At 56.4% G+C, this 57,470-nt stretch carries 52 protein-coding genes, 1 other RNA gene and 2 pseudogenes (2 of these 55 cut by a window edge); 27 read left to right on the top strand and 28 right to left on the bottom strand.

Annotation, left to right across the window (positions count from 1 at the left end; genetic code table 11):
• The 5 genes from J8G15_RS00585 to gyrA all read right to left on the bottom strand — a co-directional run.
• Window positions 1–1,941 carry the 5' portion of a bifunctional 3-phosphoshikimate 1-carboxyvinyltransferase/cytidylate kinase gene (locus J8G15_RS00585; RefSeq protein ID WP_210545220.1) on the bottom strand. 66 nt of this gene lie to the left of the window's left edge, so only the first 1,941 of its 2,007 coding nucleotides appear in the window; its start codon is at window positions 1,939–1,941; the stop codon falls past the left edge of the window.
• Entirely contained in the window at window positions 1,941–2,813 is an 873-nt protein-coding gene (locus J8G15_RS00580; protein WP_210545219.1) for a prephenate dehydrogenase/arogenate dehydrogenase family protein, read from the bottom strand. The genes J8G15_RS00585 and J8G15_RS00580 overlap by 1 nt, the downstream gene beginning before the upstream one ends.
• Before the next feature lie 24 nt (window positions 2,814–2,837).
• Complete coding sequence (gene pheA, locus J8G15_RS00575; RefSeq protein WP_210545216.1) at window positions 2,838–3,938, bottom strand: prephenate dehydratase; 1,101 nt, start codon at window positions 3,936–3,938, stop codon at window positions 2,838–2,840.
• A gap of 3 nt (window positions 3,939–3,941) precedes the next feature.
• Window positions 3,942–5,033, bottom strand: a complete 1,092-nt coding sequence (gene serC, locus J8G15_RS00570; protein WP_210545214.1) for a 3-phosphoserine/phosphohydroxythreonine transaminase — start codon at window positions 5,031–5,033, stop codon at window positions 3,942–3,944.
• 67 nt (window positions 5,034–5,100) lie between these two features.
• Window positions 5,101–7,752, bottom strand: a complete 2,652-nt coding sequence (gyrA, locus tag J8G15_RS00565; RefSeq protein WP_210545212.1) for a DNA gyrase subunit A — start codon at window positions 7,750–7,752, stop codon at window positions 5,101–5,103.
• 243 nt (window positions 7,753–7,995) lie between these two features.
• Between gyrA and ompA the strand changes: the two genes are divergently transcribed.
• From ompA to J8G15_RS00515, 10 genes and pseudogenes are all read left to right on the top strand, one after another.
• Window positions 7,996–8,643 carry an outer membrane protein OmpA gene (ompA, locus tag J8G15_RS00560; protein ID WP_210545210.1) on the top strand — a complete coding sequence of 216 codons (648 nt, stop codon included), beginning with the start codon at window positions 7,996–7,998 and terminating at the stop codon, window positions 8,641–8,643.
• A 133-nt stretch (window positions 8,644–8,776) separates the two neighbouring features.
• Entirely contained in the window at window positions 8,777–9,499 is a 723-nt protein-coding gene (gene ubiG, locus J8G15_RS00555) for a bifunctional 2-polyprenyl-6-hydroxyphenol methylase/3-demethylubiquinol 3-O-methyltransferase UbiG (RefSeq protein ID WP_210545209.1), read from the top strand.
• Window positions 9,496–10,173: an HAD-IA family hydrolase gene (locus J8G15_RS00550; protein WP_370627461.1), complete on the top strand. Its 678-nt coding sequence runs from the start codon at window positions 9,496–9,498 to the stop codon at window positions 10,171–10,173. Before ubiG ends, J8G15_RS00550 begins: the two co-directional genes overlap by 4 nt.
• A gap of 18 nt (window positions 10,174–10,191) precedes the next feature.
• Window positions 10,192–10,578: a transfer-messenger RNA gene (gene ssrA, locus J8G15_RS00545) on the top strand.
• Window positions 10,579–10,758: 180 nt separating this feature from the next.
• Complete coding sequence (locus J8G15_RS21960) at window positions 10,759–11,109, top strand: Arm DNA-binding domain-containing protein (RefSeq protein ID WP_370627460.1); 351 nt, start codon at window positions 10,759–10,761, stop codon at window positions 11,107–11,109.
• A gap of 67 nt (window positions 11,110–11,176) precedes the next feature.
• Window positions 11,177–11,995, top strand: a complete 819-nt coding sequence (locus J8G15_RS00540; protein ID WP_370627459.1) for a tyrosine-type recombinase/integrase — start codon at window positions 11,177–11,179, stop codon at window positions 11,993–11,995.
• A 100-nt stretch (window positions 11,996–12,095) separates the two neighbouring features.
• Window positions 12,096–12,473, top strand: a complete 378-nt coding sequence (locus tag J8G15_RS00535) for a hypothetical protein (RefSeq protein ID WP_210545207.1) — start codon at window positions 12,096–12,098, stop codon at window positions 12,471–12,473.
• An 89-nt stretch (window positions 12,474–12,562) separates the two neighbouring features.
• A complete protein-coding gene (locus tag J8G15_RS00530) occupies window positions 12,563–12,826 on the top strand; it encodes an AlpA family transcriptional regulator (RefSeq protein WP_210545205.1) in 264 nt (87 codons plus the stop codon).
• 307 nt (window positions 12,827–13,133) lie between these two features.
• Window positions 13,134–15,680, top strand: a pseudogene (locus J8G15_RS21330) (DUF3987 domain-containing protein).
• Window positions 15,681–15,994: 314 nt separating this feature from the next.
• A protein-coding gene (locus J8G15_RS00515) for an IS3 family transposase (protein ID WP_210542005.1) occupies window positions 15,995–17,184 on the top strand; the annotation gives its coding sequence in 2 pieces (ribosomal slippage) (window positions 15,995–16,253 and window positions 16,253–17,184; 1,191 coding nt in all).
• A gap of 146 nt (window positions 17,185–17,330) precedes the next feature.
• On the opposite strand, the pseudogene J8G15_RS00510 reads toward J8G15_RS00515, so the two are convergent.
• The 3 genes and pseudogenes from J8G15_RS00510 to J8G15_RS00500 all read right to left on the bottom strand — a co-directional run bounded on the left by J8G15_RS00510 (window position 17,331) and on the right by J8G15_RS00500 (window position 20,248).
• Window positions 17,331–18,270: pseudogene (locus tag J8G15_RS00510) on the bottom strand (IS481 family transposase).
• Window positions 18,271–18,950: 680 nt separating this feature from the next.
• A complete protein-coding gene (locus J8G15_RS00505) occupies window positions 18,951–19,490 on the bottom strand; it encodes a cysteine dioxygenase family protein (protein WP_210545199.1) in 540 nt (179 codons plus the stop codon).
• A 104-nt stretch (window positions 19,491–19,594) separates the two neighbouring features.
• Window positions 19,595–20,248 (bottom strand): peroxiredoxin, encoded by a 654-nt coding sequence (locus J8G15_RS00500; RefSeq protein WP_210545197.1) that lies wholly within the window; start codon window positions 20,246–20,248, stop codon window positions 19,595–19,597.
• A gap of 87 nt (window positions 20,249–20,335) precedes the next feature.
• On the opposite strand from J8G15_RS00500, the gene J8G15_RS00495 reads away from it, so the two are divergent.
• The gene (locus J8G15_RS00495; protein ID WP_370627458.1) at window positions 20,336–20,590 is read left to right on the top strand and encodes a CDGSH iron-sulfur domain-containing protein; all 255 of its coding nucleotides are present in this window, start codon (window positions 20,336–20,338) and stop codon (window positions 20,588–20,590) included.
• Between the two features lie 764 nt (window positions 20,591–21,354).
• Here the strand turns inward: J8G15_RS00495 and J8G15_RS21325 are convergent.
• Complete coding sequence (locus tag J8G15_RS21325) at window positions 21,355–21,519, bottom strand: hypothetical protein (protein WP_240538400.1); 165 nt, start codon at window positions 21,517–21,519, stop codon at window positions 21,355–21,357.
• A 352-nt stretch (window positions 21,520–21,871) separates the two neighbouring features.
• Here J8G15_RS21325 and J8G15_RS21955 point away from each other — a divergent pair, with 352 nt between their 5' ends.
• Window positions 21,872–22,027: a PEP-CTERM sorting domain-containing protein gene (locus J8G15_RS21955; RefSeq protein WP_370627560.1), complete on the top strand. Its 156-nt coding sequence runs from the start codon at window positions 21,872–21,874 to the stop codon at window positions 22,025–22,027.
• Window positions 22,028–22,908: 881 nt separating this feature from the next.
• Here J8G15_RS21955 and J8G15_RS00485 read toward each other — a convergent pair.
• The 6 genes from J8G15_RS00485 to J8G15_RS00460 all read right to left on the bottom strand — a co-directional run bounded on the left by J8G15_RS00485 (window position 22,909) and on the right by J8G15_RS00460 (window position 28,919).
• Window positions 22,909–23,652, bottom strand: coding sequence for a DNA/RNA non-specific endonuclease (locus J8G15_RS00485; protein WP_210545194.1), 744 nt, complete (start codon window positions 23,650–23,652; stop codon window positions 22,909–22,911).
• Between the two features lie 893 nt (window positions 23,653–24,545).
• Window positions 24,546–24,845, bottom strand: a complete 300-nt coding sequence (locus J8G15_RS00480; protein ID WP_210545192.1) for a hypothetical protein — start codon at window positions 24,843–24,845, stop codon at window positions 24,546–24,548.
• Window positions 24,845–25,099, bottom strand: coding sequence for a MoaD/ThiS family protein (locus tag J8G15_RS00475; protein ID WP_210545190.1), 255 nt, complete (start codon window positions 25,097–25,099; stop codon window positions 24,845–24,847). The genes J8G15_RS00480 and J8G15_RS00475 overlap by 1 nt, the downstream gene beginning before the upstream one ends.
• 9 nt (window positions 25,100–25,108) lie before the next feature.
• Complete coding sequence (locus J8G15_RS00470; RefSeq protein WP_210545188.1) at window positions 25,109–26,404, bottom strand: NAD(P)/FAD-dependent oxidoreductase; 1,296 nt, start codon at window positions 26,402–26,404, stop codon at window positions 25,109–25,111.
• Window positions 26,405–26,552: 148 nt separating this feature from the next.
• Window positions 26,553–28,403 (bottom strand): aldehyde ferredoxin oxidoreductase family protein, encoded by a 1,851-nt coding sequence (locus tag J8G15_RS00465; protein ID WP_210545186.1) that lies wholly within the window; start codon window positions 28,401–28,403, stop codon window positions 26,553–26,555.
• 39 nt (window positions 28,404–28,442) lie between these two features.
• Window positions 28,443–28,919, bottom strand: coding sequence for a 4Fe-4S dicluster domain-containing protein (locus tag J8G15_RS00460; RefSeq protein WP_210545183.1), 477 nt, complete (start codon window positions 28,917–28,919; stop codon window positions 28,443–28,445).
• A 216-nt stretch (window positions 28,920–29,135) separates the two neighbouring features.
• On the opposite strand from J8G15_RS00460, the gene J8G15_RS00455 reads away from it, so the two are divergent.
• The 7 genes from J8G15_RS00455 (at window position 29,136) to J8G15_RS00425 (ending at window position 35,586) form a co-directional block, all read left to right on the top strand.
• Entirely contained in the window at window positions 29,136–30,269 is a 1,134-nt protein-coding gene (locus J8G15_RS00455; RefSeq protein WP_210545181.1) for a helix-turn-helix domain-containing protein, read from the top strand.
• Between the two features lie 145 nt (window positions 30,270–30,414).
• Entirely contained in the window at window positions 30,415–31,182 is a 768-nt protein-coding gene (gene modA, locus J8G15_RS00450) for a molybdate ABC transporter substrate-binding protein (protein WP_210545179.1), read from the top strand.
• A 21-nt stretch (window positions 31,183–31,203) separates the two neighbouring features.
• Entirely contained in the window at window positions 31,204–31,887 is a 684-nt protein-coding gene (gene modB / locus J8G15_RS00445; protein WP_210545178.1) for a molybdate ABC transporter permease subunit, read from the top strand.
• Window positions 31,884–32,978, top strand: coding sequence for a molybdenum ABC transporter ATP-binding protein (gene modC, locus J8G15_RS00440; RefSeq protein ID WP_210545176.1), 1,095 nt, complete (start codon window positions 31,884–31,886; stop codon window positions 32,976–32,978). The genes modB and modC overlap by 4 nt, the downstream gene beginning before the upstream one ends.
• A 116-nt stretch (window positions 32,979–33,094) precedes the next feature.
• Entirely contained in the window at window positions 33,095–33,904 is an 810-nt protein-coding gene (locus J8G15_RS00435; RefSeq protein ID WP_210545174.1) for an alpha/beta fold hydrolase, read from the top strand.
• Window positions 33,905–33,956: 52 nt separating this feature from the next.
• Window positions 33,957–34,760 (top strand): PAS domain-containing protein, encoded by an 804-nt coding sequence (locus J8G15_RS00430; protein ID WP_210545172.1) that lies wholly within the window; start codon window positions 33,957–33,959, stop codon window positions 34,758–34,760.
• Window positions 34,741–35,586 (top strand): sensor domain-containing diguanylate cyclase, encoded by an 846-nt coding sequence (locus J8G15_RS00425; RefSeq protein ID WP_210545170.1) that lies wholly within the window; start codon window positions 34,741–34,743, stop codon window positions 35,584–35,586. The genes J8G15_RS00430 and J8G15_RS00425 overlap by 20 nt, the downstream gene beginning before the upstream one ends.
• 40 nt (window positions 35,587–35,626) lie before the next feature.
• Here the strand turns inward: J8G15_RS00425 and J8G15_RS00420 are convergent, their stop codons facing one another.
• The 3 genes from J8G15_RS00420 to J8G15_RS00410 are packed head-to-tail and all read right to left on the bottom strand — an operon-like array spanning window position 35,627 to window position 37,973.
• A complete protein-coding gene (locus J8G15_RS00420; protein ID WP_210545168.1) occupies window positions 35,627–36,472 on the bottom strand; it encodes a substrate-binding domain-containing protein in 846 nt (281 codons plus the stop codon).
• A complete protein-coding gene (locus J8G15_RS00415; RefSeq protein WP_210545167.1) occupies window positions 36,469–37,188 on the bottom strand; it encodes an ATP-binding cassette domain-containing protein in 720 nt (239 codons plus the stop codon). The genes J8G15_RS00420 and J8G15_RS00415 overlap by 4 nt, the downstream gene beginning before the upstream one ends.
• Complete coding sequence (locus tag J8G15_RS00410; RefSeq protein ID WP_210545165.1) at window positions 37,185–37,973, bottom strand: ABC transporter permease; 789 nt, start codon at window positions 37,971–37,973, stop codon at window positions 37,185–37,187. The genes J8G15_RS00415 and J8G15_RS00410 overlap by 4 nt, the downstream gene beginning before the upstream one ends.
• 50 nt (window positions 37,974–38,023) lie before the next feature.
• On the opposite strand from J8G15_RS00410, the gene J8G15_RS00405 reads away from it, so the two are divergent.
• Window positions 38,024–39,160 (top strand): substrate-binding domain-containing protein, encoded by a 1,137-nt coding sequence (locus J8G15_RS00405; protein WP_210545163.1) that lies wholly within the window; start codon window positions 38,024–38,026, stop codon window positions 39,158–39,160.
• Here the strand turns inward: J8G15_RS00405 and J8G15_RS21950 are convergent.
• Window positions 39,135–39,311 carry a helix-turn-helix domain-containing protein gene (locus tag J8G15_RS21950; RefSeq protein ID WP_370627457.1) on the bottom strand — a complete coding sequence of 59 codons (177 nt, stop codon included), beginning with the start codon at window positions 39,309–39,311 and terminating at the stop codon, window positions 39,135–39,137. The two genes, J8G15_RS00405 and J8G15_RS21950, sit on opposite strands and share 26 nt — an antisense overlap.
• A gap of 12 nt (window positions 39,312–39,323) precedes the next feature.
• Window positions 39,324–41,063 (bottom strand): sigma-54-dependent Fis family transcriptional regulator, encoded by a 1,740-nt coding sequence (locus tag J8G15_RS00400; RefSeq protein ID WP_370627456.1) that lies wholly within the window; start codon window positions 41,061–41,063, stop codon window positions 39,324–39,326.
• Window positions 41,064–41,368: 305 nt separating this feature from the next.
• Here J8G15_RS00400 and J8G15_RS00395 point away from each other — a divergent pair, with 305 nt between their 5' ends.
• Together J8G15_RS00395 and J8G15_RS00390 are read left to right on the top strand one after the other, a co-directional pair.
• Window positions 41,369–42,889 carry an aldehyde dehydrogenase family protein gene (locus tag J8G15_RS00395; protein ID WP_210545161.1) on the top strand — a complete coding sequence of 507 codons (1,521 nt, stop codon included), beginning with the start codon at window positions 41,369–41,371 and terminating at the stop codon, window positions 42,887–42,889.
• A gap of 69 nt (window positions 42,890–42,958) precedes the next feature.
• The gene (locus tag J8G15_RS00390) at window positions 42,959–43,324 is read left to right on the top strand and encodes a DUF779 domain-containing protein (protein ID WP_210545159.1); all 366 of its coding nucleotides are present in this window, start codon (window positions 42,959–42,961) and stop codon (window positions 43,322–43,324) included.
• Here J8G15_RS00390 and senA read toward each other — a convergent pair.
• Window positions 43,321–44,553, bottom strand: coding sequence for a selenoneine synthase SenA (gene senA, locus J8G15_RS00385; protein WP_240538399.1), 1,233 nt, complete (start codon window positions 44,551–44,553; stop codon window positions 43,321–43,323). The genes J8G15_RS00390 and senA overlap by 4 nt on opposite strands.
• A gap of 220 nt (window positions 44,554–44,773) precedes the next feature.
• On the opposite strand from senA, the gene J8G15_RS00380 reads away from it, so the two are divergent.
• Together J8G15_RS00380 and J8G15_RS00375 are read left to right on the top strand one after the other, a co-directional pair.
• On the top strand, window positions 44,774–45,376 hold the full coding sequence (locus J8G15_RS00380) for a TRAP transporter small permease subunit (protein WP_210545156.1): 603 nt from the start codon (window positions 44,774–44,776) through the stop codon (window positions 45,374–45,376).
• On the top strand, window positions 45,377–47,188 hold the full coding sequence (locus J8G15_RS00375; RefSeq protein ID WP_210545154.1) for a TRAP transporter large permease subunit: 1,812 nt from the start codon (window positions 45,377–45,379) through the stop codon (window positions 47,186–47,188).
• 430 nt (window positions 47,189–47,618) lie between these two features.
• Here J8G15_RS00375 and J8G15_RS00370 read toward each other — a convergent pair whose 3' ends face one another.
• The 4 genes from J8G15_RS00370 to xseB all read right to left on the bottom strand — a co-directional run bounded on the left by J8G15_RS00370 (window position 47,619) and on the right by xseB (window position 52,058).
• The gene (locus J8G15_RS00370; protein WP_210545152.1) at window positions 47,619–48,701 is read right to left on the bottom strand and encodes a TRAP transporter substrate-binding protein; all 1,083 of its coding nucleotides are present in this window, start codon (window positions 48,699–48,701) and stop codon (window positions 47,619–47,621) included.
• 184 nt (window positions 48,702–48,885) lie between these two features.
• Complete coding sequence (gene dxs / locus J8G15_RS00365) at window positions 48,886–50,784, bottom strand: 1-deoxy-D-xylulose-5-phosphate synthase (protein ID WP_210545150.1); 1,899 nt, start codon at window positions 50,782–50,784, stop codon at window positions 48,886–48,888.
• 96 nt (window positions 50,785–50,880) lie between these two features.
• Window positions 50,881–51,819, bottom strand: a complete 939-nt coding sequence (locus J8G15_RS00360; protein WP_210545148.1) for a polyprenyl synthetase family protein — start codon at window positions 51,817–51,819, stop codon at window positions 50,881–50,883.
• A gap of 2 nt (window positions 51,820–51,821) precedes the next feature.
• On the bottom strand, window positions 51,822–52,058 hold the full coding sequence (xseB, locus tag J8G15_RS00355; RefSeq protein WP_210545146.1) for an exodeoxyribonuclease VII small subunit: 237 nt from the start codon (window positions 52,056–52,058) through the stop codon (window positions 51,822–51,824).
• A 346-nt stretch (window positions 52,059–52,404) separates the two neighbouring features.
• On the opposite strand from xseB, the gene J8G15_RS00350 reads away from it, so the two are divergent.
• From J8G15_RS00350 to J8G15_RS00340, 3 genes are read left to right on the top strand one after another with little or no spacing between them, the layout of a single operon-like run.
• Window positions 52,405–53,559, top strand: coding sequence for an aromatic ring-hydroxylating dioxygenase subunit alpha (locus J8G15_RS00350; protein ID WP_304621850.1), 1,155 nt, complete (start codon window positions 52,405–52,407; stop codon window positions 53,557–53,559).
• Between the two features lie 6 nt (window positions 53,560–53,565).
• Window positions 53,566–54,453: a DMT family transporter gene (locus J8G15_RS00345; RefSeq protein ID WP_210545145.1), complete on the top strand. Its 888-nt coding sequence runs from the start codon at window positions 53,566–53,568 to the stop codon at window positions 54,451–54,453.
• A gap of 28 nt (window positions 54,454–54,481) precedes the next feature.
• Window positions 54,482–55,354 carry a sulfurtransferase gene (locus tag J8G15_RS00340; protein ID WP_210545143.1) on the top strand — a complete coding sequence of 291 codons (873 nt, stop codon included), beginning with the start codon at window positions 54,482–54,484 and terminating at the stop codon, window positions 55,352–55,354.
• An 18-nt stretch (window positions 55,355–55,372) separates the two neighbouring features.
• On the opposite strand, the gene J8G15_RS00335 is transcribed toward J8G15_RS00340, so the two are convergent.
• From J8G15_RS00335 to J8G15_RS00325, 3 genes are all read right to left on the bottom strand, one after another.
• Window positions 55,373–56,167, bottom strand: coding sequence for a ZIP family metal transporter (locus tag J8G15_RS00335; protein ID WP_210545141.1), 795 nt, complete (start codon window positions 56,165–56,167; stop codon window positions 55,373–55,375).
• Between the two features lie 153 nt (window positions 56,168–56,320).
• Window positions 56,321–57,229 carry a dienelactone hydrolase family protein gene (locus J8G15_RS00330; RefSeq protein WP_210545139.1) on the bottom strand — a complete coding sequence of 303 codons (909 nt, stop codon included), beginning with the start codon at window positions 57,227–57,229 and terminating at the stop codon, window positions 56,321–56,323.
• 113 nt (window positions 57,230–57,342) lie between these two features.
• Window positions 57,343–57,470 carry the 3' portion of a DUF3149 domain-containing protein gene (locus tag J8G15_RS00325; RefSeq protein ID WP_210545138.1) on the bottom strand. Its footprint extends 25 nt past the window's final position, so only the last 128 of its 153 coding nucleotides appear in the window; the start codon falls outside the window, past its right edge — the gene reads right to left on this strand; its stop codon occupies window positions 57,343–57,345.

Genomic DNA, 57,470 nt, shown 5'->3' with positions numbered 1-57,470 from the left:
CGTCAAATCCGAGTTATCCAGTAGCTTGGCATCTTGTGCGGGCTTGAGAGGGGCGATGGCGCGGGATGCATCCCGTGAGTCGCGCGCTTCCAAGTCAGCCCGAAGGTCAGCAAGTGTAGCTGAATTCCCCTTTGAAATCAACTGCTTATAGCGCCGCTCGCCACGCCGTTCAGCACTTGCCGTCAGGAAAACCTTCAATGAGGCATCGGGGAAAATAATCGTACCCATATCTCGCCCGTCTGCCACAAGACCAGGCAATCGTCGAAAGCGATGCTGCAAATCAATCAGAGCATGACGGACTTTGGGGAAAACGGAGACCTTGGAGGCATTCATGCCAGCCTGCTCCGTCCGAATGGCGTCGCTCACATCCTGCCCGTTGACCCAAACTCGTCCGTCTGTGAATTGAATATCCAACGACTGGAGCAAATCGACAATGGAGTCCTCAGCGCGCGCGTCCAGTGCGAGGCCCTTTTGTAGTGCAGCCAACGCCGTGACGCGGTACAACGAGCCAGAGTCCAAAAAGTGATAACCGAGTTCCTTGGCCAGGACGGCAGCCAGTGTGCCTTTGCCGGACGCCGTTGGACCATCCACGCAAATCACGGGTACCTCAACTGTTGAACTCTGACTCAGCGAAAACAGGGCCTCAAAATAATCTGGATATGTCTTGGCGACGCACTTCGGGTCTTCAATTCTTACAGGCAACCGACCCGGATTGAATGCGGCCAGCGAAAAACACATGGCCACGCGGTGGTCGTCATAGGTGTGAATGCTGGCGGCCTTCCAATCAGCCGCACTGGCCGGCGGCGTCACTTGAATGAAATCCGCGCCCTCTTCCACGATGGCGCCCAACTTCCGCAACTCGGTTGCCATGGCGGAAATTCGGTCGGTTTCCTTGACCCGCCAACTGGCAATATTGCGCAATGTGGTCGTCCCATCGGCATACAAGGCCATCACCGCCAGCGTCATTGCCGCATCTGGTATGTGATTGCAATCGAGGTCAATGGCCTTCAATGGCCATGCACCACGCGTAACTTCCAGCCAATTGGGACCACCCTGTATTTCAGCGCCCATCAGCTTGGCCGCATCAATGAAGCGAATGTCGCCCTGAATTGAATCCAAGCCCACGCCTTCAATTCGAATGGAATTTCCCTTAGATTCCGTTGATGCAATTGCGCCAAGCGCTATGAAATAACTAGCAGATGAAGCATCTGCCTCGACGAAGAGTGCTCCTGGCGAGCGGAGCTTACAACCCGCGGGGATGGTGAAACGTTGCCAGCCCTCGCGTGAGATAGGCACCCCAAAGCGCGCCAAAAGATTGAGGGTAATTTCGATATACGGGCGAGAAATCAGCTCTCCGACAACCTCAATCACGATGTCTTGCTCAGCGACCAAGGGCAATGCCATCAACAACGCGGTCAAAAACTGGCTAGAGACATCGCCACGCACGCGAATAGGAGCTTGAAGGGTCAACACCGGGTTACCGATCAGCAGCGGTGGGTAACCTTCTTGGCCTTGGTAGTCAATCTGACAGCCCAATTGACGCAGCGCGTCCACCAAGTCGCCAATAGGTCGCTCGTGCATGCGGGGCACACCGTGCAGCTTGAAGTTTCCGCCCAAAACTGCCAGCGCGGCAGTAAGTGGTCGGATCGCGGTACCTGCATTTCCCATGAACAAATCAGCACCGGATTGAGCCAGCCGCCCGGCCATTCCATCGATTTCAACCGATGAGCCTTGTTGACGCACCACGCAACCCAGCGACGCCAACGCGTTCAACATCACGCGTGTGTCGTCCGAGTCCAGCAGGTCGTGCAAGGTTGTGGTGCCTTCGGCCAAAGCAGCCAGCAGCAACAGGCGATTGGAAATGCTTTTGGAGCCCGGCAAGACCAGTTTGCCCTGCGCCTCATCAAGCGGCGGAATGTCGAGGAATTGCGTGGAAAACATTATTTTTGATTTTGAGACATGCGCCAATTGGCCCGAGTCAAACTGGCCTGCTCGATCAACCCCTCTAGGGCATCACCATTGCCACTGGTAATCATCAGCTCTAGAGCCTGAAGATTGCGTTGGAATATTTTGGTCTGAGCCAATAGCTCTTCGCGGTTCGACAGCATGATGTCGCGCCAAACTTTGGGGTCACCGGCCGCAATGCGTGTGAAATCCCTAAACCCTGGGCCGGCCAACGACAAATAATCTTTACCGTGATCCTGGCCCGAAATGGCATTCATCAAGGCGAACGACAGCAGGTGAGGAAGATGGCTCACAGCCGCAAAAGCCGCGTCATGAGCTTCCGGCGACATTTTGACCACGCGGCAACCCAGCGCAGACCAGACATCAACCGCCTTCTGAAGCTGAACGGTCAACGTTCGCTCGATTGGGGTCAGGATGACTTGTTTGCCCACGTAGAGATCAGCGTCTGCATACTCGACCCCAGAGACCTCCCGGCCCGCAATCGGGTGGGCAGGAACAAACGAACCCACCTGCTCGCGAAGTGCGCGGCGACCGGCGTCAATCACATCTCTTTTGGTGGAGCCAACATCCATGACGAGCATTTGCGGCGTCACCAGATGTTTGATTGCCTTGAAAGTGGCTTCGGTTGCGGCAACAGGGACCGCAATCAAGACAATGTCGGCGCCAGAAACGGCCAGCAATGCCGACGGCGCCTCGATATCAATCACACCCAACTGGCGTGCACGGTCAGTCGTGGACGGTGACTTGCTGTATCCAACCACTCGCTTCACCAGGCCAGCACGCTTCAAGGCCAAGGCAAATGAGCCGCCCATCAGCCCGCATCCGATCAGGCCGAGTTGTTCAAACATTCGGTTTCCTTTGGAAGGTTGGCATCAGTTGACAACCGGGTAGGTACCCAACACTTTGTAGAAAGCACACAAACTTCTCAATTCCTTGAGCGCCTTGGCAACGTGGGGTTGTGACGGGTGTCCCTGAATATCAATGTAGAAATAGTATTCCCACTGCCCTGTTCGTGCCGGGCGTGACTCAAAGCGAGTCATAGACACCCCATTGGCCTTTAGAGGCACCAACAGATCATGAACGGCGCCAGGTTGATTTGGGACTGACACGATCAGTCCAGTGCAGTCATTGTCAGAAGGCGGTGGCGTTCCCAGCGTTTGAGGCAGGCAGATGATCGCAAACCGCGTGCGGTTGTAGGCATCGTCTTGGATGGCATGGGAGGCTATGTGCAAACCGAACTGCGTCGCTGCCCGGTCGCTGGCCAGTGCCGCCCACGCCGGATTGGTCGTTGCAAGTTTGGCCCCTTCGGCGTTGCTGGACACCGGACGGCGCTCCGCATGCGGAAGGTGCTTTGACAACCAGCCCTGACACTGCGCCAAGGCCTGAGGATGTGCCATCACCACCTCAATGCCCTCCAGCGAATTACTGACACGCAGGAGGTTGTGTCGAACCAAAAGGCTGACTTCACCCACCACATGGGTAGGGGTGTGCAGAAACAGATCGAGCGAACGGGTGACGACCCCTTCGGTCGAGTTTTCGACACCCACAACACCATACTGAGCGCTTCCGGCCGCGGTCGCGTGAAAGACCTCATCAAAATTAGCGCAGTAGATCAAGTCCGCTGCGCCACCAAAGAACTCCACAGCCGCTTGCTCACAAAAGGTCCCTACAGGGCCGAGAACCGCGACGCGTTGTGGTGCTTCAAGGGCTAGACAGGCCGACATGATTTCACGCCAGATCGCGGTGACATGGGAGTTCTTCAATGGCCCGGGGTTGGCCGTCTGAATTTTGTCGATGACTTGCGCCACCCGATCAGGCCGGAAAAATGCCGTACCGTCCCTTTTTTTGACTTCACCCACCTGCTCAGCCACCAAAGCCCGTTGATTGAGGAGCGAAAGCAGTTGTCGATCGATGCCGTCAATTTGAACCCGAAGGTCCGCCAAATCAGGTAAGTTGGATGGTAAGTTGGTCATGCTTCAAGCGCTTTTCTTCTCAAATTCCCTAAGGTAGTCGACCAAAGCCTGAGCACCCCTCACCGGCATTGCGTTGTAAAGGCTGGCTCGCATGCCACCTACCGATTTATGCCCCTTCAATTGCAACAAGCCTTGTGCGCGGGCGCCGGTCAAAAACGCTTCATTCAGGCTTTCATCTCGCAAGTAGAAAGGGATATTCATCCGTGAGCGGCACTCAGGATCCACCTTGTTGGTGTATAGCTGGGACCCGTCAATAGCGCTGTACAGCAATTTCGCTTTGGCGATATTGCGCGCTTCTACGGCAGCGATGCCGCCCTGACGCTTGAGCCATTGAAACACCAACCCAGCCATGTATATAGCGTAGGTAGGAGGTGTATTGAACATCGACTGGTTGTCGGCCACCATCTGATAATTGAAGGCACTCGGGCACGCCTGGAGCGCATGTCCCAGAAGATCTTCACGCACAACCACCAGCGTCAGCCCGGCCGGCCCAAGATTTTTCTGGGCACCACCAAACGCAAGTCCGACTCGGGTCCAGTCCACGGGACGCGAAGCAACATGGGACGAAAAATCGATGACCAAAGGGGCCTTGCTGCCCAGCGCCTTCAAGTCGGGCAAGGTATGAAACTCCACACCATCAATGGTTTCATTGGTGCAGATATGAACATATGCAGCCTCGGCATTCAACTGCCATGAACCGGGATCAGGCAGGTTTTTGTATCCGGTCGAAGCATTGCTGGCCGCCAAATGCACCGCGCAGTACTTACCGGCCTCTTTCAATGATTTTTGGCTCCAACTGCCCGTCACGACCAAATCAATAGCGCCGCCCTGCGATAAGTTGAGCGGAACAATGGCGTTTTCCGCCAACCCGCCACCTTGCATGAACAGAATTTTGAACTCCGGCGGAACGGCCAGCAACTCCCGCAAGTCAGCCTCAGTCTGCTCATAAATGGAAATGAACTCTTTGCCGCGGTGGCTCATCTCCATCACGCTCATGCCACTGCCGCGCCAGTCCAGCATCTCTTCCGCAGCTTGGCGCAACACCTCCTCGGGCATCACAGCAGGGCCAGCGGAAAAGTTAAAAGGTCGATTCATCATTATTCAGGAAAACATCGTCTAGCCCAGGTGCCAACTGCACAATTCGCTACCAAAAAAATAGCAATCAGACGTCGCCGTCCGCACCCTCAATAGGAGCTTCTCCGTCAGCAGCGCTCTCCTCAAGCACTGGATTGGCGTCGTTCTCTACGATACGCTGCAGGCCGCTGAGCTTGGAGCCTTCATCCAGCCCGATCAGCGTCACGCCTTGCGTGGCACGACCCAACTCGCGAATCTCGCTGACCCGGGTCCGCACCAACACGCCTTTGTCCGTGATCAACATGATTTCGTCGTCGGCATGTACCAGAGTGGCCGCAACGACTTTTCCATTTCGCTCACTTTGCTGGATCGCGATCATGCCTTTGGTTCCTCGCCCGTGGCGGGTGTACTCGGTGATGTTGGTGCGTTTGCCGTAGCCATTTTCAGTTGCGGTCAAGACACTCTGCGCCTCATCCTCCGCCACCAGCATCGCGATGACGCTCTGGCCTTCTTCGAGGTTCATGCCTTTGACGCCGCGGGACTGGCGACCGTGAGCGGTGACCTCATCCTCGTTAAAGCGCACGGCTTTGCCGCCATCAGAGAACAGCATCACGTCATGCTTTCCGTCCGTGATGGCTGCGCCAATCAGGTAGTCGCCCTCGTCCAGATTGACGGCAATGATGCCGACCTTGCGTGGATTACTAAAGTCGTTCAGCGGTGTTTTCTTGACGGTCCCCATTGAGGTTCCCATGAAGACAAACTGATCCGCCGGGAAGGTGCGCTTGTCGCCCGTCAACGGCAAGACCACATTGATCTTCTCGCCCTCCTGCAAGGGAAACATATTGACGATGGGCCGACCGCGGGAACCGCGTGATCCCTGTGGCACTTCCCAAACTTTGAGCCAGTACAGGCGCCCGCGATTGCTAAAGCACAAAATGTAATCGTGCGTATTCGCAATGAACAACTGATCCACCCAGTCGTCTTCTTTAGTGGCAGTCGCCTGCTTACCGCGCCCGCCCCGTTTTTGCGACCGGTATTCACTCAGAGGCTGACTCTTGATGTAGCCACTGTGCGACAGCGTTACCACCATATCCGTCGGCGTAATCAGATCCTCGGTGCTCAAGTCAAATGAGCTGTGCTCAACCAGACTACGGCGAGCGCCCAATTTAGTTTGACCAAACTCAGTACGAATAACGGTGAGTTCTTCACCAATGATGGTTGAAACGCGCTCAGGCGTGGCCAAGATGTCGAGCAAGTCCTCGATTTCGTCCATGACTTGCTTGTATTCGGTGACAATTTTGTCTTGTTCCAGACCCGTCAGACGCTGCAAGCGCATCTGCAAAATTTCCTGGGCTTGCGTGTCAGACAGGCGGTACAAGCCGTCAGCCCCCAGACCGAAAGACTTTTCAAGTCCGTCTGGGCGGTAGTCATCCGCATTCACCATGCCGCCGTCGGCACGAGTTCGCGTCAACATCTCGTGCACCAACTTGCTATCCCACGGTTTGCTCATCAGTTCCACTTTGGCCACTGGCGGGGTGGGCGCGTTGCGAATGATTGCAATGAAGTCATCAATATTGGCCAACGCAACCGCAAGACCCTCTAAAACGTGACCACGCTCGCGCGCTTTGCGCAGATTGAAAACCGTCCGTCTCGTGACCACCTCACGTCGGTGCTGCAAAAAGACCTCAACCAGATCTTTCAAGTTACACAGCTTGGGTTGACCATTAATCAACGCCACCATGTTCATGCCAAAGGTGTCCTGCAGCTGCGTCTGTTTGTACAGATTATTCAGAACAACCTCAGGCACTTCACCGCGCTTTAATTCGATGACAAGGCGCATACCCGACTTATCGGACTCGTCCTGGATGTGGCTGATGCCTTCTATTTTTTTCTCGTGCACCAACTCAGCCATCCGCTCTTGCAGCGTCTTTTTGTTGACCTGATAAGGGAGTTCATCCACGATGATCGCCTGCCTCTGGCCGCGGTCAATATCTTCAAAATGGCACTTGGCTCGCATGACCACTTTTCCCCTGCCTGTGCGATAGCCATCTTTAACGCCAGAAATGCCGTAAATGACGCCGGCCGTCGGGAAGTCAGGCGCCGGGACGATTTCCATCAAGTCATCAATACTCGCATCGGGATTTCGCAACAAATGGAGGCAGGCATCGACTACCTCATTCAAATTGTGCGGGGGAATGTTGGTGGCCATGCCCACCGCAATACCACCGGACCCATTGATCAGCAGGTTGGGCAGCCGAGCGGGCATCACCAATGGTTCTTTTTCGGATCCATCGTAGTTTGGCCCGAAATCAACTGTCTCTTTGTCCAGGTCCGCAAGCAACTCGTGAGCAATTTTTGCCAACCGAATTTCGGTGTATCGCATCGCCGCGGCATTATCACCATCAACCGACCCGAAGTTGCCCTGGCCATCCACCAGCATGTGCCGCATGGAGAAATCCTGTGCCATTCGAACAATGGTGTCGTAAACTGATTGGTCACCATGGGGGTGGTATTTACCAATGACGTCACCCACGATACGGGCGGACTTCTTGTAGGGTCGATTCCAATCGTTGTTCAATTCGTGCATCGCAAACAGCACTCGCCGATGAACAGGCTTGAGACCATCCCGGGCATCTGGCAATGCGCGTCCCACAATCACACTCATGGCGTAATCAAGATAGCTGCGTCGCATTTCCTCTTCTAGGCTAATGGGCAAGGTTTCTTTGGCGAACTGTGTCATGGGCGATCTGGTCTAACGATGTCAAAAGCAACAGGACATTCTAAAGGGCTCGCTTGTTGTAACGATGCAACGGTGTGTGGAATTATTCCTTTCTTTTCCATTGTTTATCGATTCACGGCATGTTGGGAAGTAACGAGAATTTTGGCTGTGGCACAATAACTTAAGCGTTCATAATGTCTTATGTTGGGCGCCCCACAAGTTATTCGCAGCGCTGCTGCGGCTTTTTTCCCCTAAAGGAGAACCATGAAGAAATTAAATAAATTGGCAATGGTGATTGCTACCGCAGCACTTGCAACATCCGCTGGCGCGCAATCTGTCGACAACTGGCGCAGTGCCGCTGGCGACACTTGGAAAAACAGTACCGGCCTGTGCTGGCGCGATGCTAGCTGGACTCCAGCTACCGCCGCTGTTGGTTGCGACGGTGCAATCGTTGCCGCCCCGGCTGCAGCCCCAGCCCCAGTGACTCCTAAAGCCGCTGAGCCCATGGCTCCAAAGGCCGCCGCTCCTGCGCCAGCAGCAGCGCCAATGCCAGTGGCAGCCGCAAAGGTTACTTACGCATCTGACGCGTTTTTTGACTTTGACAAAGCTGTTCTGAAGCCAGAAGGCAAAGCCAAGTTGGACGACTTGGTCGGCAAAGTCAAGGGCATCAATCTGGAAGTCATCATCGCTGTGGGTCACACCGACGCCACTGGCGCTGACGCTTACAACCAGAAGCTGTCGGTCAAGCGTTCAGAAGCTGTCAAGGCTTACTTGGTGTCCAAAGGCATCGAAAAGAACCGCGTTTACACCGAAGGCAAGGGTGAAGCTCAGCCAGTTGCTGACAACAAGACTCGTGACGGTCGCTCTAAGAACCGACGCGTTGAAATTGAAGTTGTCGGTACTCGCAACTAAAAATTCACGCTTTTGCGTGCAGGCCTGAAGAAGACCTCCTTAAAAAGCCCCGCAACCGCGGGGCTTTTTCTATTTCTGCCTCCGAAAATGCACCAATCCTGTTTGAGCGACGCATTTTTCGGATAATCACCCAATGACTTCAAAATTGAACGCTGATCCAGCCGAGTTGGCAAAATTCTCTGATTTGGCCCATCGCTGGTGGGATAAAGAGGGGGAATTCAAGCCGCTGCATCAGATCAACCCTCTCCGGCTCGACTGGATCCGCCAGACAACGCAACTGAACGGAAAGGTAGTCCTTGACGTTGGGTGTGGTGGCGGAATTCTGGCGGACTCTATGGCGCACACTGGCGCCAGCGTAACGGGAATTGACCTGGCAGCAAAAGCACTCAGAGTGGCCCAGTTGCATGCGCTCGAAGCTCAAACCCCCACCATTCAGTATCAGAAAATCAGTGTGGAGGCGTTGGCTGAGCAACAACCCGAGAGCTTTGATGTTGTGACTTGCATGGAAATGCTGGAACATGTTCCCGACCCATCATCGGTTGTTCACGCCTGTGCAGCATTGGTAAAGCCAGGCGGTTGGGTCTTTTTTTCAACATTGAACCGAAGCGCGAAGTCATTTTTGTTCGCCGTTCTAGGAGCGGAGTATGTGCTAAACCTGCTGCCCAAAGGTACTCACGAATATGCCAAAATGATTCGCCCAAGCGAGCTCGCGGCCTACTGCCGCTCAGCCGGGCTAGATCTAAGAGACGCTAAAGGAATGGAGCACAACCCCATCACCCAGCGCTATTGGCTTAGTGCGGACACGAGTGTCAACTATTTGATTGCAACCCAAAAGCCAATGGACTCGGAAAAATGAGCACCGAAAATCCCATATTTGGCGATGTAAAAGCCGTTCTATTTGACTTGGACGGCACCCTCATTGACAGCGCGCCGGATTTGGCCGCAGCCGTCGACAAAATGCGCATTGATCGAGGCCTCCCATCGATGCCACTTGATCACTATCGCCCCATGGCTGGTGCAGGTGCCCGTGGAATGATCGGTCTCGCGTTCGCGATTGGCCCCGATCATTTGGATTTTCCCGCGCTAAGAGAGGAATTTTTTATAAATTATGCCAACTGTATGACCCAATCCACCTACGCCTTTGAAGGCGTAGTTGAGCTGATTTCGAGCTTGCAGGTACAAGGATTGCCATGGGGCGTTGTCACCAACAAATCCTCACGATTCTCAGAGCCGTTAACCGCAGCGATGCCACTGTTCAATTCCGCAAAAACAATCATTTGTGGCGACACAACACCTTACGCCAAGCCCCATCCTGAGCCACTTCTGGAGGCGGCTCGCCGCATGAGGATAGACCCAGCGCAGTGCATGTATGTTGGAGACGATGAGCGGGACATCGTCGCAGGGCTGGCGGCGGGTATGTCGACTGTGGCCGCGACCTATGGATATTTGGGGAAATCTAACGATCCGAGCCTATGGGGAGCGCACGCCGTCATAAATTCGCCCATGGGCCTGTTGCAATTGCTGAAGTAGGCCTAAAATAGGTTGCTTGGGGCTGCACTGGTTTCGACGTGGGTTCGGACGCGGTGTGGTGCATGTCGAGCTGAATGCGCTCGTAAATCAGATTCAAAAAAACTAACTGCAAACGACGAACGTTTCGCACTCGCTGCTTAATTGCCAGTGAGCTTTACAACAGCAGGCCGATGGGCTGGGCAAGGGGTTTTTAACGTAAGTTGACGACTCCCGGCTGTAAAGATAATTACATCGGCTGGTTCTGAGTTGGGTACCTTAACTCGGGGCAAGACAATAGGGTGCTGGCGTCCTTTATAGCGTGTGGCTGCGCGATACAGGTGGCAAGACTTAAATCAGACCACTAAACATGTAGATCTGCCCGAACAAGGCTTGCGGACGGGGGTTCAAATCCCCCCAGCTCCACCATACCGCATGACAAAGGCCTCCAAGTAGCGATACTCGGAGGCCTTTTTCATTGGTAAATCAATATGTTATGCGATAGCAGGGACCAGCGTGGACTATTGACAGCCAAACTAAAAGCGGGGAACAAACCGGGGTAAGCAGCAATTTTTTCAATTGTTCCCCGCTTTCACTGGAGAAACCCTGATGCTGACCGATGCCCAATGCCGCCATGCTGTATGCCCCTCAGACAAAAACCGGGCGCGGTTTACCGATGCGGGGGGCTTGTACCTGGAAGTTAGCCCGGCAGGTTCAAAGCGTTGGTTTTGGAAAACCTACTTTGACGGCAAAGAGGGCCGCATGGCTTTTGGCAGTTACCCGGATGTTTCCCTGACAGCGGCAAGAAAAGCCCGTGACGCGGCCAAGCTACAAGTCCAATGGCACCGACCCAGTGCAAGCCCGCAAATTGGAAAAACTAAAGACTACACGCACTGGTGGCGACACATTCAAGGCTGTAGCCTTGGAGTGGTACGCCAAACAGGCACCTCAATGGAGTGAAAGCCACGCAGAACGATCATTGCGGCAATTGGAACGTGACCTGTTCCCATGGATCGGCGACAGGCCCATGACCGACATTCACGCCTTGGATCTACTGTCAGCACTGCAAAAAGTGGAGGAACGTGGCGCGATTGAAACGGCAGATCGGGTATTGATGCTGGCGCGGCAGGTTTGGGACTACTGGCTACCCACGGCGGTAGTGCAGCAACGCAACATCACCGAAGGGCTTAAAGGCAGGTTGACACCCTACCGGGGTAAGAACTTTGCAGCCATCCTTGATCCGGCCCGCATGGGCGGTTTGATGCGTGCTATCAAGGGCTACAAAGGTGGGTTGATAGTGCGCACCGCTTTGCAGCTAACCCCATTGCTATACCAACGACCCGGCAACCTGCGCATGATGAAATGGGCAGAGCTGGATTTAGACGCGGCACTGTGGACGATCCCCAGCATGAAAATGAAACGCACCAAGCTGGAAAAGGAACAAGGCGAAGCCCACATCGTGCCGTTACCCACGCAGGCGGTGGCCTTGCTCCGCAACATCCAACCACTGACAGGTCACGGTGTTTATGTGTTCCCCGGTGAGCGCAGCCATGACCGGCCGGTGTCTGACAACTCTGTACGCAGTGCGCTCTATGCGCTGGGTTTTGGTAAAGAACAATCGTGGCACGGGTTCCGGGCAAGCGCACGCACGATGTTGGTGGATGAGCTGAATATTGACTGGCAGGTTATCGAGGCGAATCTAGCCCACGCCACGAAGGACGCAAACGGCACCAGTTATAACCGAACCAAGTACATCAAACAGCGGTTTGTAATGATCCAGCAATGGGCCGATTATTTGGGCAAGCTGGCAGCGGGCGCTGACGTGATTCAGCTAAAGACGACATAATTTTTTAAAGGTATGCCCCGCTCTCGGCTGAACCCCAATGGCGAACTCAAAACCAAACTCACTCGTCGCTCTTCTTAATCGAGGTTAAGGAAGGAAACGCATGGCAAAAAGCGCAAAGACTGGCCGCAGGGCCTCTAAGGAAGACCGTGCACGCGCGGCGGGCTTGGTTACCTCCTACTTTCGTGGGCTATCCAGTCTTGATGGTCGCCATTGCATTAATCCCGAGGATGGACCGGAATTTCAGGTGTTCGATTACGGGACTGACGTTGAGACACTTTTAGTCGCATTGCAAAGCTTCGCTGAACATGGAACGTTTGCCTTGATGAGTGACATTGAACCGTTTTTGATGCGGCTCGAGATGAACGAGCTACGGTCTGCCGGAACGACGTATGAAGATGCCGTTGCCAAACTTGCGGTAAAGCACAACATGTCCGATAGCACTGCAGGCCTCAGAGTAAAACGCAATGTCAAAACGTGACACCGATTGACGGTGACTGATTAAGGTGATTTTGCAAAAATTCCCCCAATCGCTAGCAACCGCTAGCGAGAAACATAAAGGGGTAAGCAATGTTAATTTTGAGACTTCCAGACGTTAAGCGGGTATTGGGGCACCGGGCGGACGCAAGCGTTTACAACGCAATCCGCGCCGGGTTATTCACTACTGGGGTGGCCATCGGACAGCGTGCAAAAGGCTGGCCCGACTATGAGGCGCAAGCAATTGCAACTGCGCGGGTGGCAGGTAAAACTGATGCGGATATCCGCGAGCTGGTGACAGCACTCCACGCGAAGCGCACCGAACTTCTGAGCACGGAGAAAGGGGCGCAGCTATGAGCCACACCACCATTGAAAAGCCCTCGGTGCTTGCGACACCGAAGGCTTTGATACCGACACTTGCGATTTGAATTCTGCCACGTCACTTACACCAGAGCAAGCGTTTCTGGAAGCAATTGAAGCGGCTGGCCTGACACCCCCATACGAGATTATTGCTGATGGCGAGATACATCGATTCAGTTCTAACGGCAAGGTTGACGATGATGCAGGCTGGCATGTGCTGCACCTCAACGGTTTGGCAGCAGGTGTATTTGGTTGCTGGCGCGAAGGCAATAAATGGAACTGGTGCAGCAAGTTCACCAGCGCGATGACGCAGGCAGAGCTTGTTGCCCACCGGGACCGGGTGCAGTCCCTGAAAGCACTGCGCGATAGTGAACAGGCGCAGCGCAATGCATCGGCGGCTGTGCTGGCAGCCAATTCGTTTGATGCGGCGACCCCCTGCATCAGCCACCCGTATCTGACCACCAAGGGTGTGCAGCCCTATGACATCCGACAATCGGGTGCCCGATTGCTTATTCCTTTATACGACTCGACCGGCGTACTGCATAGCCTGCAAACCATCACCCCGGATGGCGACAAGCGGTTTTTAACTGGCGGTAAAGTAAAGGGGTGCTTTCACTGCTTATCTGGACCAGCAGGTGTGCTGCTGATTTGTGAGGGGTATGCAACTGGTGCGAGCCTACATGAGGCAACGGGTTACGCGGTAGCCGTAGCCTTTAATGCGGGCAATCTGGAACAGGTGGCGCTGGACTTACGCGCCCAGTATCCCGACGTGAAAATTGTCATCGCCGCCGACGATGACGATCATACAAAAGGTAACCCCGGTATGACCAAGGCTAGGGTTGCTGCAGCTTCGGTTGGTGGCTATCTGGCCGTACCTGACTTTGGAGCCAACCGGCCAGCGAAGGCAACCGACTTCAACGACCTGCACCAGCATTCTGGGCTGGATGCAGTCAAGCGGTGTATTGATGATGCACTCAGTTCTGTGCCCGCTATCGCAGGTAATGCCATGCTCACCAGACAATTTGTTGTACCAATCGGTATGCCAAACGCAGCTTCATTGAGCGAAGACGTGCAGCGCTTGCGTGCTGCCGTTGCTGCTATTCCAGCGACTGCCTGTCTGGCAAAACACTCTGCCGAGCAAGTCATCGGCATGGCCTTTCGCCATGTATCCAGCGGCATTGATGAGGCTCACGGGCGCGCATTGTGTGTCGAATGGGATGCTAGGACGGGCGGCACGGCAGTAGCGGTATTTGATACAAGCGATCCGACCTATTCGGCAAGTAAGCCACTGGGGCTGCTCAGTGTGTATGCGTTGGCGCAGATGCATGGTTGGTCGGATTCAGAGCCGTGGTCAGCCCCGACACCACTGCCTGATGCGTTGCCCCCTGTGATGGCCTTTACCGAAGACCTCTTACCCGCAGCTGTGCGGCCCTGGGTGATGGATATTGCCCACCGAATGCAATGTCCGGCAGACTTCCCAACGGTGACAGCGTTAGTGGCAATGTCCAGCCTCATTGGTGCACGTGCCGTGGTGCAACCCAAAGCCCAGGACAACTGGCAGGTTGTGCCCAACTTATGGGGCGTGGTTGTGGGCAGGCCCGGCGTGAAGAAGTCTCCGGCGCTGAGTGAATCCTTGAAACCCTTGAACAAGCTACAGGAAGCAGCGTCTGAGGCGTGGAAAATTGCAAACGCGGCATGGTAACTTGATTGCAAAGTGGCCGCCATGCAGGGCGACGACAACGAGCGGAAAGCCAAAAGCCTTGCAGTCAAAGACCCTGTGGCGGCGCGTGCTTTGCTGGCGCCTGTGGTCACCGCGGCTGAACCGTTGGCTCGGCGCTATATCGTGAACGATGCCACGGTGGAAAAGCTTGGTGAGTTAATGCAGCAAAACCCTTGGGGCACTTTATCCTATCGGGACGAGCTTTACGGACTGCTCACTGGGCTGGACAAACCGGGGCAGGAAGGCGCACGGGCATTCATGTTGCAAAGTTATGACGGCAATCAGGATTACACCTTTGATCGGATCGGACGCGGCACCGTACATATTCCCCGCGTTTGTCTGGCAATGATTGGCGACATTCAACCGGGTCGCATTCAGGAGTGTGTGCGCGGCGCGGTTGCGGGGGGGAGCGCAGATGATGGTTTGTTGCAGCGATTTGGTCTGGCTGTGTGGCCTGACATAGCAAGCGCATTCATCCACGTTGACCAAAGCCCCGACACTGCAGCAAAGCAAGCCGCCTTCGCAGTGTTTGATCGCCTGGCCGAACTACAACCGGCAAACGAGACTGAGCCAGCTGTCTGGCGCTTTAACGATGCAGCGCAAGCTTTGTTTGTGGAGTGGCTGGTTCCCTTTGAAGTCGAGCTTCGCGGGGATCTGCTGCACCCGGCCATGGTTTCGCACCTGGCCAAATACCGCAAGCTGATACCAGCGCTAGCGCTTGTATTTGCCTTGATTGACACACCTGACAGCGGTTGCGTGATCCATGAAGCCGAACTGATCCGGGCACTGGCCATGGGTGACTACCTGCGCAGCCATGCAAGCCGCCTCTACGCGGCGGCGACGACCCCAGAGACCAAGGGAGCTGAAACCCTGCTTTCAAAGATCAAGGCGGGAAGATTGACCGACCGCGACAGCGTGTTAGGCAGCAGTTTCACTGCTCGGCAAGTGGCGGTGAAAAATTGGTCCGGCTTGGGTTCGCCAGCTGATGTCCGAAAGGCCGCCGAGTTGCTTGTGGACTATGACTATTTGCGCCGGGAAACAGTGCCAACGGGTGTGACGGGTGGTAGGCCCAGCGAGCGCTACGCCATCAACCCGGCAGTGCTGAAAGACGTTGTAATGAGTGCTGCCTAGCGCAGCTGATAAATCAGCAATGCCCCAGGTGGGGGCTATGAAACCTACAAAACCCCATAAGCTACCTCAGCATGGGGTTTTGTAGGTTGTGTTGCCTGCACCCTGGCACCAGCAGGAAATATTATTGTGAGTGCTTAGGTTTGGGTGAATTTTAGAAAATGGGTGCGACCGCAGTACCAAAGGCGCAGAGGTAGAAATCCAAAACACACCCCCATCCATCCCCACCAACGATTCCAACTCATGCCCCCCACTGACCTTGCCCTCGAAAAACGTATCTCTTGCTGAGTGTGTAAATTCACGCAAGGAGAACGGAAATGACGAAGACAGCAAGAGCGCGCTACACGCTCGAATTCAAGCAAGAAGCAGTTCGACTGGTCGAAGGTGGCCAGAGCATTGCAGCCGCGGCACGCACGCTGGGAGTGGTCGACCAGACGTTGTTCAATTGGGTCAAGGCGCAGCGCCAGGGCCAGCTCAAGGGAGCTGACAGCAAGGTATTGGTCAGCGCCGAGCAGATGGAGATCAGCCGGTTGCGGGCCGAGCTGGCGCGTGTGAAGATGGAGCGCGACATTCTGGGAAAAGCGACGGCGTACTTCGCAAAGGGATCGATTTGAAGTACGCCTTCATCCAGCGCCACCGCAGCACATGGCCGATCTCGGTACAGTGCCGCGTACTGGGGGTGAGCATCGCCGGGTACCACGAACACTTTGTGCGACTGGCCAGTCCGGCCCAGCTCCGCCACCTGAGCGATGACGCCTTGCTGGTGCACATCAAGGCCATCCATGCCGAGACGCGAGGCGGCTACGGCTGGCCACGCACCTGGAAGGAGCTGCTTGCCCGTGGCATCCGTGTGGGCAAAGAGCGCGTGCAAAAGCTCATGCAGTTGCACGGCATCCGTGCCAAGGGAAAGCGGCGCTTCAAGGTCACCACCGATAGCAATCACGATCTAGCGATCTCACCCAACCTGCTCAACCGGGAGTTCGATGTGGCAGCACCCGACAAGGTCTGGGTGGGTGACATCACGTACATCGCCACGGACGAAGGCTGGTTGTTTCTGGCCGTGGTGATTGACCTGTTCAGCCGCCAAGTAGTGGGCTGGTCGTTACGAGAGGAAATGACGCGGGACATCGTCATTGATGCGCTGCGCATGGCATGGTTCAAGCGGCATCCGGGCAAGCAGGCTGGCCTGATGTTCCATAGCGACCGCGGCAGTCAGTACGCCAGCAAGGACTTCCGGGAAGTGCTCAAGGAGTACGACATCACCAGTTCAATGAGCCGGCGCGGCAACTGTTGGGACAACGCCTGCAGCGAGACGCTGTTTGGATCATTGAAGGTGGAACGGTTATACGGACAGAAGTTCAAGACTCAGCGGGAGGCAAAGGATGAAACGATTGCTTGGATGCTTTGGTATAACCGGACTCGACTGCATTCGACACTGGCCTACGTCAGCCCGGTGCGGTTCGAGCAAAACTGGCTTGCTAATCAGCCCAAGCAAGCCAACTCATGATCTCGGTTATGGGATACGGATTCCAGGGGCAAGGTCAGTACACATTTCAGACTTCTATTAGAAGTATTGGTACTTGTCGGACGATATGCTAATCGTCACATATTACCAATTCTTAGCGATATACAGCCGATAAGGTAACTGTGTGGCTAATTGTCAAGTCCCGCCTGTTCATAAACTCGCTTGACAAACAAATCAGGTTTTTCTGCGCGCCATTTCTGCAAAGCTTGAATAGGTTCTTGGTGCTTCAAAGCCCGCTGCGGGATATGGTGGTTGTAGGTCTTTAAATAGAGCGTCAGAGTCGCCTCCAGCTCAGCCGCTGATGCGCCCATTGAAGCGCTCCACCATGCCATTGGTTTGCGGATGGCGTGGGGGCGACAGGCGATGCACGATACCCATCTCGGCACAGCTGATGTCGAACGTATGCTTGCCCGTGGCTTGTTTGCTCTTGGCTGTAAAACGGTCGGTAAATTGACTTCCGTTGTCAGTCAGAATCTTTTGAATTCTCATGGGCGAGACTTTTCTCAACCGGCACAAAAAATCGGTACTGCTGACGTCAGTCTGGTCGTTGTAAATGTGGAAATAGACCCACCGTGTCGCTCGATCAATGGCCACAAAGAGGTAGCGCCTCTTCGTCTCATCAGGCATCTGCGGCAGGTACTTGATGTCAATGTGTATGAATCCAGGCTCGTAGTCCTTGAAGGTTTTCAGTGGCGCAGGCTCCCCCTCAACTTGTGGCAGCAGGCCTTTCAGATCGGAGACGCCATGGCGGCGCAAACAACGGTCCAAGCCTGAGCGTGAAACAGCGGCATTGATGAACTCGCGGGTGATCGCCAGCAGGTCGTCCAGGGGCAGTAGAACTGTGCGCCGAAGCTCGACAACAAGTTGCTCCTGCGCTGGACTGAGCGTCGTCTTCAACGTACGCGGGCGGTGGGAGCGATCCTCTGAATCTTCGCGCTCTTTCCACTTGCGAGCGGTGGCGGGCGTGATGTTGTATCGGTCGGCCAGCGCACTGGCACCAGCGGGCGAGGTCCTTATCTCAGCGCGTGTGCGAGGGGTGGTTCGGGCGCAGGGATGGACTTGACTCATGACGTCTTCTCTCCTTGTAAGGACGCAATCACGCCCCGCATCAACTGGCGAGCTTTGAATAAGGGCCAGCTGCGGACGGGAACATGATCTCACGGGACGCGACAGCTAATCTGGATTTATGGGCCAATATTCATATTCCAAAAATCCTATCCGACATTCAATTTTAATAACTGGATCGAAGCAAAGTCACTGACTCCAGAAGACACAAAGCGGTAATAGAGATTCTCGAACTGATCGCCTTATAGCGGTCACAGATGTCTGGGTTGGTCAATTCACCTCGTGACTGCAATCATCCATGCGACAGCCGCTTTCGCATTAGCCAGAGCACCCTCATAAGTTGCAAAAACCTGATGAGAGTGACGATGCAGCGGAAACCATCCATTAAGGTCTTCGGGATCTCGGCGTGTCGGCGTGTCGACGCCGATTCAATATTGACCACCGGGGACGCAGACAATAACTTGGACGACTGTAAGTCCAGATGCGCAGATTCGATATAGCCAGTGCCCGGCCTGCGCATCGATCCGAGGGTTATCACTGAGCAGGATCGGGGCGGAGCGGAAATCGCCGGGCGGCGTCGCAGGCCCTGGGGAGCCAATGGCCGATCGATCGTCCTGCACGCGCGCGTGCCAGTGCCATCGCGGCGCGACGGTGCGTCGCGGAGCGCGCCGGACGCAGCGCTACTAGATGCCGGCGCCTTCGAGGAACAGTTCGATCGGGTCCATGAACGTCTCCACATGGGCGTCCGTCAGGGAGAACCGCTTCATTTGCAGCAGCGGCGGCGAATAGATGTGCAGCGTGACCAGGTCGTGTCCCGCAGGCTGCAGGTTCGAGATCTGGTGCGCATCGGCGTCGAAGGATCCGAGCACGCTGCCGACCCCGTGGTCGGTGCTGGCTGTCGCGAACACATGCCCGTGCCCGGTCTGGGCAAACGCCGTCTCGGTGGCGATGCCACCCAGCACCTGCACCGCGCAGCTCGAGCCGCTGTGGTCGTGTATCGGGCTGCGCTGGCCGGGTCGCCAGCAAATGACCAGCGCGTGGTAGGCGGGTCCTTCGTGCAGCAGGTTCCTGCGGTACGTCTTGTCGCCAAAGGCGACGACCCGCTGAAAGTCCTCGCTGACAAGGTCGGTGTTGCCCAGCTCCGCCTGCAGCTCGGCGAGCGGGATCGCGGCGTCGCGCGCATCGAGCCTGGCAAACAGTGCCTTGAGACTTTGTTTCTTCACGGTACCCCACAATAGGACGCGATGGACCGATGGATGGATCCATCGGTCGAATGAATAACAGCTGTACTGAGCCAGACGCCAACGGTGCGGCGTCGTGGGCCGTGTCAGCCGGGCGACTTCGTGGTGCGCAGATACGGCAACTTGACGTCGATGCTGCCGTACTTCTGGCGTGCCTGGTCATCGTTCAGGGACATCGCCACGATCACGTCCTGTCCGACGGTCCAGTTTGCCGGAGTGGCGATCGGCGCGTTGAAGGTCAGTTGCAACGCATCGAGTGCGCGCAACACCTCGGCGAAGTTGCGACCGATCGTCATCGGGTAGGTCATGGACAACTTCAGCTTCTTGTCCGGCCCGATGATGAACACCGCGCGCACCGTGGCGCTGTCGGCCGGAGTGCGGCCGTCCGGCAGGTAGGCCTCTGCCGGCAACATGTCGAAGGCCTTGGAAACGGCCAGGCCGATGTCGGCGATGATCGGGAAGGCCGCCTTCGCGCCGGAAAAACGCTCGATGTCGCCTTTCCATTTCCTGTGCTCCTCGACTCCATCGACCGACACGCCGATCACCTTGGTGCCGCGTTTGGCCCATTCTTCTGCCATCTGGGCGACGGCGCCGAATTCGGTCGTGCACACGGGCGTGAAGTCCTTGGGGTGCGAGAACAGGATCGCCCAGCTGTCGCCGATCCAGTCGTGGAACTGGATCGGGCCCTGGTCGGTCTCGGCCTTGAAATCGGGGACCGTGTCGTTGATGCGTAATGTCATGTAGTACCTTTCAAATAGGAACACACAGTATCGTGTCATGCAATCGCCATGACAAGAAAAATGTTTAGACAAATATAAAATTCACCGGTGCGCGCCTCAGACACCCCATTTGCAACCAAAGTGGAGCAAGGCAAAGACTATTATTGGTGCGCCTGCGGGTTGAGCAAGAGCCAGCCATTCTGCGATGGATCGCACAAGGTGGCGAGTTCACTCCGGTTAAATATAGTGCAACAGAAAGCAAGGACGTTTATTTTTTCGGTTGCCAAGCATCCGCCAGTAAACCTCACTGTGACGGAAGCCACAAGAAATAAACATCAAATTGCAGACGGCGCTACCTTATAGCAGTCTGTTGGCAGCGCCCGCAATCGCTGCGCTGCCGACGGACACCGCCGAAAACTGATCGTCACCCTCGAATGACCGGTTCCGAGTTTTGATGCCCGGAAAGTGTTGAAATTGAACCCCCGACGGCAATGACCGGTTGTGGGAAATCGGCTCAACCCAACGCCTCGCCCCGACCATCCGGTTACGCGGCATATCCGACTTACAAAAGTGCCGCGTGAAAGACCGGAATGTGTCTACTGGAGCCCGTCGAGTGAAAACGGGGCCAATTTTAGGCGGCTGACTTCAACAGACACATAGCCGACTTCCACTGGAACCGCATGAAAATCGCCGCAAAGTCGAAAGCTGACCTTGGATTTCGCCGTAACCGGCCGTTCGTCGCGGATACCAGAAACTCGGAACCAGTCATCCAGCGACGAAAATCAGTTTTCCCGTTTGGTGGTCGGCAGCGCAGCGGTTGCGATCATAAGTATTTTGAATGTGAACGGCTCCAACGGGCTGGAAACGGGTGCAGCGATTTTGACTCTGCCAGCTTTAGTCCAGTCATTTGCGTTCTGGGGACGACGGGCCGCTTTGTGGTGGACGCTATATCGAAGCGAGCACCTGCCATGGGCTGACTACCGACTTTTGTAAGGGCTTCGTTGCGGCAACCTCAAGCGGCTTACTACTTCGTTACTCACTATCTGAAGTTGGCGCACCTCAAATAGTGTCGAGAATTTTTACAGTAACAAAACTGATAATTTGTAAGTTATTGATACAAATCACTTTTATTTCTTGGCACGAATTTTGCTTTTAAACCGAGTCTGAATGGCAGCGTATTCATCAATTTTATAACTTTTACAAATGAAATCATTTACATCCATCTCGTCACTTCTTAGCCATGCAGCACTTGCCACTCTATTAGTGACTTGTGCCGCGGCAGCTTCGGCCATGCCATTAGGCCAAACTTGGACCGCCACTGCCTCAGGAGACAACCCCTATGGGGACGCTGCTACATCCACCGCGACGGTGGGTTCTAATAACCTTTCATATAGCTATGTGTCGCCGGGATATAGAGGCGTCCCAATTCAGACCTACACATTCACGACAACTGCTGCCAGCACAGGTACATTGGCGCTGAATTTGATGTGGAATTCATACGCAAACTGGTTTAGGGCCTTCACGAGTTTGGTCATAACTGACTTCTCAACGGGTTATTCTACTGAAATTGGTGGGAATACTGGGGGGTCTAATCAGACAATCGCTACGTCGATAAACTTGACGGAGGGCGATCAGTGGGGATTCGTGGCTACAGCGTCAAACTTTGATAGTACAGGTAGTGTTGGTGGAACACTGACTTTTACATCGGTTCCTGAGCCGGAAAGCCTCGCACTCGTTGGTATCGCACTGGTCGGATTGGTCGCAACTAAGCGCCGTCGCAATAAACAAGCTGCAATCTAATGCTGCTTGTTTAAAACTAAAGCGCCCAAGTCGGGCGCTTTTTTGTTTTCCGCAGCCAGCACCTTCGTTTTTCAAAACGCCCCACCGTTTTCTGATCTCTGAAGCCCACGCGGTGGTACTCGACACCACCTCGCGTATTGAAAGCAGCAAAGCAGAAAAAGCCCGAATCAGTGTTTGTGGCGTCGGCAACGGTTTCAAAAGTCAATGTCGTCGAGTTATTTATAGACGGATCTGGCGGCGACATTGACAAGCAGATATCCACTCTCGCACATGTACGGGTACTTCGGGCTCATACGTCTGACGGTGAGGGGGCTTGAACTGACGTGGGCGAAGGAGTGAAGTCTTGTCCGAAAGCCGGATGCGGGAAATCTGCACGTCCGGTTTGAAGTGGGGGATGTGGAAACGGGGGTTGCAGACTTGGGCAACAAAAGGCACCGGCTCGTAGCTACGAGTCGGCCAACGGAAATGCTTCATGATGGAATCTACCCTGCCATATCTCTACTCTACGCAGATTTGAAGTTTACCAACGACTTCTAAGTGGCTATACGTTGGAGTTCCAGAATGCTGCCATTCGCCAGTACCCGCAAACGCTGCAAAGCGGCTGTAGAAATCGTTCTCAAGCGAGCGTTCACTCAACTTGGCGCGGAACGCTATTGGTTCTCGACAGATCGGCAGAAATTTCACCTGATCCCGCCCATCGCGAAGTGTGATTATTGGCCACTCACCTTGGTTGATCACACTCTTTTGGAATGCCCGATGACAGGGTTACCAGGGTGCGTCCCATGCTGGCGCTCAAATTCTTCGGACGTCCTGGATCCAGAGTTAATCAGCGAATTATCAAGGGGCGGCGATGAGGGAAATCAGTGGCACGTTACGGACAATCATTCAAGCGGCACAAGCCCCGGCAAGAAATTGACGCCAGTGCGTTTGACCAACTCACCGTAACTGATCGGCCGCGATCCACGTGTCGCATCGTCATTGAGGTGCCAGTGTGCCCAGGCCCGGTTGGTGTCCTGGTCACACAGCAGCTTAAATAGGTATTTGGGCACCCGCACCTGACCCGCCCCAATACCTGCGCTTTCCTTAATGCTTGGCGAGTAAGCAGGGCCGGTGATGACATACACATCCCCCGTGGCACGTCCTGCGTATTTGCGGGTTGCCGCTTCCACTGATTTGGCCCACGCGCCGCCGTTGTGCTTCTGCGCCTGGGGCACCATATTGGCGAGGCTAAAACTTTGTGCCATGGCTCTGGCCGTGGGCATGTCTGCCGCAGGAGCCATGTGACCTCTTGACCAGCCGCTGCCCTTGTAATCCGATAGGTTCGCCCGCTCCGCTGACCTCAGCCGGGCATCTGAGAAAAACTTATCTTTGCGCTTCTCATCAGCGTCCGCTACGGATGCCCGGTTGAGCTTCTGAGCCACGTAGACAGCGGTTTTTCTTTCTCCTGAGTGAAGAATCGCAAAGGCGTCGTAACACAGGGCTCTGAGCATCGGGCGGGGCGTCATGATGGGTGGCTTGTTGTTCGCAAAGAACTGGGGGCATTCGGCAAAGTCGGTGGCTGCCTGGCTGTGCGTGGTGAAGATGAAGGCCAGTGCCGCCAGGACAGATCGGGAAACAGGGAGCATCCAGTTAGGTCTCAGTAAATGGGCGCAAGTAGACCACGTCGGCAGAGGCATATTTGGCTGGTTGAGCCCTGACCGGAACTCAAAGTCACTTAGCATGAAATGCGAATCCAGTGCTACCCACTGCAACTTGCTTTGCACTGGTTGAAATTCGGGTTTTTGAACTTTTCTTCCTCTGTGTCCGCTATCAATACCAAGTTTCATCACCGAAATGACTGCACTACCCCCCCCCGTGATCACGGGTTGGTAACGTGACGGAAACCACCATCAGCAGCACACCATTGATCTATCCCACCAACTAGCCTTGCAGCACATGGCAGGGCCAGCATTACTCGTATGGCTTTGGCACTTACGCTCACTTGAACTGATCCACCGGAGTTGGTGTCGGTGATGTGTCTTTGCTCATCATGGCTAAGGGCGTCAAATGCCGCACCCTCGGCCATTTTCGATTGTGTTGGCCTCTGCACGGCATCAAGGGTTCGCTTCGCCGTGCTGCCTATGGCAGGCCCGCCCTTGACCCCGTTCCGAGGTCGTTGGCACGTTCGAACAATGGGGCAGATTGTCGTGAGCGCAGGTGGGTCAGTTTTGGTGAGTGTCGAGACCTGAGCATGCATGCAAGACACTCAGATCAACTACCAGTGCTACAACGGGTACATTTTTTTCGAACGCAATGCCGCTCGGTAACTATCAAATTGTCCGGTCAAGCCAAGGCAGTAGTCGTGGGGTATCACAGGTAGAACCGGGGAATAACGCACTGTGTGACTGTATAAAACGTAGCATACATGCGGGTTACAAGGCATCTTTCAATTGACCCCAGCGCATGAAAAGTCTTCCAAGTAGCAATACTCGGGGGACTTTTTCTTTGGGATGGGGCTGGTTGATCTGTCAACTTCTGATCAACCGCCGCCCCTCTGCATGTACAAATCAAAGCGCTTCATGAATCTATAGCGCTGGACCTCATCTAAACCAGCAAAGCGAAAACTCACGATCAGGCGGGGGATTCGCATCAGCGCAATGACGCGGGGCGACTCGACGCGCCATGTCAGGCCCAAGGCGCCGTCACCAATACGGACACCGGCTGAATGCGTTTGTAGCTTCCAGTGGTGGTCGCCAATGGCGTTCGGCAACCAACCCAGCCACTCCGCTTCGGTGCACCCCATCTCTCGCTCAAATCGTTCTTCGTAAAAAGACTGCATCACCCCCCCGCGATAGGCGGCCAGATGGCGAGCACATCGCCCTTCTCCAGAGTGTGAGTCAGGCGCTTGTCGGGCTCAATGTATTTGCCATTGACCAACACCAAATGCACCATTTTTTCTGGCAAACCAAAGGGTTCAATGATTTGACTGATGGCGGACTCAGGCGCGACGTCCAGCTCGACCACATTGGTATATCGGGCGTCGTGGGGCAAATAGTCGGTGAGCGACGCGAAAAGCTTGAATGTAATTTTCATCGGAAATACTTATCGCCGACGCTCATCCTGCGCGCCCGACCACGCGCTTTGCCCTTGCGCTGAGGCGAGATAGGCTGCCACTAACTGGGTTGGGTCTTGCATCAGCGTGTCCTTCCAAGCGCCAAGCTTGACCTGCCCTTCGACCAATCCACGCATGACGCCCACATGTTCAGTCCAGCCCACGCTATTGCAACCTACCAACACATCGCCCTGAAACTGCAAGCTGAGGTGCTTGCGGGCGGCGGTGTCGGTTAATTCGACATGCTCGCCACCAGGACGGCCTTCCCAGTCGCCAAAACTCGTCGAGATCAGTCCCAAGGTGTCCAGCACGTTGATTTGCGTCACACCTTTCAATTCGGCGAGAGGCGCATTGCCCCGGGCAAAGGCGAGCATATTGAGCGCGGCCACGCGGGCTTGCTCAGCGGCATTGGGCTGAATAGCGCTGACGATGGTCTTGCCACTCACTTTGTCAAAGGCCTCGGCGCAATCGCCAGCCGCAAAAACTCCGGGAACATTCGTCTCAAGATGCTCATCAGTCAGCACGCCAAGCAAAGATGTGATCCCGGAATTCTCCAAAAATCCAATAGCGGGTCGCACCCCGGCTGCGCTAATCACTAGGTCGGCCTCCACGGTTTGCCCATTGCTCAAACGTACCTTCAGTGGATTGCCGGGCTCAATGGCCTCTACTCGTGTGCCAGTAAACACTTCCACGCCTTTTTCCTCACACCAGTCTCGAATCATGCCGCCAGCCGTAGGCCCCATCATGCGCGGCACCATGCGGTCGCCCATTTCCACGACGCTCAGCTTCACACCCCGTGCAGCTAATGATTCCATGATGATGCAGCCGATGAAACCGGCTCCCAATTGCAGAACCCGTGCCCCTTTGGTGGCCAACGATTGAATGGCCCTTGCATCCTCCAGTGTCCAACATGAGTGAACACCTACTGCGTCAATGCCTGGGATGGGTGGTCGAATTGGATGAGATCCGGTCGCAATCAGAAGTGTGTCAAAACTCAATATCTCTCCGCCCTCCAACGCTATATTTTTAGAAGCAGCGTCTACCGACTTGGCCTTGCCCTTGATCAATTTCACACCCAAATCCTGAAGGTGTGTGGGACTCTTTCGCAGGTAGGTACCGCTCTCTTGCACATTGCCAATCAGTAGGTAAGGAATGGCCATGCGCGAGTAAGGTGGCTCGCGCTCGTCGCCGACCAAAGTAATGGCGTCTGATGGCGAGTGCTTGCGAATGGTTTCTGCGGCAATGACGCCGGCCGGACCAGCGCCCAAAATAACGTGATGGGTCATGGTGATTCTCTTTTGATGGAGGAAGAGCCAAGGCCCTTTTTTTGAAGATTCGCTGAATCAGAAAAGCGCCCATCAGTGACCGAGGATCTCGCTCTTTGGATCAGGGTCATCGGTGACTGGCGCCTAAGCCCATCCAGCGGCCTTAGGGTTAAGACAAACCTAGTCTGGAGCGGGTGTCGGCGGTTGGACGACCTTCGCTGTCCCAACCGCGAACAGCATAGTACTTGGGCATCATCTCCGCCAGCATGCTGATTTTCCCTTTGGACGGACCAGTTTTGCAGGCCTCTGTCAACAAGCGCTTGGGCAGGCTGTCATCCTTGGCGGTGAACCCCGCCCGGTTGTTAAATTCCCGCTCCATGTTCCAAATTCGCTCCCCGATCTTCTCCAACTCCTCGGTGGTGTACTGATCTCCACAGGCTGCAGAAATTTGGGGGGCCAAATCAGCCAGTCCCCAGGCGAACGTAGTGAACACGCACAAACCAGATGAGTCAAACGCGGCCGTGGCATCCTGAAATGCTTTGACCAACTCGGGTTTTCCTTCATGCTCAATCGGGTCTGTTTTGACCGGGATACCCAACACCTCGGAGGCGATGGTATAGCCACGCAAATGGCAGCCCCCGCGATTGGAGGTGGCATAGGCCAGGCCAATGCCTTGAATGGCCCGACCGTCGTAGGCTGGAAACTCCTGGCCCTTGCTGGTCATGCTCAGATCCGGGTGACCGTATTTGGCGGTCAGGCGTTTAGAGCCTTGCCCAATTTCAACACCAAAACCGCGACCGTAGATCGTCTCCTCGGTCAAAAATGCCAGTGCCTGCGCAGAGCCAAAAGGGGCCTCGATGCCGACTATCTCCTTGGTCAGCACGCCCATTTCATAAAGCTCCATGACAGCGCCTACCGTGGCGCCAAAGCTGATGGGGTCAATGCCCTCCTCGTTGCACAGCATGCTGGCGTATTGCAGAGCTTCCAGGTCCTTCACCCCATTGGCCGCGCCCAAAGCCCATGCCGCTTCGTATTCCAAACCGCCAGAAGCACCCCAATATTGAGGTTTATTGGCGACGGTGAAGTGACTCTCATCCATCTTGCTGATGCGCCCGCAAGCAATGGTGCAACCGAAACAAGCCTGGTTGGTGACCAACTGCTTTTTGCCGTCCGTCTTGCGTGGAGTGGCCATGGCTTCCGCTGAAATGTCTTTGGCACTCTCAAAAGCATTGTCTCGATGGTTACGCGTTGGCAAGGCGCCCATCTCATTGATCACGTTCATCAAGACCTGTGTGCCGTAGGCAGGCAGACCTTGTCCTGTGACGGCGTTGTCGGCAAGAATTTTCTTTTTCTCGGCAACCACCTTCATAAACTCTTTGGGATTGTGGAGGTTGCCCACACCCTTGGTCCCGCGCACTGCGATGGCCTTCAGATTTTTGCTGCCCATGACAGTGCCAACACCCGAACGACCGGCGGCACGGTGCAAATCATTGACCACGGCAGCGTAAAGCACTCTGTTCTCGCCGGCCTTGCCGATACTGGAAACGCGGGTCAGCGGATCTTGCAAGGATTTTTTGAGCATTTCCTCGGTTTGCCAAACACTCTTTCCCCACAAGTGAGCCGCGTCACGCAACTCCGCAACGTCATCATTCACGTAAAGGTATACCGGCTTCTCGCTCTTGCCTTCAAAAATGACCATGTCCCACCCAGCCATTTTGAATTCGGCGCCCCAATAGCCACCCGAGTTGGAACAGGCGATGGCGCCAGTCAACGGGCTCTTGGTGATGACCGTGTAACGACCTCCGGTGGAAGCCATCGTCCCAGTCAACGGGCCAGTCGACCAGATGATTTTGTTCGCCGGAGACAAGGGATCCACCGTTGCATCCACCTCCTCCACCAGATACTTGGAGCCCAGCCCACGGGAGCCGAGATAGGCATGAGCCCAATCCATATTGAGTGGCTCGGATTTAACCGTCCCTGCGCTCAAGTCAACACGAAGAATTTTTCCTGCCCATGCCATGGTGATGCTCCTTAAACAGCCCGGGGGCTGGTTGATCTGTTACGCAGCCGAAGGCTGGTTGCCCAATTTTTCCGCCCATTGAGCCATCTTGCCCAGCCCTGTCCAGTTGGCGTCGATGAAAGTGATGGCGCCGGTGGGGCACGCTTCCGCGCAGGCTGGTTCGCCCCCGCAAAGGTCACACTTCTGGACCTTGCCGGTTTCTTGAACGTAATTGATGGTGCCAAATGGACAGGCAATGGTGCACACCTTGCAGCCCACGCAGGTGGACTCATTCACGACCTTGGCGCCGGTAAGCTTGTCCACAGTAATGGCTTCTACCGGACATGCGTGCAAGCACCACGCCTCGTCGCACTGGGTGCAGGTATAAGGCACTTTTTTTCCCGTGTGGTGAAAGTCAAACACCTTAATTCGGGATTTCGCTGTGGCGAATGTGCCGTAATTCTCAAAGGAACAGGCCATCTCACACTGTAAACAACCGGTGCACTTGTCTGCATTGATATGCAACACTTTTTGCATGCGCTACTCCTCAAGTTGTGGCACACCAGATATGAAATGCCATGCTTATGAACTGGGTTTTATAGCTATTGTTGTGGCCCCGTGAAACACTGCGCCTAGGGACAACCCTTGTTACAGCCTCTATTCCAGCGGAATTTCTCAAATTGAAACAATCAGGGCTTAAGTGGCGGCAAGGCTCGCCAACCACGCCGGATCGTGGAAGAATGCGCGACTACCATGAGACCTGCTCCGAACAGCCCCACCACTGATCTCCGACTAGCGGCCATCGATCACGCGCGTCGCATCGTGATTCAAGAGCGAGAAGCACTAACCGTCAACGGACTATCGCCGTGGGTGCAGCGCTCATGGCAGCGCTGTCTTAGCTTCGGGTTTCAGCCCGGCGAGGCGGTTCATTTCGACCTGCTGTCGCAAGCCGAGATGCACCGCACCATGGACGCCAACCGTCAGTTGGTGCAGACCGCTCGCCCATTGCTGGAAAAGCTGGGGCAAGCCATTTCAGGGACCGACTACTTCGCCATTCTGACCAATGCCAACGGCGTGGTCGTTGATGTCAACGGCCAAATTGACCGCTCGGACCGTCGCGCCAGTCTCATTACCCGCATTGGCGTCGATTTGTCAGAATCCAAAATTGGTACCAACGCCATTGGCTCGGCGTTGGCTGAACACCAACCCGTCTGGCTGCACCGGGGCGAACATTTTTTTAACGAAACATCTCACTACAGCTGTGCGGGCGCCCCCTTGTTTGGCCCCAACGGCGCCTGTGTTGGCATGCTGGATGTGACTGGTATTGATGCGGTGGAACGGCCCGAACTCAAACACCTGGTGGCCCAATGCGCCAGCAAGATTGAAAACGCGCTCTTACTTTCGAAGACGCACAGCCTGATGATTCGCCTGAATTGGCCCGGAAACACGATGGGCAGCGACGGCGATGGCATGCTGTGCCTTGATACCGATGGAATGGTCATGGGGGCCAATACCATCGCTCGGCAAATGGTGCCGAACCTGACCACGCCCAATCTTGGCGCGGTCCATGTCAGCGAATTGTTTGGTGTGCCGGCCGAATTTTTGTTTGATGCCGTGCGCCGTAGTGACCCCGGCATTGAAATCCCCTTGTGGAGTGGTCTGCGCCTTCAAGCACTCCCTGTGGAACGCCGTTACGAAGAACGTCAGACCGCAGGGGCGGTCCGACCCATGGTTGCCCAGCAACGCCCTCTCAAAGACATCGAAACCGCCCTGATTCATAAAGCGGTCGAGCAAGCTCGCGGCAACGTGACGGCTGCCGCACGCGCACTGGGCATCAGCCGCGCCACAGTTTACAGAAAGATTGGGCAAAAAATTCAACCCCGCTAGGCCAGACAGCACCGGGCCCCATCCGAATCGACGTGGCGAGGACGATCATTCCACTACACTTTCGTCTATTCACGTTCCTATTCTGCGAGTCAATTGACCCTCACAAACCGCTGAGCATTGAGGTGACTTGGTAGCCGGACCACCCATGACCGTACTGACGAAACTCTCCAAAGCCGGTGCCATTGCCATTGCGGCGGTACTTCTCAGTGCCGGCAGCACCCATGCCGAGGTCGCTCATGTGGCCGTTGCTTCCAACTTCGCCGAGCCCATCAAAGCACTTGCCATCTCCTTGGAAAAAACCACCGGGCACCAGATCAAAGTCACGCTAGGCGCAACCGGAAAATTTTTCGCTCAAATCAAAAATGGTGCGCCGTTTGATGCCTTGCTGGCGGCCAATGCCGAGACCCCGGCTGCCCTTGAGTTGGATGGCTTTGCACAGCCAGGCAGCCGATTCACCTACGCCACAGGGCGCTTGGTACTCTGGTCAGCCGATCCAGTCTTGGTAGACGGCAAAGGCGACGTTTTGCGCCAAGGGAAGTTTCGCAAGCTGGCCTACGCCGCGCCAAAGGTTGCCCCTTATGGCGCTGCCGCCGTGCAGGTCATGGAAAACCTGGGACTGCAAACCCTTTTGGCACCCAAACTGGTTCAAGGCGAAAGCATTGGTCAGACCTTCAGCTTCGTCTTCACCGGCAATGCCGAGTTGGGCTTTGTGGCCATGTCTCAGGTGCTGGAAGGTGGTCAGCTCAAATCAGGCTCCATGTGGGAAATCCCCCAACCACTTTACAACCCCATCGCGCAGGATGCGGTGCTACTCAAGCGTGGTGCCAACAACCCGGCTGCCCAGGCGCTGATGGCCCTGCTTAAAACCCAGGCCAGCAAAGACCTGATTCGCAGCTACGGCTACGCGCCATAACCTCGGCTACGTCTGTCAACGATGCTCACCAGCGCCGACTTGCAAGCCATTGGCCTCACCTTGCGTGTGGCTGCACTGACTACTCTCATTTTGCTGATCGTCGGTACGCCGCTGGCCTGGTGGCTGGCCCGCACCAAGTCATGGATGAAGCGCCCCTTGAGTGCCATCGTGGCCTTGCCCATCGTGCTGCCACCGTCGGTGTTGGGTTTCTATTTGCTGGTGCTAATGGGACCACAAGGCCCAGTGGGGCAGTGGACCCAATCACTGGGCCTGGGTTTGTTGCCGTTTTCGTTTTCAGGCTTGGTAGTCGCCTCCGTCTTCTATTCCCTGCCTTTCATGGTGCAACCCATCCAAACCGCAATGGAAGCCTTGGGGGACCGGCCCCTTGAGGTGGCAGCCACATTGCGAGCATCGCCACTGGACACTTTTTTCAGCGTGGTTTTGCCACTCTGCAAACCGGGACTGATTTCCGGCGTCATCATGAGTTTTGCTCATACGGTGGGAGAGTTTGGAGTGGTACTGATGGTGGGCGGCAACATTCCTGGCGTGACCCGGGTGGTATCGGTACAAATCTATGATCACGTTGAGGCAATGGAATACGCCGATGCGCACCGTTTGGCAGCCATCATGCTCGGGTTCTCCTTTGTCGTTTTGCTCGCTTTGTTTACCTACAACGGCACCCGGCGCAAAGGAGTGTCGACATGAGCGCAACCGGCCACTCCGACGTGATTCGACTCAAGGCGGCGCTCTCACGCAGAGCGTTTTCGCTGGACATTGACTTGGCACTCCCGGCGAAAGGCATCACCGCCCTGTTTGGCGCATCCGGATCGGGGAAAACCACCTGCTTACGCGTCCTGGCTGGACTGGAACCACAGGCCACCGGCTCTGTCAGCGTGCATGGAGTGACCTGGCAGGACAGCGCCCAACGCCTTTTTAGACCGGTCCACAAAAGGGCACTGGGCTACGTGTTTCAGGAAGCCAGCTTGTTTGAGCATTTGCAAGTCGAGGACAACCTGAAATTCGGTTTCAAACGCACCCCAAGGCAAGACCAGCAACACCGCTGGGACCACTTGCTAGACCTTCTGGGCATCACCTATTTGCTGTCGCGCTGGCCACATGAGTTGTCAGGCGGAGAGCGTCAGCGCGTCGCCATCGCCCGCGCTTTGGCAACCAGCCCTCAACTGCTGCTGATGGATGAGCCATTGGCTGCACTTGATGCGGCCCGCAAGTCAGAAATTTTGCCCTACCTGGCAAGACTGCCCGGCGAGTTGGGCATTCCCATCATCTACGTCAGCCACTCCATTGACGAGGTCGCCCGGCTAGCCGACCACCTGGTATTGCTGGACGCAGGCCGTGTCACAGCCAACGGCCCTACGGACGAGGTATTGACCCGGCTGGATTGCACCCTCGCCCATGGCGACACCGCAGGTGCAGTGATCACGGTCCAAGTTACTGGCCATGACACGAGCGACCACCTGAGCACAACCCGATTCCCGGGCGGCCTGTTGACGATTCCCATGCAGAGTAAAGAAATTGGCCAGCGTTTGCGAATTCGCGTTCAGGCGCGTGATGTGAGCCTGACACTCACCGAGCAAACGGGCACCAGCATCCTGAACCGGATCAAAGCCACCGTCATGGCGCTGTCACCGGACAGCCCCGGACAAACGATGGTGGCTCTGGACGCGGGCGGTGTCACCCTGCTGGCTCGGGTGACCCTGAGATCTGCCCGACTTCTCGACCTCTCGCCGGGCAAAAGCGTTGTTGCGCAAATCAAAGGGGTTGCGATTTTGAATTAGCCAGGAAAGAGTTCAGGCTCACGGAGCCTGGACCAACTTCTGGGACGCATCATCTTCAGCACTGCATGGTCTTGATCAGGCCCAAATCATCAATACTTTTCCACCAGAAGTGCCGAATGAATACCCTTGAGCGCAACAACGTACACGTTTTGGGCGATACCGGCCCAGTCCTGCTGTACGCCCATGGCTTCGGGTGCAATCAAGCCATGTGGAACCGTATCACGCCAGCCTTTGAGGGTACGCACCGACAAGTGCTGTTTGACTACGTGGGCTCTGGAAAATCTGACTTGGCTTCCTTTAACCCAGAGCGCTACGCTGACCTCCACGGCTATGCGCAAGACATTATTGATGTATGCGACGCACTTGACCTGCGCAGCGGCGTCACGTTTGTGGGGCATTCTGTCAGCAGCAGCATAGGCTTGCTTGCCTCCATTGCCCGACCTGAATTGATTGAACGCTTGGTGTTGGTTGGACCCACACCCTGCTTCCTCAACGACCCACCTGACTACCTTGGCGGATTCGAGCGTGAAGACCTGGAAGGATTGCTGGCGTTGATGGAGCAAAACTACATTGGTTGGGCCAACTACTTGGCACCCGTTGTTTCTGGCGCTCCAGGCGAAAGCCCGTTGACTGGCGAACTCTCGGAGAGCTTCTGCTCAACCGACCCGGTCATCGCAAAAATTTTTGCGCAAGCCGCTTTATTCTCAGACAACAGGGCGGACTTGGAGCACGTATCACGGCCATGTTTAATTTTGCAGCACCAAATCGATGCCCTGGCCCCCCTCCGGGTTGGCGACTATTTGCACGAACACCTGAAGGGCAGCACCCTCAAAGTCATTGAAGCGACGGGCCACTGCGCGCACATGAGTCATCCGACTTTGGTGATTGACGCCATGAAACGCTACTTCGCAGACCAGGGCGCCTAGCAAGCAAGACGAGAAAACGCGTTTGGACCTTCTAAATCAGATCCCCTGCCCTGTGCTTGCTACAGATGGTGCGGGTCGCGTGCTCGCGGCTAATTACGAGCTGCTGCGCTTGACAGAAGGCACCCTCGTTGAGTGGCGCTTGAAGACGTTGGACGACTTAGTGCCGCCCGCCAGCCGAATTTTCTTGCAGACCCATGTATGGCCAATGCTGCTGACCCAAGGCTCGGTACAGGAGATCCAGTTGCAATTGCTGGGCGCAACGGGTCAACGAGTGCCCATTCTCGTCAACAGCAAAAAGGGCATATTGGACGGCGCTGAATGCTATTACTGGGTGCTTTTCGTCTCTCTTGAGCGCAGTCGATTCGAAGGCGAACTGCTCAAAGCACGAAACTTTGCCCAAACGTCTTCGCAGGCGTTGGCAAAAAGCGAACGCTTTATCAAAACGGTGACAGACGGGCTTCCCGGCATGATCGCGTATTGGGACAAAGACTTGGTCTGCCGATTCGCCAACAAGCCCTACGAACAAGTATTTTCCAAAACACCGAACTCCGCCGTGGGTTCAACCATGATCGAACTGCTGGGCCAGCCCGTTACGGCCCTCAATCAACCCCACATTGACAAAGTTTTGCAAGGTCGACCGGAACAGTTTGAGCGCCCGTTTGAGAAATCAGACGGAAAGCAGGCGTATTTACTCGCCACTTACATTCCGGACTTCGACTCAAAATCAGCAGTTATTGGATTTTTCGTGCTGATGAATGACATCACCCTGCTCAAGAAGTCGGAAGTTGAACTGAAACTGGCGGCCAGCGTGTTTGACAGCATCAGTGATGGGCGTCATGACTGTTGGCGCGGATGAAACAGTGGTGTCCGTCAACTTGGCTTTCACCGATATCACCGGCTACGCGGCTGAGGAGATGATGGGTCGCGTGCCCAGAGTGCTGGACGCCGCCCATCACGAGCCCACTGAGTATGAAGTGATGAGGACAGCGCTTGAATCCACAGGTCACTGGGAAGGGGAAGTCTGGGAACGTCGGAAGGACGGTGACACCTACATGGCCTGGCAGAGCATCTCGATGATTCGCGGGGCTGACGGCAAGGCGGCGCGCTATGTATCGGTATTCAGCGACATCACGGCGAGATGGAAGACGAATGAACGCACGAAACATCTGGCGCTTCACGACCCACTCACTGGGCTCCCGAACCGCCACCTTTTATTGGAGCGACTCGATCAATCCATGGCACGGGCGCAACGAGAGGGACGAAATCTCGCACTATTTTTTGTCGATCTTGACGGATTCAAATCAATCAATGACCAATGGGGACACGCGGCGGGAGATGAAGTGTTGAAATTTGTGACCAACACCCTTTTAGACACTCTGCGAACCACTGACACGGTGGCGCGCTTGGGTGGAGACGAGTTTGTTTTGCTGTTTGAGAACCCGGCAAACCAGGAGGAAGTGGCGCATTTGGCTGAACGAGTGATTGCAGCCATCAAGCTCCCGCCAAGCCTTCAGCAAACGGATTCCCGCATCGGCGCCTCGATTGGCATTGCCATGCTTGGCGTTCACGCCAAAAGTGTGGGCCAACTCGTGAAGAACGCGGATTCCGCCATGTATGCCGCCAAAGCGGCAGGCAAAAGCAGATTCCTGTTCTTCACCCCAGCCGTGCAATCGGATCGTTGAGAGCGGGACAAGACCCATACACTCATTGAACCCTTATTGACTACCTCTCAGCGTTCGGAAAGAACAGTTGCTCGCCACCGATTTTGTAACTGGCGATCACGGCTTGGCCGATGGGAGAAACCACCCAGTCAATGAACTTCTGGCCGTCTGCCGCCTTCACGTGCGGGTGCTTGGTGGGGTTGACCAGCATCACGCCGTATTGGTTGAACAAGCGCTTGTCCCCTTCCACCAACACCGCCAAATCACCCCTATTTTTGAAGTTCAACCAAGTGCCCCGATCGGTCAACGCATAAGCCCCCGTGCTGGAGGCTATGTTCAGTGCCGGACCCATGCCGCAGCCACACTCTTTGTAGCCTGACCCCTTGGCGTCCGGCACGGCCGCCATCTTCCAAAACCTCAGCTCCGCGGCATGGGTGCCACTCTTGTCACCGCGCGAGATGAATGCGTGGTTGGTCGAGGCGACTTTTTTGAGCGCTTCCACAATATCGTTGCCCCTCGTCTTGGCGGGGTCAGATGCCGGACCGACCAGAACAAAGTCGTTGTACATCACGGGAAAGCGCTTCACCGCAAACCCGTCGGCCACGATTTTTTCTTCGGCCACCTGGTCATGCACAAACAGCACATCGGCATCTCCGCGGCGCCCCATGTCCAGGGCCTGCCCGGTGCCCAAGGCCACCACTTTCACATCCAGCCCTTGGGCCTTCTTGAATTCAGGCAGCAGGTAGCCAAAGAGGCCTGACTGCTCGGTAGAGGTCGTTGAAGCCACCACAACCGACTGAGCCTGAACGCCTGGATACGCTATCAAAAACGTAGCTACCACCGCATACTGCATTAACGCCAGAGGCTTAAAAGACTTGAATTTTTTAAATAGCAACTTCTGGGTCATGCGGTTTCACCTTTGATAAATGAATGGGCTTCGGGGTAATGCGTTTGCAGCAAGGGCCCGCTGAAAAAATCGTTGACGGGCAGGTCCGCCAGTACCCGGCCCTGCTCCAGGTAAATCACCCGGCTAGCCAGGCGCTTGACCTGTCCAAGGTTGTGGCTGGCGAACACGAGGGTCATGGCAGAGGACTGATCGGCAAACGACTCAATCAACGCCTCCACATCCCGCTTGGCATGGGGGTCCAAGCTGGCCGTTGGCTCGTCAAGAAACAGCACCTGCGGACTGAGTGCCCAGGCCTGGGCCAGGGCCACACGCTGCTGCTGCCCGCCTGACAATTTGCGCGCCGGGCGCAACGCTAGGTCACTCAAACCCACTTTGGCCAGCGCCGCCAGCGCCAACGGTTTGGCGTCCCGCCACGCCGTGCCGCGCAGCCAAAGCCCCAGTGCAATATTGCTTTGCACGGACAGGCGCAGCAAATGGGGTCGTTGGAACAGCATGGCCTGGCGGGCTAGCGGATCTCGCGTCATGCGCCCGGAACTTGGCGACGCCAAGCCATGCAACACCCGCAGCAAGGTGCTTTTTCCACAACCATTGGCGCCCACCAAGGCCACGCGCTCTCCTGGGCGAATACTCAAACTCACGTCAGTCAGCGCGTGCACGGCACGCTCGGCCCGGCCGAAGTGGACGCACGCTAAGGTCAACTGGCAGACCGGATTCACGACGAGCTCTCCATGACTGACCGGGGGGCAGAAGCCTCCGGCTTGACGTAAGTGGCACCTAGGGACACGCCCGGACGTTCAGCGTATTCAGAGCGCTCGCGCCAGTACCGTAAGACGGAAATCAGCGCGTTCAAAAACAGTACTACCCCCAGCAACACCAGCCCCAAGCCCAAGGCCAGCGGCAAATCGCCTTTGCTGGTTTCGAGGGCAATGGCGGTGGTCATCACGCGAGTAAAACCATCAATATTACCGCCCACAATCATCACCGCACCCACCTCGGAGATCGCCCTGCCAAACGACGCAATGACAACGGTCAGCATGGCGTAGCGCTCATCCCAAGCCAGCAACAAGCTGCGCAACATGGGTCGCGCGCCCAAGGAGCGGAGTTGCTCGCCATGGGTATTTTCTGCATCTTCAACAGCCTGCCGCGTTAGCGCCGTCACCACCGGCAAGACCAGCAAGGCTTGCGCAAGCACCATGGCCTGGAAGGAAAACAACCACCCCAAAAAACCCAGCGGCCCGGTGCGGGACAACAACAAATAAACCACCAGACCGACCACCACCGAGGGCACAGCCAAAAACGTGTTCAACAGCGCCTGCACCGCGCCCCGGCCTGGAAAACGGGCCACACCAAGCCAGGCGCCCAGCCCCAAGCCGAGCACGCAGGCGAGCAAGCAGGCCGTCGCACTAACGGCCAGCGACCGGCCGACGATGGCCAGCAGGCCCGCATCCAGCGACGCAATGAGTTGAAGCGCGGCCACCACGCTATCGGTCAAGGAATTCATAAGTTGCGGTATCGTAGCCATCGAACTCACTTCCGGCGATATGAACCAACGTGCATAGGCTTCAACTCCACTACACCCTCTCGCGTGACAGCAGCCCGGCGCAGGTGCGCAACCCTTTGATTGACTTGCTACAAGCCGTCAGCACGCAAGGGTCTATTTCAGGCGGGGCGCGGGCGCTGGGTTTGTCCTATCGCCATGTTTGGGGTGAACTGAAGCGCTGGGAAGGTGAGCTTGGCCATGAGTTGCTGGTGTGGGAGAAAGGTCAGTCTGCCCGCCTGAGCGAATTTGGCGCCAAGCTGATGTGGGCGGAGCGCCAGGCACAGGCCAGGCTGGCTCCACAAATTGAGGCTTTGCGTGGGGAGCTGGAGCGCAGTTTTGCCCAGGCCTTTGACGACGCCGTCCACGTGGTCACCTTGTACGCCAGCCACGACGACGCCCTTTCTGCCTTGCGCGAGCACGCCTTGCAGCCGGGTCGGGTGGCGGGTGCCACGCAACTTCACCTGGACATTCGCTTTACCGGCAGTGTGGACGCCATCCGCGCGCTCAACGAGGGACGGTGCGTGATGGCGGGTTTTCATACCCTCCAAAACACGGTCAGAAAAACGCTCACGGAACGCACCTACAAGCCATTGCTTCAACCGGGCTTGCACAAAATCATCGGTTTTTCCCAGCGCACCCAAGGCCTGATGGTGCACAAGGGAAACCCCTTGAACCTTCACTCCTTGCAGGACGTGGCCAAGCGTGAAGCACGTTACGCCAACCGCGCCCTAGGCACGGGCACCCGTGTGGTGCTGGACGAGCTATTGAGCCAAACCGAGGTCAGCGCACAGGCCATCAAGGGCTACGACCATAGCGAGCCGTCTCATGCCGCCGTGGCTCATGCCGTGGCCTCGGGCCAGCGTGACACGGGTCTGGGCATTGCGGCTGCCGCTGAGCGCGCCGGGTTGGACTTTGTGCCCCTGGCGCAGGAGCGTTACCACCTGGTATGTCTTAAGTCGGCATTGAAGCAACCCGGCATCGAGGCCTTGCTGAAACTCCTGAAAACGCCGGAATGGCAGGCCGAAGTGGCCCGTATGGCGGGCCAGTCACCCCTGCAAAGTGGCGAAGTTTTGTCGTTGAGGCGGGTGCTTCCCTGGTGGGACTACCGCCAACAAAAACAGCTTATTGAAGCGCTGCCTGCTCTTTGATTTTGCGGTAAAGCGTTTGCCGGCTGATGCCCAGTTGGCGGGCCGCTTGAGAGATGTTGCCGGTGCTGTGCAGCAAAGCTTGTTGAATGGCTTGCCGCGACAAGGCGTCCAAATTCTGAGGTGCGGCGACACGTTGGGCGGACAAAGGCATGTCATTTGACGACTAAAGCGCCTCGATCATGTCGTCAGGCAAGTGCACCTCGTCGATCCATTCGTCGTGGGTGTCCAGCATGGCGCTGGCGGTGCGCAACACGTTGGCGTACTGACGCAGATTCCCCGGCCAATCGTATTCACTGAGACGCTGGTGTAACGCGGGCGCCAATTGAATTTCGCGGCCCGGATTGAAGCTTCCCAGCATTTGCGCTGTCAACGCCGCAAAGTCGCTGCGTTCACGCAAGGCAGGCAGTTGCACGGTCAGCCCATTGATTCGGTAATACAGATCACTGCGAAAGCGCCCCTGCTCAGCATCTTCCCGCAGTTTGAAATGGGTGGCGCATACCAAGGCGAAATCAACGGCAACCGAGTGCCCGCCGCCAACAGGCGTCACCCGTCGCTCCTGCAGCACACGCAGCAGGCGGGTTTGCATGGCCAAGGGCATATCGCCAATTTCGTCCAAGAACAATGTGCCGCCATCGGCCTCACGCAGCCGGCCCAAACTGCCTTCCCGCAGTGCGCCCGTGAAGGCTCCTGGGGCGTAGCCAAATAACTCCGCCTCAATCAAATGTTCGGGCAAGGCGGCGCAATTGATGGCCACAAAGGGTTTGTCGCGGCGAGGGCCCGCGTCATGGGCTGCGCGCGCAAAAAGTTCTTTTCCTACGCCGGATGCACCCTGGATCAAAACAGGGATGGGTTTGTCCAATACCCGCCTGACCTTGTCCGCAGCAACACGCCACAAACGGTCACCGGTGTCAAATTTGCAAAGGGCATCGGCATGGCGAGTTGCCGTTGCAGCAGCCTTTGGCGACGTCGCCGACACGGTCGACAAATTCGCATAAACCTGGGCAAACAAAACGCTGCCATCACGCAGCCGAATCTGGGTGGGCTGCCCCGGTCGCCGGCGGTGACGCGTCAACAACTCCTCCAGCGCCACGTCCACCAGTCGACTCAGGGGCAAGGCATTGAGGTCGCCAGCACTCAACTGCAACATGGCCAGCGCGTTGCGGTTCGCCCCTACCAGCCAACCGTCGTCGGAAAGCGCCACAATGCCCTCGGCGACCGTGCCAATGCCTTCCAGCTGCGGATGCAAGTGCAGTCGAATGTCGCGCTTGCAACTGGCAATGACCAAGCGGTTTTCGATCATATTGGCCGCGGTGTTGACCAGCCCAAGGGTGTGCGGATGCCCTCCCCGCTGATCTCCTGAAATATCCAGAATGCCTAACAACTCTCCACGCGCCGACATGATGGGCGCGGCCGTGCAGGTGAGGAAACTGTTGCGCTCAAAAAAGTGCTCGGCACCGTGAATCGCCACCCCACTCGTTTCTGCCAGCGCCGTGCCAATGGCGTTGGTGCCCCGGTGGCCTTCGTGCCAGGACGCGCCACAGCTGAGCGCCACCTGGTCTGCCTTGCCAAGAAAATCGACATGCCCCATGGTGTGGATCAGGGTGCCATGCTGGTCGGCCAGCACGACCATGCCTTGCGCATGGCGAACCTGCTCGTACAAGTAGGCCATCACGGGGCGGGAGTGGGCCAATAACTCGTGATTCGACGCCATGGTCTGGCGCAAGGCATTGCCACTGGAGTGAGGCGTATCTACCGGACGTCCCGCGGGCAGTAGCCCTGCAGCGAGGCTGCGCTGCCAGGAACGCACCAGCCGGTCATCCAGCCCATTGCTCGCACAGTCTCCATGCTCTATGAGTTGCAGTCGCGCCTGTCGCAAGGCGGCTTCGGGAAATGAAGGTTGCACGTTGTCTCCTGGACCAGTTTTTTAGGCTCACGCTTTAGAGGTCTCTAGGCACATGGTACCTAGCTGTGAGTAACTCGGCCATCGGAAGTTTTCTACATAGCCAATGGGTCTGAGTGGACGCTCCACAACGCAACAGGTGTCACGTTTTGGAACACAGCAACTGCCTAGGGAAAGTACCGAGTCCAATTTTCAAACTCTTTTGAAATCAACAACATAGCGAACCGCCTGGTACTTGGCACGGGACTTGATACAAATCATGGCCCGCAACGGCAATTCACCACCCAAGACCAATTCGAGGACACACCATGATTTACGCAGCACCCGGCACTGCCGGCGCCAAAGTGATTTTCAAACCCAAATACGACAACTTCATTGGCGGGAAATTCGTGGCCCCGGTCAAGGGCGAGTACTTTGATGTCATCACGCCCATCAACGGCAAGCCCTACTCACAGGCCGCCCGCTCGGGCGCCGAAGACATTGAGCTGGCCCTCGACGCCGCCCACGCGGCAGCAGACGCCTGGGGTCGCACCACGCCAACGGCGCGTGCCAACATTCTGAACAAAATCGCTGATCGCATCGAAGCCAATATCGAAATGCTGGCCTATGCCGAGACCATAGACAACGGCAAGCCGATTCGCGAAACCATAAATGCTGACATTCCCCTGGCCGTGGACCACTTTCGCTACTTTGCGGGTTGTGTGCGAGCACAGGAAGGCGGCTTGAGTGATCTGGATGGCGACACTGTCGCCTACCACTTTCAGGAACCCTTGGGCGTTGTCGACCAGATCATTCCCTGGAACTTCCCCATCCTGATGGCCGCCTGGAAATTGGCACCCGCCATTGGCGCGGGCAACTGCGTGGTGCTCAAGCCCGCCGAGTCCACCCCCATCAGCCTGTTGATTCTTGCGGAATTGATTGCCGACCTGCTCCCGCCCGGCGTGCTCAACATCGTGAACGGTTATGGCCGCGAAGCTGGAATGCCGTTGGCCACCAGCAAGCGCATTGCCAAAATTGCGTTCACCGGCTCTACCAGCACAGGGCGCGTGATTGCACAGGCCGCCGCCAACAACCTGATCCCGGCCACGCTGGAGCTGGGCGGCAAGTCGCCCAACATCTTCTTTGCGGACGTCATGGACAAAGACGACAGCTTTCTGGACAAAGCCATTGAAGGCATGGTGTTGTTTGCCTTTAACCAAGGCGAGGTTTGCACCTGCCCGTCCCGCGCACTGATTCAGGAATCCATTTACGACCGTTTCATGGAACGCGTGCTCAAGCGTGTGGCCGCCATTGTGCAAGGCAACCCGCTGGATACCGACACCATGATGGGTGCGCAGGCATCCAAAGAGCAGCTGACCAAGATCATGTCCTACCTTGATCTGGGTCGCCAGGAAGGTGCAGAGGTCTTGATAGGCGGGGAGCAGGCGCACCTGGAAGGCGATCTGGCAGGCGGCTATTACGTCAAGCCCACCCTGTTCAAGGGTCACAACAAAATGCGCATCTTCCAGGAAGAGATTTTTGGACCTGTGTTGGCGGTCACAACCTTCAAAGATGAAGCCGAGGCGCTTGCACTGGCCAACGACACTCTGTACGGCTTGGGCGCCGGCGTGTGGAGCCGAAATGGCAATGTGGCCTACCGCATGGGTCGCGCCATCAAGGCCGGACGCGTCTGGACCAACTGTTACCACGCCTACCCCGCGCACGCCGCTTTTGGTGGCTACAAGGAATCCGGCGTGGGCCGCGAAAATCACAAGATGATGTTGAGCCATTACCAGCAAACCAAAAATCTATTGGTCAGCTACAGCGAAAGCAAGCTGGGATTCTTCTGATCTCGGCCCATTGAACCAAATTCGATCCCAAAGGGGCAGGCGACTGCTCCTTTTTTCAAGGAGAAACAAATGGTTGAAAAAGTGGTGGCCACGCAAGCAGCACTTGAGCTTGTTGAGTTTTTACAGAAGAAACATGGCACCGTCATGTTTCATCAAAGCGGAGGCTGCTGTGACAACAGTGCAGCCAATTGCTACCTGCCAGGCGAGATCACAATGGGTGCGGGCGATGTGTTTCTGGGTGAAATCGGCGGAGCCCAGTTCTTCATCAGTACATCGCAATACGAGACGTGGAAACACACCCAACTCATCATCGACGTGATTGACGGCCATGGCGGCACGTTTTCATTGGAGGGTCCTGAGGGCAAGGCCTTTCACACCCGATCGAGACTCTTCACCGAAGCAGAGATGGGAGAGTTGGGCCTGTCAGCCTCCTAAACCGCGCAAGACCTGAACCCGGCAAACAAGTCGTCCCTGGCAGGCAAGGCGTAATTGCGGTATTTGGGGTGCTTCATGCGGGCCCGGGTGGCGAAAGATGCGCCTCGCAAAACCTTGTGCGTCTCAAACCAGGGCTCCGAATAATCACGATAGGGGTCTGCCTCAAACCCGGGGTAACCCCGAAATGACGTGCCCATCCATTCCCAGACCTCGCCCCAGCGAAAGCCGCGTCCTGCAGCCGTGTGTGCCGCTATTTCCCATTCAACCTCGGCGGGCAAGCGCCGCCCGGCCCACCGGCACCATGCATCCGCCTCCCACCAACTCAGGTGCATCGCTGGTTGGGAACCCAACATTCGATGCGGAGTACCAAAACAGGTTTGCATGACGGCGCCACTGGCCACGCCAATCTGTTCCACATAGCGGGGCGCACGCCGCTCCCCCGCTTGAACAAAGCGCCAGCCCCTGGGGTGCCAAAACTCGGAACGGTCATAACCCCCGTCGTCCACAAACTCAACGAATTGGGCCCAAGTCACCGCTTGGGCATCAATTTCGAATTCCGGGACGGACACCTCGTGCGCGGGTCGCTCATTGTCAAAGCTAAACCCGTCCTGACCTGTCAAGCCCAGGGACCACCGGGTTGCAGGCAGCAACATCGCCTCCCGCAATATGCCAGGTCCAGGGCGGCTGATATCCAAAGGGAGGTTCAGCGTCTGAGCCATGCGGATCAGGGCTTCAGCGTGCATGTCTTCATGAAACAGCGCCAGCCGGTAGAAGTACAGGGCTTCGTCGGTGTCTGGCGCCTTTTCCAGCAACTCCAGCGTGCACTCTAAAGTTTCAAGCAAATAGGCCTTGGTCTGCGCCAAGTCTGGCAAATCCAATGACCACCGGGTGTCATGAGCGACCAATGACGAGTCCCACCAACGGTCGGCATTGACCTCGACGGACGCCAAACGGGGGGCCGAACCATTGGATTGGCGCCCCAGATGGCGGGTCAAATTGCGCGCCACCCAAGCCTCCTGAAACCACCCGATGTGACCCAACTCCCAAAGTGGCGGATTGAGCTCAGCCAACATGGGGACCGCGAAGTCATCCGAGGCCAGCGCGCGCTCAAAAAAAGACAACAAATATAGGGAGTGGTTGCGCGCGTCCATCAGCGCCAAAGACAACAGATCGCGCCCTGCCCGCCGCATACGAGGGGAGTCAATGGAGGAATGGGTAAGTGTTTGCATCAAAAAGTCCTGACCCATTGTGCAACCATCACTCAACGATCGTCAAAAACTAGGGTTTATACCTATCAAAATCTCGGTATTTACCCTAGGACTTTGACGCCAACCGTCAGGTATTTATCAGTGACAAAAGGTTAACCTAGACGGCCTACCGGACGGTACCTGTGCGGGCGCTTGGACCCGACACATCGAAGGCAAAAAAGCTCAATATTATGGAGACAGTATGACCCCATTTCTCGCCCTGTCCAGGGTGATCGACCAGATCACCACCTGGATCGGAAAATTCACCATGTGGCTGATTCTGGCCACCACGCTGATCAGCGCCGGCAACGCCATTGTCCGAAAACTATTCGGCATCGGATCAAACAGCCTTCTGGAAATTCAGTGGTACATCTTTGCCGCCGTCTTTTTACTGGGCGCCGGCTATGGCTTCCTCCGAAACTCCCACGTGCGCATTGACTTCATTGCATCCAAACTCTCAGCGCGCACACGCAACTGGATCGACGCAGTCGGCATTATTGTTGTGCTGTTTCCATTTTGTGCCCTGATGATCATCCTGAGTTGGCCTCTGTTTACCCAGGCCTACTTCAGCGGAGAAATGTCGAGCAATGCGGGCGGCCTGATCCGCTGGCCCGTTTATGCACTGGTACCCGCTGGCTTTGCCTTGCTGATGTTCCAAGGCGTCTCTGAACTCATCAAACGTATTGCGTTTCTTTTTGGTCAGGGTCCTGACGTTATTTCTCATGAAAATTCGAAATCTGACGAACAAAAACATCTAGAAGAACTTGAGGCCTTGGCCGCACGCAAATTGGCGGGAGATAACTAAATGCAGACCACCTTTCTGGCACAACAATTTGTGCCCCTTATGTTTGGCGGACTGTTCGTCCTGCTGCTGACTGGTTTTCCAGTGGCCTTCGCGCTAGCCGCGACCGGTCTGGGTTTTGGCTTTATCGGCATGGAAGCTGGGCTGATTCCGGCGTCCCTGTTTCAGGCGCTGCCACTGCGCATGTTTGGCATCATGCAAAACGACACTTTGCTGGCCATTCCGTTCTTCACCTTCATGGGCATCATTTTGGAGCGATCCGGAATGGCGGAAGATTTGCTCGAAACCGTTGGGCAGGTGTTTGGCCCCTTGCGTGGCGGTCTGGCCATTGCCGTTATTCTGGTCGGCGCCTTGCTGGCAGCGACCACCGGTGTCGTCGCCGCGGCAGTAATCTCAATGGGTTTGATTTCCCTGCCCATCATGCTTCGATACGGCTACAGCCGGGTCATCGCAACGGGGGCGATCACCGCCTCGGGAACACTGGCGCAGGCGATTCCACCGTCTCTCGTTCTGATTGTTCTGGCTGACCAGTTGGGTCGTTCTGTAGGCGACATGTACTCCGGCGCGCTGTTACCTGGCTTGTTGCTGGTGGGTCTGTACATTCTGTTCATCGTGGTCGTCGCTATTTTTCAGCCCAAACTGGTGCCAGCTTTGCCTGTTGAAGCCCGTATTTACCGGGAAAAGAATGGCAACTCCGGCCATATCTCACTACTCGCCCTGTTCGTCATTTGCGCAGCAGTCGGGTTTGGATGGGCGCACGTGCACGATGGCCTCATGACCCAGTGGCTGGAGCGCAGCATGCCATCGGCTGGAGATGAAGTGGTGATCATGTCCATGACGCTGGCATCCATCACTGGCCTGGTTCTGGCCATCTTCAACCGGGTGTCGGGCATGGGCTTGCTCTCTCGCCTGGCCGAGCAAGTCACTTTTGTCTTGATGCCACCGCTGATCCTGATCTTTCTGGTCTTGGGCACGATCTTTTTAGGTGTGGCAACACCGACCGAAGGTGGCGCGATGGGCGCGTTGGGCGCTCTGATTCTGGCCGTCGGCAAACGCCGCCTGTCATGGCCACTGTTGAACCAAGCGCTGGACAATACGGCCAAACTGGCGTCTTTCGTGCTGTTCATCCTGATCGGCTCCACCGTGTTCAGCTTCACATTCAATGCAGCTGACGGCCACATTTGGGTTGAGAGCTTGTTTCACGACATGCCAGGCGGCGGCTGGGGCTTTCTGATAGTGGTCAACATCCTGGTCTTCATTCTGGGCATGTTCATTGACTTCTTTGAGATCGCGTTCATCGTGATTCCCTTATTGGCGCCCGTGGCCGAGAAGATTTTGCCTGGACTGATTCCTGGCATGACCGCTGACCAGGCCATGATTTGGTTTGGCGTGATCATTGCCATGAACTTGCAGACTTCGTTCCTCACCCCGCCGTTTGGCTTCGCCCTGTTCTACCTACGCAGTGTGGCCGCCAAGTTCGATTACAAGGACCGGGTGACGGGCGAGGACATCAAAGCTGTGACGACCAATGAGATCTACAAAGGCTCCATCGCCTTCATCTGTCTGCAACTCATGATGATTGTGGCCATCATGATGTACCCGACGCTCGTGACGGGTAACTTCGAGAAGGAAAAGAAGCTCAGCAATGCGGACGTCATGGAGTTGTTACAAGGTGGGTTCACTGAGCCCTCTTCTTCGGACCCTATGGATGCGATGGACGATATGGGCAAAGAAGAGGTCAAACCTCTGGACCCCATGGCGGTGATGCAAGAGGCCATTGACAAGGCTGCAGCCAAGAAGGCCGCAGGGAAATAGCAGCCCTTTATGGTCAATAGAGCCCGGCCTGAGGGCGGGCTCTATCAATAAAAAACCGCGCCTTGGCGCGGTTTTTTATTGACGGAAGCAGCTTGCAAACTCATCCACCGATAGGTGGAAGGCTGTCACCTTTTCAAGACAAGAAATCCACGCTGTGCAGCGGGGTCAGATCTCTATCTCTACGTCAGTTTCAGAGCAGCCTTCCCGAGCGATCCAGTGAAACGGGCTCCGTGCCCCCGTTTAATCGTACGGTCACCCAATTCACTCCCTCCAGGCCTATCAGGTATCTATTCCCGACTCCCCAAGACGCTGAACGGCTGAGAAGACATGGGTACGCCCCGGGTCAGCCGCCTAGGCACGAAGGAGACGCTGCTTTGGGCACAAAAAAACCGCGCCTTAGCGCGGTTTTTACTATGAACGCTGAAGGCGTTTACAGTTTTTGTGACTGCATAAAGCCGTCAAAACGGGCTTCAGTGAAGCGGAACCACAAGTTCTGGTCTTTACGGAACGCAGCGTAATCGTCGTACATCTTTTTCCAGCTCGCGTTCTTGGCACTGATTTCTGCATAAAGAGCCATGGACTCTTTGAATGCCAAATCCATCACATCTTTCGGGAATGGAAGAACTTGCGTCTTGGCAGCAACCAATTCCTTCAACGCCTTAGGATTGCGGGCATCGTACTTGGCCTGCATTTCCGTGTGGGCGTACGCAGCCGCGTTCTCGATCATGGCTTTGTATTCTGGCGACAAGGAAGCGAAGGCTTTGTCATTGACGAACAAGTCCAGCTGAGGGCCGCCCTCCCACCATCCTGGGTAGTGATAGATCGGAGCAACTTTATTGAAGCCCAGCTTCTGGTCATCATAAGGTCCGACCCATTCGGCAGCGTCAATCGTGCCTTTTTCCAGGGCTTGGTAAACCTCGCCGCCAGGAATGTTTTGGGGAATGGCACCCATGCGCTCCATCACGCGGCCAGCGAAGCCGCCCAGGCGCATTTTCAGGCCTTTGATGTCCTCAACGGACTTGATTGGCTTGCGGTACCAGCCGCCCATTTGGGCACCCGTATTGCCCATGGGGAAGTTGATGATGTTGTACTTGGCGTAGAACTCGCGCGTCAGCTTGAGACCATTGCCGTCATACATCCAAGCCGTCATTTGTCGACTGTTCAATCCAAACGGAATCGCACAGGCCAAGGCAAAGGTCTCATCCTTGCCGTGGAAGTAGTACGGTGCCGTATGTGCCATTTCAACCGTGGCATTTTGCACACCGTCAACGACACCAAACGCGGGCATCAGCTCGCCGCCGGCATGCACGGTGATGATGAACTTGCCACCAGACATCTCGCCCACCCGCTTGGCGAAGGACTCGGCCGCGCCATAAATTGTGTCCAAGGCCTTCGGGAAGCTGGAAGCCAAGCGCCAACGAATAGTGGCGCCCTGAGCAAAGGCAGCGGGTGCTGCACCTGCGGCCAGCACGCCAGCGATACCAGCGTTTTTAATAACGGAACGACGATCCATTGAATTCACTCCTGAAGTTATTGGTAAACATCACGCCCTGCCAAACTTGCAGGGCGACGACTGTTGAGAGTCATTCTCTATTGTAGGAATCTGATACGCCCGCGTCCCGGGGGTTTTCCCTTGCGGGCCTGACAGTAAGCTGTCAGCGGACGTCAGCATGACCCGCGGGTGCGTTTGATGCCGCTCAGGCCACAGCCTTCAACGCTGGCAGCGAGGTATCCAAATGGGCCGCAAAGCGATTTGCCACCGACGTCTGAATCCCGCTCGCGTCCAGTCCCTGCAGAGCCAACAGCTTGGCGGGGTCGCCATGTTCAATGAACTCGTCCTGCAATCCCAACTGCAGAACGGGCTTGACGACGCCACCGGCTTGTAGCGCCTCAAGCACAGCACTGCCGGCGCCGCCCATCACAGCGCCCTCTTCCACCGTCACCAAGGCATCGTTCTCGGCGGCGACCTGCAACAGCAATACTGTGTCCAGCGGCTTCACCCATCGCATATTGACCACGGTGGCATTGAGCGCCTGCGCGGCCTCCAGCGCTGGATACAACAATGTTCCAAAGGCGAGAATGGCCACGCCCTTGCCTTGGCGTTTGACTTCCCCCTTGCCAAAGGGTAGCCCCTCAAGACTGGCTTGGGGCGCAATGCCCGCGCCCGCGCCACGGGGATAACGCACCGCCACCGGGTGATCCTGCTCAAAGGCAGTGCTGAGCAACTGCCGGCATTCGTTTTCGTCCGCGGGGCAGGCGACGCTGATGTTGGGAATGCATCGCAGGAACGGAATGTCGTAAGCACCGGCATGAGTGGCGCCGTCGGCCCCCACCAGACCGGCGCGGTCCAGTGCAAAAACGACCGGCAGGTTTTGAATTGCCACGTCATGAATCAACTGATCGTAGCCGCGTTGTAGAAAGGTCGAGTAGATCGCCACCACTGGCTTCAGCCCTTCGCAGGCCAGACCAGCGGCAAAGGTGACAGCATGTTGTTCGGCGATACCCACATCAAAGTAGCGCTGAGGAAATCGCTTCTCAAACTCCACCATGCCGGAACCTTCTCGCATGGCAGGCGTGATGCCAACCAGTCGATTGTCTTTGGCAGCCATGTCACACAGCCACTGGCCAAACACCTGAGTGAAGGTTTGCTTGCTTGGCGTCTTGGGGCTTTGCAAGCCGACGGCCGGATCAAATTTGCCGGGACCATGGTAAGCCACAGGGTCGGCCTCGGCCAATTTATAGCCTTGGCCTTTTTTGGTGACCACATGAAGGAACTGAGGGCCCTTCAAGTGGCTGATGTTTTCCAACGTCGGAATCAGGGAATCCAGGTCATGACCATCAATGGGGCCGATGTAGTTGAATCCAAACTTTTCAAACAAGGTGGCGGGCACCACCATGCCTTTGGCGGTTTCCTCGAAGCGTTTCGCCAACTCGAACAGGGGCGGTGCGCCTTTGAGAACCGTTTTGCCTGCATTCTTGGCGGCAGCGTAAAACTGGCCACTCATCAGCTTGGCCAGGTAGCGGTTCAAAGCGCCCACGGGGGGGCTGATGCTCATGTCGTTGTCATTCAGGATGACCAGCAGGTTGCAGTCCGCCACGCCGGCATTGTTCAGCGCCTCAAACGCCATGCCTGCCGTCAGCGCGCCGTCACCAATGACCGCAATGGCCCGGCGATCTTCGCCCTTGATTTTCGCGGCCAGTGCCATGCCCAGCGCGGCGGAAATGGAGGTGCTGGAGTGGGCGGTGCCAAAGTCGTCGTACTCGCTCTCGGCGCGTTGGGGAAAACCACTCAAGCCGCCCATTTGACGCAGGGAATCCATGCGGTCACGCCGACCGGTCAATATTTTGTGCGGGTAAGTTTGATGGCCCACATCCCACACCACACGGTCATGCGGCGTATTGAACACGTAGTGCAAGGCCAAGGTGAGCTCGACGGTGCCCAGGTTGGAGCTGAGGTGCCCCCCGGTTTTGGCGACACTGTTCAGCACGTAGGCTCGCAACTCGTCCGCCAACTGCGTCAATTGGCCGCGCGGCAGCAGACGCAAGGCCACGGGGTCATTGATGGTATTTAGCAGTGGGTACAAATTATTCAACATACGCTATCGTTTTAGTAGCTTCCAACGCTTGTTTTAACAGCGCTAGCAGCCAATTTCTCATAAATATCGAGGTACAAACCGTGAATCACGACTTGCTCAACTCGCGCGGTTGACGACCATGTCTGCCAGGCCTTGCAACGCGTCGGTATTTGACAACCCGCTCTCAGCCAAGGCCAAACGTGCCTGTGTCAACAATTCCTGGGCGAACGCCGCTGAGCGCTCCAACCCCATCAGCGACACATAAGTGGGCTTGTCCTGCTCGGCATCTTTCCCCGCCGTTTTTCCCAGCGTGGCAGAGTCCGCCGTCACATCCAGAATATCGTCCACGACCTGAAACGCCAATCCCATGGCCGCGCCATAGCTTTGCAGCGCTGACAAGGTCTTTGGCGATGCCTGGCCACAAGCCGCGCCCATCATGACACTGGCTTCCAGCAAAGCGCCAGTTTTGAGGCGGTGCATTTCACGCAACTGGTTTTCCGTCAAATTCACGCCGACGCTGGCCAAATCAATGGCTTGCCCACCCGCCATGCCACCGCTGCCCGCGGCGCGAGCCAACAAGCGGCACAGCAAGGCTTGTCGTTCGCCGGCCATGGTCGCGCTTTCCGGAGTCAACAACTCAAACGCCAAGGCCTGCAAGGCGTCGCCGGCCAGCAGGGCGCTGGCTTCGCCAAACTTCACATGCACCGTGGGCTTGCCCCGGCGCAGCACATCGTTGTCCATGCAAGGCATATCGTCATGGACCAGGGAATAGGCATGAATCAGTTCCACCGCGCACGCGGCACGCATGGCCGACTCGGCATCGTGACTGGCCAGTGGCGCATCGCCACACACCGCCTCCCACGCGGCCATGACGAGCAAGGGGCGCAAGCGCTTGCCGCCATCCAGCACGGCATAACGCATGGCCTCTACCAACGCCGCGGGCGCCCCGTGGTCCACGCCCACTGGCGCATCTGCCGTTACCCATTGATTCAAGGCCTGCTCGACACGCACCAATTGCGCGGCGTTCCAGGCCGTCAGGTCAAAAACCGTTGCCATCTTTACTCAGGTGTCCATGTTTTGAGTGGGCCTTGGTCCAATACCTTGATCTGCCCCTCCACAGCTTCCAACTGGTCGCGACAGTACTTCAGCAGCGTGGCGCCACGCTGGTATTGCGTGAGAAGCTGTGCCAGCGGCATGTCGCCCGATTCCAGCCGCGCCAGCAACTGCTCTAACTCTTCCAGGGCCGCTTCATAGCTGGCCGGAGCATTGGACGGGGGTTTAGCAGCAGTGGCCATGGGGCAATCACATCCTTCAGTCGAAACCCGGATTTTAGGCGCTGGGGGGTCATCCTCTCCAAATTAACCCCATAAACCAGGCGTCAACCGGCCGCATAGCGCGACAGCGGGGTCGCGGACACAGCTCAAAACACAAAAACGCGTTCCACGGGGCTCCCCTCCAAAGCCCATGCTTGATGGAGACTAAGGGGTCGGAACCGGCAAAAACACCCAGCAGTTAGAATAGATATCCCGGCAGCTCTCGAGGTAGCTGCCCTTCAAGCCCCTCACTGAGGGGTTTTTTGCATCCTAGAAGGACCGAGTTGTGCAACATCTGTGCAAAAACCACTCTGCAGAGAGTGACGACATGCTCGCAAACGTAATATCCATGCGGCATCCGGCGAAGTTAGTCAACGCCACGACCCAGCTTCCCGTTTCAAGTTATTTTGACGAGGCGCTTTACAAGCGCGAGATGGCCACCCTCTTTGAGCTCGGGCCACGCTATGTGGGGCATGCCCTCAGTGTGCCAAATGTGGGCGATTACGCCGCCCTGCCGCAAGAAGGTGAAGGGCGAGCGCTGGTGCGCACCCCTGGGGGGATTGAGCTCATCTCTAACGTCTGCCGCCACCGTCAGGCGCTGATGTTGCGCGGACGTGGCTCAGTGAACCACACCGGCGCCGGCACGGCCGGTGGCAACATCGTGTGCCCGCTGCACCGCTGGACCTACAGCGGCAGTGGACCCAATCCGGTAGGCACGCTGATTGGCGCGCCGCACTTTGCCAACGATCCGTGTCTGAACCTGAACAACTATCCGTTGCGTGAATGGAACGGGCTGCTGTTTGAAAACAACGGCCGCGACATTGACGCCGATCTGGCGGATATGGGCCCACGCGCCGACCTCGACTTCACTGGCTTCGTGCTGGACAAGGTCGAGATGCACGAGTGCAACTACAACTGGAAAACCTTTATTGAGGTTTATCTGGAGGACTATCACGTCGGGCCCTTTCACCCGGGTCTGGGTGGTTTCGTTTCCTGCGACGACCTGCGCTGGGAATTCAAAGACCACTATTCGGTGCAAACCGTCGGTGCGGCAGATCAGAGCGGCCCGGCAGGCAGTCCGGTCTATCAGCGCTGGCAAAACGCCTTGAGTGACTACCGGGGCGGCGAGCCCCCCAAGCAAGGTGCGATCTGGCTCACCTACTACCCCCACATCATGGTGGAGTGGTACCCGCATGTGCTGACCGTGTCCACCCTGCACCCCATGGGGCCGAACAAGACCATGAACATGGTCGAGTTCTACTACCCGGAAGACATCGCCGCTTTTGAGCGTGAATTTGTGGAGGCCCAGCAAGCGGCTTACATGGAAACCTGCATCGAAGACGACGAGATCGGTGAACGCATGGATGCTGGCCGGAAAGCCCTGCTGGCGCGGGGTGACAACGAAGTCGGACCCTACCAAAGCCCCATGGAAGACGGCATGCAGCACTTTCACGACTGGTACCGCCGACAGATGCGGAGTTAACACAGCATGCAAGCACTCTGGATGGTGTTGGCCGCCTTCTTTTTTGCCACCATGGCAGTAGGCATCAAGGTGGCTTCAGGTAGCTTTAGCACCTTTGAGCTCGTCTTTTACCGTGGCATCGTCAGTGTGATCTTCATGGGCTTTGTACTGAGAGCCCGTGGCACCACGCTGGCCACCACCGTCCCCATGATGCATGCCTGGCGCGCACTGATTGGCGTTCTGTCTTTGAGTGCCTGGTTTTACGCCATTGCCCACCTGCCACTGGCCACCGCCATGACCCTCAATTACATGAGTGGCGTCTGGGTGGCCGCCTTCATCGTTGGTGGCGCTGTCTTGTACGGCCACCCGGAGCGCCAGGGGCCCTTGCTTGCCAGCGTGCTGGCCAGCTTTGCGGGGGTGATCATGATCTTGCGCCCCACGCTGGACCAAAACCAATTGTTTGCCGGCTTGGTCGGCCTGCTGTCTGGCATGGGCGCGGCCTTGGCTTATCTGCAGGTCACCGCCTTGGGGAAGCTGGGCGAGCCCGAGGCACGCACCGTGTTTTACTTTGCGCTTTGCACCGCCGCGGTCGGTCTGGCGTCCACCTTGATTGACGGATTTACGCCCTGGGCGCAAGTCACTTGGCAGGCCGCTGCCTGGTTGGTGCCCATTGGCGTGCTCGCCTCTCTGGGCCAATGGTGCATGACGCGCGCCTACAGTCGTGGTCCCACCATGCTGGTGGCCAACCTGCAGTACTCCGGCATTGTGTTTGCCGCCATCTATGGTTTGATCTTGTTTGGCGACCAGATTGCGCTGGTGGGCTGGGCGGGCATTGCGCTGATCGTGAGCAGCGGGCTGGTTGCGACCGTGCTGCGCTCTCGCATGGCTTTGACGGCCCCGGCCCAAGACCCCTGATCTATTTCCCTTCAACTGAAAGCTGGCGATGTACACCACCCTGATCTCCGCACATCAACTTCAAACCTTGTTCGGCAGCGCCCAGCCGCCAATGGTGTTTGACTGCAGCTTTGAGCTAATGCAAGCCGGTGCGGGGGACCTGCAGTACCTGCAGGCCCACATTCCCGGTGCTGTGCGGGCGGACCTGGATCGCCACCTCAGCGCCGCCAAATCTGCCTCCGACGCTGCATCCGGTGGTCGTCACCCCCTGCCCTCACGGGCCACATTTGCGGCGTGGCTCGATCACATTGGACTAACCCCCGCCCTGCAAGTGGTTGTGTATGACCGCCAAGGTGTCAATTACTGCGGCCGCTTGTGGTGGATGCTGAAATGGATGGGCCATGACAAAGTGGCCGTACTGGACGGCGGCCTGCAAGCCTGGCAAGCGCTAGGCGGCCCTACCGACAGCGCGACCGAGCTGGACTTGACGGCAATCAAATTCAACGAAAATATGCCTCTGGCCCCCGAAAATACTGCGCTAGCAACTACCAATACGATAGCAGTCAATCTACAAAAATCGACTCAGACCTTGATCGACGCTCGGGGCGCGCCGCGGTACCGAGGCGAGGTCGAGCCGCTGGACCCCGTGGCCGGTCACATTCCGGGTGCGCTAAATCGGCCTTTCTCGCTCAACTTCAATGCAGACGGCACATTCAAATCCGCATCTGACTTGCGTGCCGAGTTTGAGACCCTGCTGGACGGTCGCGACCCTGCAACAGTGGTGCATCACTGCGGCAGTGGGGTCAGCGCCGTGCCCAACATCATCGCCATGGAGGTAGCCGGCTTGGGTAAAACCGCGCTGTATGCAGGCAGCTGGAGCGAATGGTGCAGCGACCCGAGCCGCCCTGTCGCCAAGGGCTAGGCCCGCCAGGACCGGGGCTTAGTGCGCCAGCCGGCTGACCACAGTCACCAGGCCAATCCCCGTCATCAGCCAGACAATTTGGGCGGCGGTTTCTCGGGCGCTTAATCGCTTTTGCAGCTGGGGAATCAAGTCGGCCAGGGCCACATAGACAAAGCTGCTGCTGGCAATGACCAAAAAGTAGGGCAGATAGTCATGCAACTGGTCCACCAGCCAATAGCCAAGCAAACCACCCAGCGCGGTCACGGCGCCGGCGAGTGAGACTTTGACCAAGGCCATTTTCTTGTTGTTGGTGCCCGTTCTCAGCACCATCAAATCCCCCATGTGGTGAGGAACTTCGTGGGCCAACACCGCCAATGACGCGATGACACCCAGGCGCATGTCCGCCATAAAGGCGGACGCAATAAGGACTCCGTCACCAAAACAATGCACGCTGTCGCCCGTCAACACCGCCCAGCTGCCGGCCTTGGGAACATGAGAATGCCCGTGGCCATGTGCATGATCATGTGAAGCGTGGGCATCCACCACATCCCCGTGGTGGTGCTCATGGCCGTGGTGCCACAACTCGGCCTTATCGAGCAGAAAAAAGAAAACCAAGCCGATGAGCAAGGTCAGAAACAAGTCGTCTGCACCGGACTGGCTTTCGAAGGCCTCGGGCAGAAGGTGCATGAAAGCGGTGGCCAGCAAGGCACCGGCCGCCATGCTCAGCATGTGCTGCGTGTACTTGGCCAGCACCCCAAACCCCAACAAGGCAGCCAGCCAAACGCTGCCAATACCGGCCAGCAGGGTGCCGGTCAAAATTGCGACTAAAACCATAGCAGATACCGATGAGTGGATGGGAGAGAAAGCACGGTTGACGCCTCAATTTTCAAGCCCATGATTGTGAGGCAGGAATCTGGCAATTGATGGGCCGACTCACAAATAACAAGGCCGCCCGACGGCGGCCTTGTTATTTTGATCAATACAGGATCACATCACGCCGTTCGACTTGAACCACGCCAAGGCTCGCTTGAACCCATCTTCGGCGGCGTCCTTGCGGTAACTGGCCCGGTAATCGGCATTAAAGGCGTGCGGTGCATCACGGTAAACCACAAACTCGCTGCCTTTGGCAGCTTTGTTACCCTTTACGCCCGCTTCAACCAGTGCTTCTTTCATTTGGTTCACGGTCGTCAGCGGAATGCCTCCGTCCTCACCACCATAGAGCCCCAGCACGGGCGCCTTCAATTGGCCCGCCAGCTCTACAGGGTGCTTGGGCGTCAAAGGGGATGCAGCGCCGACTAAACGCCCATACCACGCCACACCTGCCTTCACGGGGCCGTGAGCCGCGTACAGCCAGGTGATCCGCCCGCCCCAGCAAAACCCGGTAATTGCCACCTTGGCCAAGTTGCCACCATGGGCACCCGCCCATTGAACCGCGCCGTCCAGATCAGCCATGACCTGCGCATCTGGCACTTTGGCCACGACTTCGGACATCAATTTGCTAATCTCGCCATATTGGCTAGGGTCACCTTGACGGGCGTACAACTCTGGCGCAATCGCCAAATAGCCAGCCTTGGCAAAACGCCGGCAGACATCTGCAATGTGGGCGTGCACGCCAAAAATCTCCTGGATCACCAGCACCACGGGCAGATTTTTCTTGCCCGCCGGGGCCGCGAAATACATCGGTACTTTGAAGCCATTGACTTCGAAATTAACTTCGCCGACGTTCAGGCCATCACTTGGAGTGTTGATGGCGGTTTGCGCGACGATAGGCATCGCGGCAGCCGCATACCCAACGCCCAGTGCGGTTTTAAGGGCCGTTCTCCGGGAAGGGCCCTCTGAAGTGGTTTGGCCTGGCAGCAGGCTGTTGAATTCGGTCGCAAGATCGCTATTTAACAAATCATTCCCCTAGAAAAGTTGAAATTGACACAATCTTTTAGTCTAGCCGCGGCATCAAAACCGCCGCCCTTTTAAAGGCTTTAGAGGCGCAAATTGTCGCAGGCACCTCTTTTTCACCGGTCTGGCAAGCCAGCCGCTTTCGCATCTTCGTCAATCTTGCGCATGAAATAACGGACGAACCAAACGCCCATACCAATCATGAACGTGAGACCTGCCACCGTCATCAGGCCATAGTCCGTGG

This window comes from Rhodoferax sp. PAMC 29310 (genome assembly GCF_017948265.1).
In the GTDB taxonomy this organism is placed as follows: domain Bacteria; phylum Pseudomonadota; class Gammaproteobacteria; order Burkholderiales; family Burkholderiaceae_C; genus Rhodoferax.
The sequence above is the reverse complement of the archived record's forward strand: the minus strand, read 5'-3'. Positions and strand labels throughout refer to the sequence as shown.

Excerpts from the sequence above, each read along its gene's own strand:
- J8G15_RS00500 (WP_210545197.1), bottom strand. The coding sequence starts at position 20,248 with ATGACATTACGCATCAACGACACGGTCCCCGATTTCAAGGCCGAGACC.
- serC (WP_210545214.1), bottom strand. The coding sequence starts at position 5,033 with ATGAATCGACCTTTTAACTTTTCCGCTGGCCCTGCTGTGATGCCCGAG.
- xseB (WP_210545146.1), bottom strand. The coding sequence starts at position 52,058 with ATGGCCACTGCTGCTAAACCCCCGTCCAATGCTCCGGCCAGCTATGAA.
- modC (WP_210545176.1), top strand. The coding sequence starts at position 31,884 with ATGAGCGCAACCGGCCACTCCGACGTGATTCGACTCAAGGCGGCGCTC.
- J8G15_RS00455 (WP_210545181.1), top strand. The coding sequence starts at position 29,136 with ATGAGACCTGCTCCGAACAGCCCCACCACTGATCTCCGACTAGCGGCC.
- J8G15_RS00530 (WP_210545205.1), top strand. The coding sequence starts at position 12,563 with ATGTTAATTTTGAGACTTCCAGACGTTAAGCGGGTATTGGGGCACCGG.
- J8G15_RS21950 (WP_370627457.1), bottom strand. The coding sequence starts at position 39,311 with ATGCCTTTGTCCGCCCAACGTGTCGCCGCACCTCAGAATTTGGACGCC.
- ubiG (WP_210545209.1), top strand. The coding sequence starts at position 8,777 with ATGACTTCAAAATTGAACGCTGATCCAGCCGAGTTGGCAAAATTCTCT.
- J8G15_RS00435 (WP_210545174.1), top strand. The coding sequence starts at position 33,095 with ATGAATACCCTTGAGCGCAACAACGTACACGTTTTGGGCGATACCGGC.
- modB (WP_210545178.1), top strand. The coding sequence starts at position 31,204 with ATGCTCACCAGCGCCGACTTGCAAGCCATTGGCCTCACCTTGCGTGTG.
- J8G15_RS00470 (WP_210545188.1), bottom strand. The coding sequence starts at position 26,404 with ATGACCCATCACGTTATTTTGGGCGCTGGTCCGGCCGGCGTCATTGCC.
- J8G15_RS00420 (WP_210545168.1), bottom strand. The coding sequence starts at position 36,472 with ATGACCCAGAAGTTGCTATTTAAAAAATTCAAGTCTTTTAAGCCTCTG.
- ompA (WP_210545210.1), top strand. The coding sequence starts at position 7,996 with ATGAAGAAATTAAATAAATTGGCAATGGTGATTGCTACCGCAGCACTT.
- J8G15_RS00370 (WP_210545152.1), bottom strand. The coding sequence starts at position 48,701 with ATGGATCGTCGTTCCGTTATTAAAAACGCTGGTATCGCTGGCGTGCTG.
- J8G15_RS00360 (WP_210545148.1), bottom strand. The coding sequence starts at position 51,819 with ATGGCAACGGTTTTTGACCTGACGGCCTGGAACGCCGCGCAATTGGTG.
- J8G15_RS21960 (WP_370627460.1), top strand. The coding sequence starts at position 10,759 with ATGCTGACCGATGCCCAATGCCGCCATGCTGTATGCCCCTCAGACAAA.
- J8G15_RS00425 (WP_210545170.1), top strand. The coding sequence starts at position 34,741 with ATGACTGTTGGCGCGGATGAAACAGTGGTGTCCGTCAACTTGGCTTTC.
- J8G15_RS00580 (WP_210545219.1), bottom strand. The coding sequence starts at position 2,813 with ATGTTTGAACAACTCGGCCTGATCGGATGCGGGCTGATGGGCGGCTCA.
- J8G15_RS00375 (WP_210545154.1), top strand. The coding sequence starts at position 45,377 with ATGCAGACCACCTTTCTGGCACAACAATTTGTGCCCCTTATGTTTGGC.
- pheA (WP_210545216.1), bottom strand. The coding sequence starts at position 3,938 with ATGACCAACTTACCATCCAACTTACCTGATTTGGCGGACCTTCGGGTT.
- J8G15_RS00460 (WP_210545183.1), bottom strand. The coding sequence starts at position 28,919 with ATGCAAAAAGTGTTGCATATCAATGCAGACAAGTGCACCGGTTGTTTA.
- J8G15_RS00540 (WP_370627459.1), top strand. The coding sequence starts at position 11,177 with ATGACCGACATTCACGCCTTGGATCTACTGTCAGCACTGCAAAAAGTG.
- gyrA (WP_210545212.1), bottom strand. The coding sequence starts at position 7,752 with ATGACACAGTTCGCCAAAGAAACCTTGCCCATTAGCCTAGAAGAGGAA.
- J8G15_RS00475 (WP_210545190.1), bottom strand. The coding sequence starts at position 25,099 with ATGAAAATTACATTCAAGCTTTTCGCGTCGCTCACCGACTATTTGCCC.
- J8G15_RS00340 (WP_210545143.1), top strand. The coding sequence starts at position 54,482 with ATGTACACCACCCTGATCTCCGCACATCAACTTCAAACCTTGTTCGGC.
- J8G15_RS00485 (WP_210545194.1), bottom strand. The coding sequence starts at position 23,652 with ATGCTCCCTGTTTCCCGATCTGTCCTGGCGGCACTGGCCTTCATCTTC.
- J8G15_RS00335 (WP_210545141.1), bottom strand. The coding sequence starts at position 56,167 with ATGGTTTTAGTCGCAATTTTGACCGGCACCCTGCTGGCCGGTATTGGC.
- J8G15_RS00480 (WP_210545192.1), bottom strand. The coding sequence starts at position 24,845 with ATGCAGTCTTTTTACGAAGAACGATTTGAGCGAGAGATGGGGTGCACC.
- J8G15_RS00390 (WP_210545159.1), top strand. The coding sequence starts at position 42,959 with ATGGTTGAAAAAGTGGTGGCCACGCAAGCAGCACTTGAGCTTGTTGAG.
- dxs (WP_210545150.1), bottom strand. The coding sequence starts at position 50,784 with ATGTTGAATAATTTGTACCCACTGCTAAATACCATCAATGACCCCGTG.
- J8G15_RS00380 (WP_210545156.1), top strand. The coding sequence starts at position 44,774 with ATGACCCCATTTCTCGCCCTGTCCAGGGTGATCGACCAGATCACCACC.
- J8G15_RS00465 (WP_210545186.1), bottom strand. The coding sequence starts at position 28,403 with ATGGCATGGGCAGGAAAAATTCTTCGTGTTGACTTGAGCGCAGGGACG.
- J8G15_RS00350 (WP_304621850.1), top strand. The coding sequence starts at position 52,405 with ATGCTCGCAAACGTAATATCCATGCGGCATCCGGCGAAGTTAGTCAAC.
- senA (WP_240538399.1), bottom strand. The coding sequence starts at position 44,553 with ATGCAAACACTTACCCATTCCTCCATTGACTCCCCTCGTATGCGGCGG.
- J8G15_RS00535 (WP_210545207.1), top strand. The coding sequence starts at position 12,096 with ATGGCAAAAAGCGCAAAGACTGGCCGCAGGGCCTCTAAGGAAGACCGT.
- J8G15_RS00395 (WP_210545161.1), top strand. The coding sequence starts at position 41,369 with ATGATTTACGCAGCACCCGGCACTGCCGGCGCCAAAGTGATTTTCAAA.
- J8G15_RS00410 (WP_210545165.1), bottom strand. The coding sequence starts at position 37,973 with ATGAATTCCTTGACCGATAGCGTGGTGGCCGCGCTTCAACTCATTGCG.
- J8G15_RS21325 (WP_240538400.1), bottom strand. The coding sequence starts at position 21,519 with ATGGCCGAAGCTGCCGCGGCACAAGTCACTAATAGAGTGGCAAGTGCT.
- modA (WP_210545179.1), top strand. The coding sequence starts at position 30,415 with ATGACCGTACTGACGAAACTCTCCAAAGCCGGTGCCATTGCCATTGCG.
- J8G15_RS00345 (WP_210545145.1), top strand. The coding sequence starts at position 53,566 with ATGCAAGCACTCTGGATGGTGTTGGCCGCCTTCTTTTTTGCCACCATG.
- J8G15_RS00550 (WP_370627461.1), top strand. The coding sequence starts at position 9,496 with ATGAGCACCGAAAATCCCATATTTGGCGATGTAAAAGCCGTTCTATTT.